Below are 55,789 nucleotides of genomic sequence, written 5' to 3'. Positions count from 1 at the left end.
CCTGGCGGGCCACCTCGGACTCCACGGCGGGCGAGAAGAGGGCGGCGGCGAAGCCGACGAGCAGCACGGCGCCGATGACGGACCAGGACCGCTCGGCGAAACCCAGCCAGGCGAACCCGGCGATGCGCAGCACGCACCCCGCCAGCACCACGGGCCGTACGCCGTACCGGTCGGCCAGGGCGCCGCCGACGACGAACAGGCCCTGCTGGCTGAAGGTGCGCAGCCCGAGCACCAGGCCGACCAGCCAGCCCGCCATGCCGACGGCCCCGCCGAGGTGGTCGGCGAGGAACGGGAGGACGGCGAAGAAGCCGACGTTGAAGGCGAGCTGCGTCAGGATCAGCAGACGGAGCAGCGGGGTGAGCCCGCGCCACACACCGAACCGGAACCGGAACCGGCCCCGGAGGCCGGAGCCGGGGCGGGCTGCCCCCGGCGGCTCGGCGCTGGGGGCGTGGGCGTGAGCGGGAGCGGATTGCGTGGCCTCGGACGTCCGCGGGCCGGCCTGGGGCGCGGGTGGGTCGGCCTGGGTCATCGGGTTTCCTCCGGGGCGGCCATCACGAATACGGAGGGCGACGACGTTCCGGGCCCGGTCGCCGGGGGCGCGGCGTCGGTCATCGGGCTTCCCTCGACGCGGCGATCACGAGTACGGACCCGGATGCCGCCCGCCGCCGACACGGCGAGGGCTCCGAGCAGGGCCAGCACGGCGGTCGGCGCGAAGACCGCCCACGGGGCGCGCTCCGCGTACGGCAGGTTCTCGGCGAGCAGCAGGCCCCACTCGGGGGACGGCGGCTGCGCGCCGAGCCCGAGGAAGCCCAGGGACGCCAGGGCGAGCGCGACGGCGGGCAGCCGGAGCAGCGCGTGCCGCGCCACCGGCGGTACGACCGCGGGCAGCAGCTCGCGGCGGAGCAGATGGAGCGGGCCCGCGCCGAGCGCGCGGGTGGCGGCCAGGTGGGTCGTGGCGCGTTCCTGGAGCAGCAGCGCGGAGGCGTGCGCGGCGAGCGGCGCCCAGGCGACGGCGGCCACCGCGAGCGCCGGGGTGGCCGGGCCGCTGCCCGCGGCCCCGGCGACGAGGAGCCCGGCGAGGACGGGCGGCACCGCGTTGACGGTGTCGACGGCGGCGCCGGACACCTTCGGTACGAGGCCGAGCAGGACGCCGAGGAGCAGCGCGGCGGCGCTGACCGCCAGCGCCAGGGCGAGGGTGGTCAGCGCGCCGTGCCCGATCCGGGCCAGGATGTCGCGGCCGAGGGCGTCCGTGCCGAACGGATGTGCCCAGGACGGCGCCCCGAGCCGCGCCGCGGGGTCCAGCGTCAGCGGGTCGCGGGTGAGCCCGGCCCCGATGACGCCGAGCAGGAGCGTCCCGTACACCAGCGGCAGGGCGCGGCCCGCGGGCGGCGCGGGCCGGTGGAGGGACTGGAGCGCGCCGTCCCGCAGCACGGGGCCGATCAGGAGGCGCGCCGTACCGCGCGCGAGGCCGCCCGCGGCGGCGGCGAGCAGGAGCAGGGCGAGGGTGCCCGCCTGGAGTACGGGCAGGTCCTGGGCGATCGCGGCGTCGAGGGTGAGCCGGCCGAGGCCGGGGATGTCGAAGATCTGCTCCACGGCGACCGAGCCGCCGGTGAGGCCGACGACGAACAGGCCGAGGTTGGGCAGGAGTCCGGGGAGGCAGCGGCGCACCGCCTGCCGGGCGATCCGGTGGCCGGGGAGGCCGCGCGCGGCCGCCGCCGTCGCCCAGGGTTCGGCGAAGGCGCCGGGCAGCGCGTCGTCCAGCATCCGGCCGAGCAGCGCGCCGGCGGGCAGGCCGAGGGCGAGCGCGGGGAGCACCAGCCACCGCGGTCCGTACCAGCCGAGCGCGGGCAGCCAGCCGAGCTGTACGCCGACCACGGTGGCCAGGACGGAGGCCGTCAGGAACTCGGGCAGCGCGGCGAGCATCGCCGCCGCTCCCCCGGCCCGTGGCGCGCCGGGCGTGCGCCGCGCGCCGCGCCGGAGCGTACGGGCGCACACGGCCGCGGCGGTGACCCCGGCGACCGCCATCGCGACGGCCATCAGCAGCAGCGAGACGCCCATCGCCTGGACCACGCCGGGCAGTACGGCGGAGCCGGAGATCCAGGAGTCGCCCGCGTCGCCGCGCAGGAGACCGCCGAGCCACCGCCCGAGGAGGTGGAGGGGGCCCGCGCCGAGGCCGAGTTGGTCCCGTACGGCGTCGAGCACCTCGGGGGTGGGGTCGCGCTCCGCCGAGCGCGCCTTGAGCACGGTCAGCGCGGGATCGGTGCGCGAGAGCCAGGGCAGCAGGCCGATGGCGCAGAGCAGGCCGGCCGCGAGGGCGGCCCGCCACAGGAGGGTGAGGCCGGGGAGCGGCCGGTCGGGTGCGCGGCCGGTCAGGGAGCGGTGCATGCGGTCCGTCCCGGTCAGCGTCGGGTGCCGGGGGCGACGACGGCGCGCTCGTACGGGTCGAGCACCACGCCCCGTACGGAGGTGGCGACGCCGAGGACATTGCGCTGGTGGATGAGCGGAACGACCGCGTCCGTACCGAGGATCCGGGCCTCCGCGGCGAGCACGGCGTCCTGCCGCCGCGCCGGGTCCGCGACCGCGTCGGCGGCGGCGATCGCCCGGTCCACTTCCTTGTCGCAGAGCAGCGCCAGGTTGTACGTGCCGTCACAGGTGTAGTCACTGGCGAGGACGGAGACCGGGTCGCCCGTGTCGAGCATGGTGTTGCGCGCGCCGACGAACGCGTCGAACTTGCCGGCCAGCGCGTCGCTCTCGATCCGTGAGGACTCCCGCACGGTCAGCTCGACGGTGAAGCCGGCCTTCTCCAGCTGTTGCTGGAGGACCTGGGCGACCTCGGGCAGCTCGGGCCGGTTGTCGTAGGTGGCGAGGCGGACGGTGGTGCCCTCGACCTCGGCGGCGGTGGCGGCCTTCGCGCGTCCGGCGGGCTGTTCGCGCTTGCCGGCCGCCCAGTTGAGGGCGGGGCCGAAGATGCCCTGGCCGCGGTCGGCGTACCCCTCGTAGACGTTCTTGGCGAGTACGGAGGTGTCGACGGCCCGGCGGGCGGCGGCCCGTACCGCCGGATCGGTGAAGGCGCCGGAACGGGTGTTGAGGAAGAGGCTGGTGGTGCGGGCGGTGGGAACCTCGCGCGCGACGCCCTTCGGGAGGGACGCGGCCTGCGAGACCGGTACCGCCTCGGCGATGTCCTCCTCGCCGGTGCGCAGCGCGTTGGCGCGGGCGGTGCCGTCGGCGATGAACTTGGCGTCGATGCCGGACGCCTGGGACCGGCCGCCCCAGTAGTCGTCGAAGCGGTCGAGGGTGGCGGAGGCGGAGCCGTTGACCTTGGTGATCGTGAACGGTCCCGTGGCATGGCCGACCGGGTCAGGGGCGCGCCCCTTCCCGTACGCCTTCGGGGAGAGCACGGCGAGGCTCGGCCCGGCCAGCCGCAGCGGCAGTACGGGGTCGGCGGTCGCGGTGGTGACGCGGACGGTACGGTCGCCGGTCGCCCGCGCGGTGAGCCGGACGCCCGAGAGGGCGGTGGGTATCGGGGTGGCGGCCGCGGCGCGGGTGAGGGCGTCGGCGACCGCGGCGGCCGTGACGGGCGCCCCGTCCTGGAAGCGGGCGTCGCGCAGGGTGAAGAGCCAACTGCGGCCGTTCTCCCGGCTCCAGGACTCGGCGAGGGCGGGCGAGGCCGCGCCGTTGCCGTCGAGTCTCGTCAGCCCCTCGGTGACGCCGAGCCGGCTGAGGAGGGTGGCGTCGGCGCCGTACGGGGAGAGGTTCTCGGACGGCGGGAAGGCCAGCGCGACCCGCAGCCGCGCCCCGTCGGCCGGGCCCGAGCCGGAGCCCGGCGCGCCCGAGGAGCCGCCGTCGGCGAAGCAGCCGGTGAGCAGCGGGGCGAGCAGGGGAGCGAGCAGCAGACCGGCGACCGGACGGCGGCGGTGGGCAGGGCGCATGGTCCTCGTTCTCTACGCGATGGACAGCCTGGTGCGTGTCCTCGGGCACTGGCGGGCACGGGCGGGCACGGGCGAACGAAAGATTACATGACAATCGTTTTCATCGGGGCCCCGGGATCCCGAGGGGGACGGGGAGCTCGAAATGAACCGTGCCCGCCGGATCACCCGCCGCAACCTCCGCGGCGTCGCGCTCGTCGCACACCACCTTCCCGAGCGACCGCCAGAACGGCTCGGCGCCGGTGACCGAGGGGTCGGTGTGCAGATAGACGGAGCGGTAACCGCCGTCCGCGGCGGCGAAGTCCAGCAGCTCACGCACGAGCGCGCGAGCGAGCCCCCGGCGCCGGTGGCCGGGGTGCACGTACACCCGGCGCAGCTGCGCGGTCTCCCCGGAGGGGTAACGCTCCGCGAGCCAGCGGGGGTTGGGGGGATACGCGGGCCCCCGGGAGTCGAGGGCGGCGGTGGCGACGACGGTTCCGCCGCTCCCCGCCTCCCCCGCCGCCCCTCCAACTCCCCCTTCCTCCACGGCGACCAGCAGGGTGTGGCGCGGGGGGACGAGATAGGCGGCCTCGATGTCGATGATGTCGCCGTGCCAGCGCGGCACGTACCCCGAGCGGAAGTCGTGGTACACGGTGTCGAGCATCACCACGCGGGCGGCGTCGGCGTCCTCGGGGGTGGCTGTTCGAATGCGATAGCTGGGCACTTGCGAATGATATGCAGTAAGCCTCGGCGGACCGTCACCGGGATCTCCATGTCATGCGTCACCGGCCCGTGGCACGGTGCCGAGGAACCGCACATGAGGGCGGCCCGTCCCGCCGTCGTCCCGGGTGACCGACGCCCGTACCCCGTAGACGTCCGCGATCAGCTCCTCGGTGATCACGTCGCCCGGAGGCCCGGCGGCCACCACCCGGCCCGCGCGCAGGACCACGACCTCGTCGCAGTACATCGCGGCGAGGTTCAGGTCGTGCAGGGCGATGACGGTGGTGACCGGGAGCGTGACGACCAGGTGCAGCAGATCGAGCTGGTGCTGGATGTCGAGGTGGTTGGTCGGCTCGTCCAGCAGGAGTTCCCGGGGGTCCTGGGCGAGGGCGCGGGCGATCTGGACGCGCTGGCGCTCGCCGCCGGAGAGGGTGTGCCAGGACTGGCCGGCGCGGTCCGTCAGACCGGTGCGCTCCAGGGCCGTCCGTACGGCGTCCTCGTCCCCGGCGGACGGCGGCGACCAGGCGCGGCGGTGCGGGACGCGGCCGAGGCGTACGACCTCGCGGACGCTCAGCTCGACCTGGGTGTCGGTCTGCTGCTCGACCACCGCGACCCGGCGCGCGACCGCCCTGCGGCCCGTCTCGACGAGGGTCCTGCCGTCCAGGGTGACGACGCCCGAGGTGGGGGCGAGGACGCCGGAGACCAGCCGCAGCAGGGTGGACTTCCCCGAACCGTTGGGGCCGAGCAGCCCCACGGTGGATCCCGGCGCGGGCGCGAGGGAGACCCCGTCGAGGATGAGGCGGCCCCCGGCGGCGCGGGAGACCCGGTCGGCGCTCAGCCCCGTGGGGACCGATGCCGGGGTCGGGTGCGTCATCGGATCCTCCGGCCCCGGTACAGGACCAGGACGAACGCCGGCACCCCGATGAGCGAGGTCACCACACCCACCGGTACCTCCTGCGGGTCGAGCACCGTACGGGCCAGGGTGTCGACCCACACCAGGAAGACCGCCCCGGTCAGCGCGGTGACCGGGAGCAGCCGGCCGTGCCCCGGGCCGACCAGCGCGCGGGCGGCGTGCGGCAGGACGAGTCCGACGAAGCCGATCGCGCCCGCCGAGGCGACCAGCGCGGCCGTCAGCAGCGCGGTGACGGTGAGCAGGACGAGGCGCGTACGGGCCACGGAGACGCCGAGGTGCCCCGCCGCGTCCTGCCCGAAGGCGAACGCGTCGAGCGTGCGCGCGTACCCGCCGCACACCGCCAGCGCCACCAGCAGGACGGCGCCGCAGACCTGGACATCGGTCCAGCCCGCGCCGCCGAGCGAGCCGAGCAGCCAGAACAGCACCCCGCGGGTGGTCTCCGCGTCGGCGGCGGTCAGGACGACGAAGGAGGTGAGGGCGGAGAAGAGCTGCATCGCGGCCACGCCGGAGAGCACCACCCGGTCGGTCGTCCCGCCGAGCGTGTGGCTGAGCAGCAGCACCATCCCGAACGAGCAGAGCGCGCCGAGGAACGCCCCGCCCGAGACCGACAGCGCCCCTCCCCCGACCCCGAGCACGACCACCAGGACCGCGCCGGTGGAGGCTCCCGAGGAGACGCCGAGGACGAAGGGGTCGGCGAGCGGATTGCGGAGCAGGGACTGCATGATCGCGCCGCACACCGCGAGCCCGGCGCCGCAGACGGCCGCCAGCAGGGTGCGCGGCAGCCGCAGGTTCCAGACGATGCCGTCGCGGATCGGGGTGAGCTGCGACTCGCCCCGGCCCAGGTGCGCGCCGACGACCGACCAGACGTCTCCGACACGGATGTCCGCGGGCCCGATGGTGATCGCCACGGCGACGGAGAAGGCGAGCGCGGCGAGGCCGCAGGCCCACCCCACCGGGCGGATCCAGGCCGCGGCCCGCCGGCCCCCGCGGGAGCCGCCGGGGTCCGGCGGCGTCGGGCTCCCTTCGGCGGGCGTCCGCGACGCCCGTTCCGCGGTGGTCACTTGGCGGGTGCGTACGCGCGCAGCGCCGCCGCCACCTGCTCGACGCCCTCCACGGTGCGGATGCTCGGGTTCATCGCCTGGCCGCTGAGGCGTACGTACCGCTGGTGCTTCACCGCGTCCATGACCCTGGTGACCGGGTTGGTCTCCAGGAACTCGATCTTCTTCGCCGCCGACTCGGCCGTCTGCGACTTACGGGTGAGGTCGCCGATCACGAGGAAGGCGGGGTCGCGGTCGGCGACCGTCTCCCAGTTGATCTGCGGCCATTCGTCGTGGGTGTCGTCGAAGACGTTCTCGGCGCCGACGGCGTCGGTGATGATGCCGGGCGCGCCGCAGCAGCCGCCCATGAAGGGGGCCTCGGAGTTGGCGAACCAGTACAGGACGGTGGTGTCCTTCGCCTTCTTCGCGTCGATCCCGGCGACCGCCTTCGCCATCCGGTCCTTCAGCCCCGCGACGAGCCGGGCACCGCGCTCCTCGACGCCGAACACCGTGGCCAGATCGCGGATCTCGCCGTAGACGTCCTCCATCGTCAGCGGCGTCGCGCGGGATCCGTCGGTGTCGCCGGTGTTGTCCTTGGCGCAGTCGGACGGCGAGACGTACGCCGGTACGCCCACCTCCTCGAACTGTGCGCGCGTGGCCACGCCGCCCTTGCCCAGGGTGGACTCGAAGGAGGCGGCGACGAAGTCGGGCTCGGCGTCCAGGACCTTCTCGAAGGAGGGGCTGTTGTCCGCCAGCCGCTCGACCCCTGCGTTCTCCTTCTCCAGGCTCTTCGGCAGCGGGTCGGTCCAGGTGGCGGTCCCGGCCATGCGGTCGCCGAGGCCGAGGGAGAGCATGATCTCCGTGGTGCCCTGGTTGAGCGAGACGGCCCGCTCAGGCGGCGCCTCGATCCGTACCTCCCGACCGCAGTTGGTGACGGTACGGGGATAGCCGGCGGCCCGGGCGGAACCGGAACCGGAACCTGAATTGGATGCGGAACCGGAAGCGGAATCAGCTCCGGAGTCCGGGCCGGTACCGCAGCCGGTGAGCAGCAGGGCGCCGGCGGCGAGGAAAGGGGTGGCACGGCGGGCGAGGCGTGCGATCGGCACGGAGTCGTTCCTCTGCGTCGAGGGCTCATGCGCGGAGCCCGGTCGTACGGTGCTCCCCCGCCACAGGACGCGGACGGAGGCCGCCAGCAGGTCTTCGGACTCGGGGTCACCCGGACGGAGGCGCCTTCCCGGACTGCCGTCCAGTGGCCGATGCCCCGCCCGTCGCCCTCACCGCTGCGCGTCAGCTCCGGATTCCCACCGGATTCCCTGACCCACGTACATGGGTTCGACTGGCCTCGGCAAGCTATCACAGGCGGTTTTCCGCCCCACACCAGCACTTTCCGGCGCTTTCCACCCGGCGGCGATCGGCGGGAACGGGGGCGGCGGACAATGAGGCATGCCGGAAACCTCGCCCGTGAGTGTCGCTCTGATCGACGACCATCCCGTGGTCCTCGCGGGCATCGAGTCCTGGTACGCGGCGTCGGAGCGGCCCATCGCGGTGACCGCCAAGGGGCCGGACCTGTCGGTGGCGACGACGGGGCCGGGACGGGACGCGGATGTGGTGGTGCTCGACCTCCAGCTCGCTCACGGGGTGCCCGCCTACCCCGAACTGCGCCAACTCGTCGCGGGCGAACGGCAGGTCATCGTCTACACGATGCAGGACAGCCAGGAGACCGCGCTGACCTGCCTGGACCTGGGGGCGTTCACGTACCTCACCAAGGCCGAGGGCGAACGGCACCTCATGGCGGCGACGCTGGCGGCGGCCGACTGCCGCCCGTACACACCGCCCGCGCTGGCCGGGGCGTTCGGCAGCGACGCCCGGAAGGGGCGGCCCGCGCTGACGCCGCGCGAGGTGGAGGTGCTGCTGGAGTGGTTCCAGTCGGAGTCCAAGGCGATGGTCGGGGCGAGCCTGGGGCTCTCGGTCCGTACGGTGAACACGTATCTGGAGCGGGTGCGCATCAAGTACGCCAACGCGGGGCGGCCCGCGACGACCAAGGCGAACCTGGTCGCGCGGGCCATTCAGGACGGGCTGACGTCACTGGACGAGCTGTGACGCGGTGAGCGCGTCCTCGGGGGTGTCGTCCGGGCCGTCGAGGGTGCACGACGCCTCCACCAGCAGCCGCCCCTCGCTGCGCACCGTGCGCACCCGTACCCCCGGCTCGGTCGGTTCGGGGATCTCCGTCGGCCCCGTCGCCGGGCAGTCGGTCACCACACTCACCCGCACCAGGCCGCCGCCACGCACGACCGTGGCGCGGGCGTCGCGCTCGGCGGTCGCGAGCGCGGCCAGCACGGGCTCGGTGAGCGCGCGGCGCAGCCGCCGGTCGACCGGGGCGCAGGCCCCGCGTACGGCGAGCTGTACGTCGACGCCGTGGCGTTCGGCGACGTCGATACCGGCGCGCAGTTCGTGGAGCAGCGGATCGTGCGCGTGGTCGCGTTCCGCGAAGAGCCGTCTGAGCCGGGCGGCCTCGACGGCGGAGCGGCGCCGGGCGGCCTCGTCCCCCGGGTCGAGCGAGCCGTCGGCGAGCCCGGTCAGCAACGGCATGACGGAACGGTCCAGTTCGGCGTAGCGGGCCCGCTGGTCGGCGTGGACCTGCGCGGCGACGGCGGCCTCCGTACGGACGCGCTCCTGCTCGCGCGCGGTGGCGCTCGCGGCGGCGGCGCAGTCACCGAGCGAGCGGGCGAGCATCGCGGCGGCGACCTGGAAGGTGCAGATGGCCAGGGCGCTGACGGCCATGCCGGAGGCGGCCTGCCGGGTCGGCACCCCCGCGAGCAGCAACTGCGTCAAGGTGAGGACGAGATGGCCGCCGATGAAGACGAGTGTCGGCCGCAGCCCGGCGTCGAAGAGCAGCAGCACCCCGAACCAGCCGATCTCCAGGAATGTCCAGTGCGGGGTCCCGATGAAGTCCGCCACGGGCAGCCGGCCGGTGGAGACGGCCGACGCCACGAGGGCGCAGGTCAGACCGAGCACGACCCATGGGCGTGGTCGGCCGCGCCCGTCGGCGCCGAGCAGCGCGTCCACCATGATGAGGAGGGTGAGCAGGGTGAACGCGAAGAGCTGGACCCAGGGCCGGTCGTAACCGCGCAGACTGGCGAGGAGGGCGGGCAGCGCCAGCCCGAGGTGCACGGCGGTGAGGATGAACAGCCCGGCCACGCGCAGCCCGGCGCGCATGTCACGGGCGATCCGGTCGGTCAGCGGGTCGGCGGCCGGGATGTCCGCAGGGACATCGGCCGCGACGTCCGCCGGGATGTCCGCCGGGATGTCCGCCGGGATGTCCGCCGGGACGCCAGCCGCGTCAACAGCGCCCGGAGTGCCCGGCGTACCCGGAGTACCCGCCTTCGGCTGGTCAGGCACGGGGCCACTCCAGCCGTACGGTCGTGCCCTCGCCGGGACGCGAGACGATCACGGCCCGGCCGCCCGCCGACTCCATCCGCTCGACGATCGAGCGGGCCAGCCCCCGCCGGTGGGCGGGCACGCGCGCCGGGTCGAACCCACCGCCCTCGTCGCGGACCACGAGCGCGACGGCTCCGGTGACGGTGTCGGTGGCCCGGGTCGCCGTCACCGTCGCGGCGCGGACGCCCGCGTGCCGCTCCACATTGCGCAGGGCCTCCCCCAGCGCGCCGCGCAGCGCGACGGCGACGGGCGGCGGAACGGCGCCCAGGGAGCCGGGCGTACGGTCGAACGCGGCGTCGACGGAGAGGAGACGGCCGTCGAGCTCCGCGACCAGTTCCCGCGTCAGGTCGACCGGACCCACCTCGCACGCCTCGGACGTGGCCCCGGACGACGCGGACGCGCCGGGCACCCCGGCCGCCACAGGTGCCCGCGCGGCCGCGAGCCTGCGCAGGTCCTTGCCCGCCTGGGTGCGGACCACCTCCGGGCTGAGCGACCGGCCGTGCGCCGAGACCATCAGCAGGGTGGCGCACGCCGTGTCGTGCAGCGTGGCGAGGTGCTCCCGCTCGGCCGACCGCTGCGCCTGGGCGACATCGTGCCGCCGCCGCGCCTCGGCGGCCCGCGCGCCCGCCGCGTCGGCCGCCCGGCTGCCGCGCAGGACCAGCCGGAACATCCCCTGGCAGAGCAGAGCCTGGACGAAGAGCCAGGCCACGTTGGGCAGCGCGTACGTCCAGCCGTCGGGGCGGTCGATCACCGCGCCGGCCAGATCGACGGCGGCGAGCAGGGTGGCCGCCGCCAGCGCGAGCCGCGCCGGGTGGGTGAGCTGGTAGCCGACGGCGACGATGCTGACGACGACCAGCACCCACGTACTGCCGTACCGGGTCTGGGAGTCCGGGATGGTCAGCGCCTGCGTGAGACAGACCGCGCCGAGCGCCCCGAGGTCGGCGACGAGGATCCGGCGCGGATGGCGGCCCGCCAGCGCCAGCCGGTAGTGGAGCACGCTCCAGACGATGACACCGGCGGAGATGACCGCGGCGGCGGGCATGCCGTCGACGGGCATGGCCGGTACGGCGAGCAGGGCACCGGAGCAGACCACGACGACGCGGATCCGGTGGGCGTACCGGAACGCGAAGGCGACGAACTCCCGCTCGGCCGGCCCGGGCACGCGCTCGGCCGCCCCAGGGGCGCGCGCGTCCGGTGGGCGCTTCCGGTTCCGGTGTGGCACCGGAAGTCCCCCTAAGGGAACGGGGTTTGCCTCATTCGCCTCATGCACCACTCGGCGTCTCACCTGTCACATTGTCCGTGCCGTTTGTCGGTCGATTGACCGTCACACGTCGAGTGTGTCCGGCGATAGCGTTTCTCCGGTCAGGGTTCTGACGTTTCGACCGTTCTCAGGGGGGAGCGGTCTCTGTGGCCGTACGTACCCCTGCCTCATGGGGGTGGGCAGGGGTACGTACGGATTCATTCGAACGGCAGCCCGGAGTAGTTCTCCGCCAGTTCCGCCGCGGCGTGCGGCGAGGACGCGATGCGGTCGAGCTGCGCCAACTGCAGACGGGTCTCGAAGGCGGACTGCGCCGGGTCGGTGTGCAGGGTGGTCGTCATGAAGTACGAGAAGTGCTCGGCCCGCCACACCCGCCGCAGACAGGTGTCGGAGTACGCGTCGAGCGCCCCGGCTGAGCCGTTCCCGTACAGCTCGGCCAGGGCGCGCGCGAGGATGATGACATCGGCCGCCGCCAGGTTGAGCCCTTTGGCCCCGGTCGGCGGGACGATGTGCGCGGCGTCCCCGGCCAGCAGCACCCGGCCGTACCGCATGGGCTCCGTAACGGAACTACGCATCGGCAGTACGGACTTGGCGGTGACGGGGCCGCGCGCCAGCCGTCGGCCCGGCTCCGGGGCGAGGGCGAGGCGGGCGTCCAGCTCGTCCCATATCCGCGCGTCGGGCCAGTCGGCGGGGTCGGTGCCGTTCGCCACCTGGAGGTAGAGACGGCTGACGGCCGGGGAGCGCATGCTGGCGAGGGCGAACCCGCGCGCCGAGTGCGCGTAGACCAACTCGTCGTGGACGGGCGGCGCGTCGGCCAGTATGCCGAGCCAGGAGTACGGGTACGTCCGCTCGTACGTCGTCCGCACCCCCTCCGGTACGGCCTCGCGCGTGACCCCGTGGAAGCCGTCGCAGCCGACCACGTAGTCGCAGGTCAGGGTCTGTTCGCGGCCCTCGTGCCGATAGCGGACGGCCGGCGCGCCGGTGTCGGCGCCGGTCACCGCGAGGGCCTCGGCGCCGAACAGCAGCGGCCCGCCCTCGGCGAGCTGGAGGGCGATCAGGTCCTTGACCACCTCGGTCTGCGCGTACACCGTCACCGTGCGCCCGCCGGTGAGGGACGGGAAGTCGATACGGTGCGCCCGCCCGCCGAAGCGCAGCTCCACGCCGTCGTGGACCAGCCCCTCGCGGTCCAGCCGGGCCCCGGCCCCGGCGGCGCGCAGCGCGTCGACGGTGGGCTGCTCCAGGATGCCGGCGCGCTGGCGCTGCTCGACATAGGCGCGGTCGTGGCTCTCCAGGACCACACTGCCGATGCCCGCGTTGTGCAGCAGCCGCGCCAGCAGGAGACCGGCGGGGCCGCCTCCGACGATGCCGACCGAGGTGTGCATCAGCTTCTCCCCTGCTGGATGGAGTTCGCCTGGTGAAATATCGTTCACGTACACCCGGGCCATGAGTCTGCGTTCACCGGGGACACATGTCAACGCCCCGTTCCACCGAAGTCCGGGCGACCGGAAGACCGGAGAGCCGATGCCGTCCACGCCCGTCCCCGCGCCTCCCGCCGAGGCGCCCGCCGAGGCCGTGAAGCCGCTGATGCGCGGTATCTCCGTGCTGCGCGCGCTCAGCGACGCCGACGGCCGGGCGGCCATCGGCACCCTGGCCCGCACCACGGGTCTCGCCCGCGCCACGCTCGACCGGATCCTCGCCACGCTGGCCCGTATGGGGTACGTACGGCTGACCGGTCACGAGGCCGTGCTCGCCCCGCGCCTCATGGAGCTGGGCAACGCCTATCTGTCCGCCACCCGGTTGCCGGAGCGGCTCGGCCCGCTCGCGGAACGGCTCGCGGACGAGCTGGACGAGTCGGTGTCGCTGGCCGTGCCCGACGGCGACGGCATCCGCTTCGTCCACCAGAGCACCCGGCGGCGTGCCATGTCGCTGACCTTCCGCATCGGCGATCTGCTGCCGGCCGAACGCACCGCGCCGGGGCCGCTGTTCGCGGCGGGCTGGTCGGAGGAGGAGTGGGCACGGTGGCGGGCGCGCCGGGCCGGCGACCCCGAGGACCGGGGCTTCCCGGCCGTACCGCCGCTGCCCCCGGAACCGGGGTCGAGGTCCGGGTCCGGGCGCCGGACGGGCCACGCCCGGCGCTTCGAGGAACTGGCGGCGCGGGCCGGGCAGGACGGCTGGGCGCTGGACAACCAGCTCATCGAACCGGGGCTGATCGCCCTCGCCGTACCGGTACGCGCGCTCCACGCCCCGGCGGACGCGCGGCCGGTCTGTGTCGCGAGCGTGGTCAGCCACACCAGCCGGCACAGCGCGGCGTCGCTCCGGGAGGCGCTGCTGCCCCGGCTGCGCGCGGCGGTGGCGGAGATGGCCCAAGAGCTGGCCCGCCCGCCTCACCTGCCGGAAGTGCCCCTCCCCGGTCGCGCCGACGCCCGCCCGGAAGGCCCCGGCCTGGCGAGCTGGACCGGCGCGTCCAAGCAGCAGCTGGGCCGGGAGTTCATCGAGTCACTGGCCCGCGGGCTGACCGTACCGACGGCGTTCGGCGAGGGCCGGGACGCGCTGACCCTCAGCGCCGTCGCCGAGGCCACCGGCCTGGCCAGGGCCACCGCCCGGCGCGCCCTGATCACCCTGGAGCACCTGGGTCATGTCACCGCCGCCCCCGACCGGACCTTCCGGCTCACCTCGCGGGTGCTGTCGCTCGGCTTCCCCGCCCTGTCCCGTACGACGCTCCCCCAGATCGCCGCGCCGCATCTCGCCGAACTCGCGGGGCGCGTGGACGACTCGGCGTCCCTGGCGGTGCTGGTGGGCGACGACGTCCAGTACACGGCGCGGGTGGCGACGCGGCGCATCATGAACGTCAACATCACCACGGGCACCCGCTTTCCGGCGTACGCGACCTCCATGGGCCGGGTCCTGCTGGCCGGGCTGCCGGCGGATCTCCCGTACGACGAGCTGACGGCCCGCCTCGCCCGCGCCGAGCCGCGCCCGCTGACCCGGCACACGGTCACCAGCCCCGCCGAACTGGCCACCCTCGTGGAGGGGGTACGCCGCGCGGGGTACGCCCTGGTGGACGAGGAGCTGGAGGAGGGGCTGCGCTCGATCGCGGTGCCGGTCGTGGACCGTACGGGCGTGGTCGTGGCGGCGCTGAACGTGGCCATGCACACGAGCCGGCGCGATGTCGGGGCATGCCTCACGGAGGTGCTCCCCGAACTGCGCGCGACGGCGGCACGGGTGGAGGCGGACCTGGACGTCGTGGGCCGCTTCACCCGGGTGCCCACGGTGTGAGACGGAGCGGAACGGCGGAAGGACCCGCCGGTCGGCGAGGTGCCTGACCGGAGGGTCCTTCCGAGAGAGCGCGCCGGGTCAGTGCCCGTTGCGGTTGTTGCCGTTGTTACCGTTTCCGTTGTCCTGGTTACCGTCGTCCTGGTTGCCGTTGCCGACATCACCAGCGCCGTCACCGATGTCACCGGCGCCCGCGTTGGCAGCGCCCTCGTCACCCGCGCCGGCGTTCGCCGCGTCACCGGCGCCCGCCACGGCACCCTCGTCACCGGCGCCGGCGTTGGCCGCGCCCTGGTCACCCGCGCCCGCGTTGGCGGCACCCGCGTCGGCACCGTCACCCGCGCCGCCGTCGACACCCTCGTCGCCCGCGCCCGCGTTGGCGGCCCCGGCGTCCGCACCGTCACCCGCGCCACCGTCGGCCGCACCGGCGTCGTCACCGGCACCCGCGTCGGCCGCGCCGTCGCCGCCGCCCGCGTCACCGGCGCCGATCTGGGCACCGACCGCGGCCAGCGCGGTGGTCACCGGCTGGAAGAAGGTCTCGCCGCCGACGGTGCAGTCACCGCTGCCGCCGGAGGTCAGGCCGATGGCGCCGCCGTCCGCGGTGAACAGCGGCCCGCCGCTGTCGCCCGGCTCGGCGCACACATCGGTCTGGATGAGGCCGTTGACGATGTCACCGTTGCCGTAGTTGACGGTGGCGTCGAGACCGGTGACCGAACCGTCGGCCAGCCCGGTGGTGCTGCCCATCCGGATGACTTCCTGGCCCACGGCCGCCTCCGCGGCGGCCGCGATGTCCACGATCTGGCCGTCGCCCGTGTCGACCGTGCTGGCGACCTCGGTCGCCGGGTCGTCGTACGCGGCGAGGGCGAAGTCGCCGCCGCCCGCGAAGGTCGCGTCCGCGATGGTGGCGATCGGCTGGCCGTCCTGGGCGTCCGCCCACTCCGCCGCGGCGACGCCGCAGTGCCCGGCCGTGAGGAAGCCGGGGGCACCGTCCGCCGTGACCACGTTGAAACCGAGGGAGCAGCGCGCGCCGCCACCGAAGATGGCGTCACCGCCCGCGGCCAGCGGCTTGAACTCCCCGGCGGTCCGCTTGATCCGGGCCACGTCCGAGCCGAGCGACTTGACCGTCGACTCGATCTGGTTCCAGCCCGCGTCGGTCACGGTGCGGTCGGCGAGGACCTGGATCTGGTTCGTCCTGGGGTCGACGGACCAGGACGTACCCGGGATGGTCGCCTCCGCCTTCAGCGTCTGCGAGGCGGCCTTGAGCTGGGCCGTGCTGTTCTTGACGTTTCTGACGACGGCACCGGCCTGCTTGACCTGGAGCTCGACCTTGTTGTTGTCACCGACGACGTTGATGACGATCTGCTGCTTCTCGGAGTCGTAGTACGACCCGCCGAACGCCTCGCCCAACTGGGAGGCGATCTGCGAGGCGAGATCCCCGGCGGCTGCCGCGTTCACCTTCTTCGGCGTCGGTTCCGGCTCGCCGCCCTGTGAGGCATTGGCGTTCGGCAGCAGAATCGCGGCCGCCGCAACGGCTACAGCGCCACCCCCGGCGAACACGATCTTCCGCTTGGGTATGCGTTTGTGGCTCAACTCAAGACCTCCTGTGGGGGACGGAGTCCGCTCGCCGGCAGCAGACGAAGAACGCTATGGCCCTGAATACGGAGAGGACCCGAGGGGCGTTCAACACAACTTCCCCGCAACCGAGTTCACCCCCTCCGTTCTCACCTCGCGGCCCTCCCTTCCCACTCGGGCACACGCCCCCAAAGGCCACAAATACCAGCCCCGCCATCAGCCGACCCGTCCGCCGAAATACGGCTATACCCAGCCCCCCGCCGATGCCGGAGCCGCCGCCGAAAAAAATCCGCGGAGCCGCCCGCGGCGCACAGCCCGCCCGTACGGATCCGGCGGACCGCTCGCCCGGGGAAGGGGGTGCGATGATCGCCGCGTGACCGTCATACGTATCGGACATGTCCTGGCCCTCGCCGCGGCTGCCGTGCTGGCCACCGGCTGCAGCAGCTTGAGGGAGGAACTGGACCGCGAGCGCAACCCCGCGAGAACGGCGACGCCGGAGCCGGCACCACCCGAGGACCGCCCCCTGCCGACCCTCACCCCCGCCACGCCTCCCACCACCCCCTCCACCCCCGCCGCAAACTGCCCGGAGTCGGGCGTACGGATCACGCCCGGCCTGGTCCAGGGCGCGATGGGGCTGCGCGCCATGACCGTCACCTTGACCAACTGCGGCACGCGCCCGTACGAGGTGAACGGCTACCCCGGCGTCCGCGTCCTGGACGAGGACCGCGCCCCGTACGACATCGAGGTCCTCAAGGGAACGGACGGCATCCACATGGCGGGCCCCGCCCCCGACCCCGCCCCCGTGACCCTGAAACCCGGCGAGTCGGCGAGGTCGGGCCTGACCTGGCGCATGATGTCGCCCGACACGTCGACGACCTACCTGGAGATCACCGCGGCCCCCGGGGAACGCCCCCAGACCATGGAGACCCTCGACGGCCCCCTCGACCTCACGGACACCGGCCGACTCGGCACGACCCCCTGGCAGAAGTCCGACTGACGGCCTCCCCGCGCGGCGACCAGCCGAGATCGGTCAACGATGACGTGCGCCGAGAGGTCTGCGGTGGTTCGCCCGCAGACGCAGGGCCATCAACGTCAGTGCGGCTGCTCGGGACTGTGATGTAGACGCATCGTCAAGGAGCGTGGACCCTCTGCCAACGACGTTCCGCCCGACGCCACGGCTATATCGGTTCCGTCAACACATCGAATCCGGAACCTGACGAAGGATCACCTCACGTGAAACTGGCCAGAATCCTCACTGCCCTTGCTCTCGGCGCGGCTCTCGGTCTTGGTGCCACCGCAACGGCCACCGCTGACACCGGCAGCTCTCCGGCTCCCCGCGCCACCGAAAACACAGGGTCTGAAGACGCGGCCGACCGCGCTCGCACCGCCAAGGCGCGCAAGGGCCCCATCATGGCGACGTACAAAGGCAAGAAGTTCGACATGGCTGACGGGTGGGGCGACGCAAAGGTCTGTTCCGAATATCCCGATCTCACCGTGAAGTGCTTCGCTACCGACGCGGAGGCCCAGGCCGACATCGCTGCCTACGCCAAGAAGGATCCCCGAGCCCTGCCGAAGGCCCCCAAGGGGCGCTCCGCCACGATTCAGCCGGCGGCACCGGCATCTATGGCTTCAACGGCCAGTGGTGACGGAGCAGTCCCCCTCGCCGCCTCCTGCTCCTTCGGCTGGACGTGCCTCGGCGAGCACCAGAACCTGGGGGGCCGCAAGCTCCAGTGGTCCGCCAACGGCACCAAGACTCTCGCGACATGGGGCTTCCGCGATGAGGCCACCTCGACCTGCAACAACGACGAGTCCGGTGGTATGGGCATAGTCGACTACCGCACCAACTGGCCCGACCCCGAGCTCATCACAATCCTCGGCACTTGCGTCACGAGCCTCCACGAATTCAGCTACCCCCCGGAGTTGGGTGCCGGCACGTGGAACGACCGCGCTGACGAAGTATGGATGTGATCTGACTACCCAAGAGCGCTGCCCCCGCACTGAGCATTATGGCGCGGGGGCAGAAGAGGACGGCGACACGGCCTGACGTGATGGTGTCGCGCGTATCGCAGATAGTGCGTGAACACTGAGGGACAACGAGAGAGAGCGGGAGTCAGTGAAACTGACTCCCCCTCTCTCTCGTTTAGGCATCTGCCCTGGTCACCTACCAACATTAGTAGGTGGTCCCGGGAGGTGCCCCCGGCAGGATTCGAACCTGCGCACACGGCTCCGGAGGCCGTTGCTCTATCCCCTGAGCTACGGGGGCGTGTTGCCTGTGTTGCTCGGCGACGAAGGAAACCCTACCAGCTTCCGAGGGGTGGCCGTGAACAGGTATTTCAGGGCCCCGGCCTGCGGGGTCAAGCCGAGGCGCGCTTGGTCGATGCCGTGGTGCGCTTGGCCGCGGGCTTCTTCTGTGCGGCCTTCTTCGCCGCCGTCTTCTTCGTGGCCGTCTTCGCGGGCGTCTTCTTGGCCGCGGCCTTGGACGTCGTCTTCTTCGGTGCCGGTTCCGCCGGTTCCGCCGGCTCCTTCGCCGGGGCGCTCTTGGCCGCCGCCGTCGCCTTGCGGCGCCTCGTCGGGAGGTCCGTCACCTCCGCCACCTGCTTCTCGTCGCCCTTCTCCTCGCCCCGGGCCTCCTTCGCCGCGCGCACGCTGTTCTCCAGCGCCGCCATCAGGTCGAGGACGCGCCCGCCGCCGGCCTCCGCCGGCTCGTGCTCGGGGGGCGGGCCGCCCTCCGCCTTCGCCGCGATCATCTCCTCGACCGCCTCGCGGTAGTCGTCGTGCAGCGAGTCGAGGTCCACGGAGCCCAGGGTGTCCATCAGGGCGTCGGCCAGGTCGAGTTCCGCGTCGCGTACGGTGACCTCGGTCTCCGGGGCCACCCCCTCGGGCGCCCGGATCTCGTCCGGCCAGAGCAGGCCGTGCATGGCGATCACGTCGCCCACCACCCGGAGCATGCCCAGCCGCTCCCGGCCGCGCAGCGCGAATTTGGCGACCGCGACCTTCTGGCTGCGCTTGAGCGCCTCGCGCAGCAGCGTGTACGGCTTGGCCGCCGGGACGCCGCTCGCGGAGAGGTAGTACGCCGTGTCCATCTGGAGCGGGTCGATCGAGGACGCCGGGACGAACGCGACGATCTCGATCGTCTTCGCCGTCGGCAGCGGCAGCCCGGCCAGATCGGCGTCGGTGATCGGGATCATGGTGCCGGTCGCGTCCTCGTACGCCTTGCCGATGTCGGGAGTCGCCACCTCCTCCTGGTCCAGCTCGCAGACCTTCCGGTAGCGGATCCGGCCGCCGTCGGCCTTGTGGATCTGGCGGAAGGAGATCGAGTGGTTCTCGGTGGCGTTCACCAGCTTGATCGGGATGCTGACCAGCCCGAAGGAGATCGCGCCGTTCCAGATGGATCGCAAGGTTCCGCACCTTTCACCCGGCAAACGGAAGTAAGGGATGAATCCAGATGAAATTATGGGATTCTCATCTTATGACGCCTGTCACCGAGGTGGAGGGCCGGCGCCTGGCCCTGAGCAATCTGGACAAGGTCCTGTACACCGCCACCGGCACCACCAAGGGCGAGGTCCTGCACTATTACGCCCGTACGGCGGCCCCTCTGCTGGCCCATCTCGCCGACCGGCCCGTCTCCTTCCTCCGCTATCCGGACGGCCCCGACGGGCAGCTCTTCTTCACCAAGAACCCGCCGCCCGGCACCCCGCCCTGGGTGCGGGTCGCCGACGTACCCCGGAGGACCGCCGACACCGGGAGACAGGTGGTGGTGGAGGGTCTGGCGGCGCTGATGTGGGCGGCGAACCTGGTCGTGGAGTTCCATACGCACCAGTGGCGGGCCGAGGCCCCCGAGCAGGCCGACCGCCTGGTGTTCGACCTCGACCCGGGAGCGCCCGCCACCGCCCTGGAGTGCTGCGCGGTGGCGCTCTGGCTGCGCGAGCGGCTGCGCGCGGACGGGCTCGACGCCTACGTGAAGACCTCCGGGTCCAAGGGGCTCCATGTGCTCGTACCGCTGGTACGGACGCCTTCGGCGGAGGTCTCGGCGTACGCGAAGGCGCTCGCCGTCGAGGCGGAGGCGGCGCTGCCGGACCGGGTGGTGCACCGGATGAGCCGTTCGCTGCGGCCGGGGCGGGTCTTCGTCGACCACAGCCAGAACGCCGCCGCGAAGACGACCGCGGCGCCCTACACCCTCCGGGCGCGCCGGGAGCCGACCGTCTCCGCCCCGCTGGCCTGGGAGGAGGTCGAGGAATGCACGGCCGCCTCGCAGCTCGTCCTCCGGCTGGACGACATCCCGGCGCGGCTGGAGCGGTACGGGGACCTGCTCGGGCCGCTCGCCGCGGGTGACGGCGCGGCCCCGCTGCCCTGACCCCGCCGCCAGGACGGGAGCGGGGTTTCCTAGACGCGCTGCCAGGTGTGGCGGTTCCTGGCCGTGGCGTACAGGGTCTCGATGTCCGCCGGTTTCAGTACGCCGCCGAGCGACGCCAGCGCCGGGACGTCCGTCTCGCGCAGGACCCGTACGCCCGGCGGGGCAGGCAGCGCCTGCGGGGTGCGCGCCTCGACCACGGCCAGTACGGGGCGTACGGCCGTCGCCAGCGCGAGCGAGGCGCGCTCCGCGTCGCGGCGGGCCCAGCGCAGCTGCGGCAGCGCCTGGCCGCGGCCCGTGGTGACCAGGGGGTCGTCGATCCGGACGCGGTGGCCGCCGGCCGCAAGGGTCCGTACGGTCAGGACTCCGCCCGGGCCGATCGCCAGGTGGTCGACGCGGGCGGCGCCCGGGAGCGGGATCGAGTGCAGGACCCGCCACCCCGCGCCCTCCAGCGCGTCGAGCGCCGCGCCGAGGACCTCCTGGGCCGCCAGTTGCGCGCGGCGCGGGTCCTGGCGGCGCCACGCGGCCGGGAGGAACGGCAGGGCCGAGGTCCGCGCGCCGGGCACGGAGGCGGTGTCCTCGGCGTCGAGTACGGCGTGCAGCGCCTCGCCGGGGCGGTTGGGCGCCAGGTCGTCGTCGGGGTGGAGGGAGAGCCGGTCGAGTTCGGCGGGGGTCGGCACGGGGGCCGGTCCCACGGTCACCTCGCCCGCGAGATACGGCGCCAGCGCGGCCAGTACGTCGTCGCGGCCCGCGCCGGTGAGCAGATTGACCCGGCCGGTGCTCTTGTCGTACCAGGCGACGGTCCTGCCGTCGCGTCTGCTGACGTACAGCCGGTCCCGGCCCCGGCCGTACCCCGGTGTGACGCGTAATCGAGTCATGCCACCTCACCCCCCGCGTCCATGGGAACAGCCGCCGAACCACCCGGGCAAGAGCACCGGACGGGCACCGTCCGCCCGGCCTGCCCGTTGTCGGTGGTGTACGGCACACTCTCCTCGAACGCTCTCGGCCAATCCCAGGCAAGGAATCGACTCATGATCATCTTTGGCACCAAGGGGTACCTCTACCAACTGGCGATTTTGACACTGGTCTGCGGCCACTGCGGGAACCCCTCGGCACACACGCTCAGGAAGCGCGTCACCAAGTTCACGCTCTTCTTCATCCCACTGTTCCCGTTCTCCACCAAGTTCGCGACACAGTGCACGTTCTGCGGCGTGGAGCAGCAGATCTCGAAGGAGCAGGCCGACCAGCTGCTCGCCCAGAGCACGGGACAGGGACAGGGGCAGGGATACGGACAGGGACAGGGCCAGGGACCGGGGTACGGGCAGCCGCAGCAGCCAGGGCAGCCGGGACAGCCAGGTCAGCCGGGGCAGTACGGGCAGGGCAATCCGTACCAGCGGTGAGGCGGCCCGAGGCATCGGACCTCACCGCGCCGCATAAGCGGACATAAGGCGCACCGCCTTGCTACGTTGCGAGGCATGACCGCAACGCGGGCGGACGCTCCCCCACCCGAACGGCAGGCCCCGCGTCTCCCCCAGCGACGCGGCGTCGAACTCTCGCTGCTCCTCTGCGCCGTCCTCATCTCCGTCTTCGGTTACGTCACCGTCGGCCTCGGCAAGGACCACGCCGTACCGCCGGACGCGCTCGGCTACGGCGCCGGGCTCGGCGTGCTCGCGCTCCTCGCGCACCTCGCGGTCCGGCTGCGCGCCCCGTACGCCGATCCGCTGCTGCTCCCCATCGCGGTGCTGCTCAACGGGCTCGGCCTCGTCCTGATCTACCGGCTCGATCTGGAGACCCCGGGCGACCGGGCCGCCCCCACCCAACTCGTCTGGTCCACGCTGGGCGTGGCGCTGTTCATCGCCGCCGTCGTCTTCCTGCGCGACCACCGGGTGCTCGCCCGGTACGCGTACATCTGCGTCGCCACGGCGCTGCTCCTGCTGGTCGTGCCGATCGCGTTCCCCGCCGTGAACGGGGCCAAGATCTGGATCAGGTTCGGCGGATTCTCCTTCCAGCCCGGCGAGTTCGCGAAGGTGCTGCTCGCCGTCTTCTTCGCCGCGTATCTCGCCGCCAACCGCAACGCCCTGACGTACACCGGCCGGAGGTTCCAGCTGCCCAGGGGGCGGGTCCTCGGTCCGCTGGTGGCGATCTGGCTGCTGAGTGTCATGGTCCTCGTCGTCGAACGGGACCTGGGCACCTCGCTGCTCTTCTTCGGGCTGTTCGTGGTCATGCTGTACGTGGCGACCGGGCGCACCGGCTGGATCGCGGCCGGGCTGCTGCTCGCCGCGGTCGGCGCCTTCGCGGTCGGCTCGCTCGAACCGCATGTCCACAGCCGCGTCCAGGACTGGCTCGACCCGTTCGCCTCCATCGCCGCGGGCCGGGGCCCGGGGCAGCTCGCCCAGTCCCTCTTCGCCTTCGCCGCGGGCGGGCTGCTCGGTACGGGGCTGGGGCTGGGCCGGTCCATCCTGATCGGCTTCGCCGCCAAGTCGGACTTCATCCTGGCGACGGCGGGCGAGGAGCTGGGGCTGGTCGGGCTGACGGCCCTCTTCCTGCTGTACGCGCTGCTCGTGGCCCGCGGCTTCCGCGCCGGGCTCGCGCTGCGCGACCCGTTCGGGCGCCTGCTCGCCATCGGCCTCTCCTCGATCCTGGGCCTCCAGGTCTTCGTCATCGCGGGCGGGGTGATGGGGCTGATCCCGCTCACGGGGATGGCGATGCCGTTCCTGGCGCAGGGCGGTTCGTCCGTCGTCACCAACTGGATCATCATCGCGCTGCTGATGCGGCTCAGCGATTCGGCCCGGGGCCCGGACGGCGGCCCCGGGCCCGTCCCCGGGGCCACGGCCGCAGCCACGGCCTTCGCGGGACCCCCGATGACCCGCTGCATCCGCCGGACCGCCGTCCTCTTCCTGGTCCTCCTCGCCGCCCTGCTCGTGAACGCCGCCCGGATCCAGGTCCTCGACGCGGACTCCCTCGACCACAACCCCGCCAACCGCCGCGACACCGTGGCCCGCTACTCCCAGCAGCGCGGCGACATCCTCGTCGACGGCCGGGCCGTCACCGGCTCCAGGGACTCCGGGCAGCACCTGCGCTACGAGCGCACGTACCGGCACGGCCCGCTGTACGCGTCCGTCACCGGCTACGACTCCCAGACGTACGGCACGACGCTCCTGGAGGACGCCGAGGATCCGATCCTCTCCGGTACGAGTCCGATGCTCGCCCCGTTCCCCTTCTGGAACGATCTCACCCGGGGCCGGCGCCCGGGCGGCTCCGTCGCCACCACGGTGAAGGCGTCGGTGCAGCGCGCGGCGTACGAGGGGCTGGCGGGGCGGCGCGGCGCGGTCGCGGCGGTCGAGCCGTTCAGCGGCCGGATCCTGGCGCTGGTCAGCAGCCCGTCGTACGATCCGGGGCTGCTCTCGGGCACGGGTCCGGGCGTGACGGACGCGTGGGCCCGGCTGACCGGCGGGAGCGCGCAGCCGATGCTCGACCGGGCCATCCGGGGGACGTATCCGCCGGGCTCCGCCTTCAAGATCGTGACGGCCGCGGCGGCGCTCGACTCCGGGACGGTCGAGGACCCCGACGCCCCGACGGAGATCGCGGAGCCGTACGTCCTGCCGGGCACCGGCACCACGCTCCCCAACGAGGCCGAGGGGTGCGACCGCGCGTCACTGGCGTATGCGGTCCGGTGGTCCTGCAACACGGTCATGGCCGGGCTGGGGGTGGCCACGGGGCTCGACGGAATGCTGGACACGGTACGGAAGTTCGGCTTCAACGACGCCGGGATCAGGATCCCGTCCCGGGTCGCCGCCTCGAACTTCGACACCCGGATGAGCGACGACGAGCTCGCGCTCTCGTCGATCGGGCAGTTCGACACCCGGGCCACGCCGCTCCAGATGGCGATGGTCGCCTCGGCGGTCGCGAACGGCGGGGACCTCAAGTACCCGTACCTGGTGGACCGGACACTGGCCTCGGACGGCTCCGTCGTCTCCCGTACGGGTCAGCGTTCCTACGCCCGCGCGATGAAACCGCTCACGGCGCAGCGGCTGCGGACGATGATGATCGACGCGGTGGAGGACGGCACGGGCGGGAACGCGGCGATCGACGGAGCGACGGTCGGCGGGAAGACGGGCACGGCACAGCACGGGGTGGACAACACCGGTACGCCGTACGCCTGGTTCATCGCCTGGGCGCAGTCGGGCACGTCGGGGCGCCCGGCGGTCGCGGTGGCGGTGGTCGTCGAGGACGCGGAGGCGGACCGGGCGGACATCAGCGGCGGGGGCGACGCGGCGCCGATCGCGCGGGCGGTGATGGAGGCGGCGCTGCGGGACTAGGCCCCGTCGTTTGGATCACGCTGGGCTCGCGTGCCCTGGCACCGCGCTCGTACGGGGCCGCGTCGCGTATCCGGCCGGACGACAGAGCACGCACAGCCCCGCTCAGCCGAGGACGACCGGCAGATCGGCGACGCCGTTCATCAACAGGCTGGGCAGCCGCTGCGGCTCGGTGTCCGGGTCGGCCAGCCGTAGGCCGGGGAACCGCCGCAGCAGGCTGCCCACGGCTATGGCGCCCTCCAGCCGGGCCAGCGGTGCGCCCAGGCAGTGGTGCAGGCCGTGTCCGAACGCCAGGTGCGGCGCGGCGGGCCGGGTGATGTCGAACCGGTCCGGCTCGGCGAACCGCTCCGGGTCCCGGTTGGCGGCCAGCAGCGACACCACCACGACATCCCCGCGGGGAATGGTCACGCCGCCGATGGTGATCGGCGCGGTGGTGACCGAGGGAACCGGCGTCTGCTTCGGACCGTCCTGCCGCAGCTGCTCCTCGACGACCGCGGGCAGACGGCCGGGCTCGGCCCGCACCAGCCGCAGCTGCTCCGGGTGGCACAGCAGGGAGTACACGGCGCCGCTGATGAGGTTGACCGTCGTCTCGTGCCCCGCGAGGAGCAGCAGGAAGACCATCGAGCTGAGTTCGTCCTCCGACAGCCGGTCCTGCCCGTCGCGCACCGCGATGAGAGCCGACAGCAGGTCGTCGGCGGGAGACCTGCGCTTCTCGGAGATCATGTCGCGCAGGTAGGCCACCATGTCCGCGGCCGCGGACAGGTAGGTGTCGGTGGGGTGGACCGAGCCGTTGATGACGATCGACGACCAGCCGCGGAACGCCTCGCGGTCGGCCACGGGGACGCCCAGCAGTTCGGCGATCACCGTAATGGGCAAGGGGTAGGCCAGGCCCGCGACGAGGTCGACCGGCGCACCGTCCGCACCGGCCTCGTCCAGCGCGTCGAGCAGGCCGTCGGTGATCTCCTGCACCCGGGGCCGGAGCATCTCGACGCGGCGGACCGTGAACGCCGCCGTCACCAGCTTCCGCAGCCGGGTGTGATGGGGCGGGTTGGCGGTCAGCACGCTGGTGTACATGGCGGCGTGCAGGTCGGCCGGTGTGGCCTTCGCGTGCGGTACCACCTCGGGGTCCTTGGCCATCGCGGGGTGCGCCAGCAGCGCCCTGGCCTCCGGGTAACCGGTGACCAGCCACACCGGGACGCCGTTGAACAACGTGAAACGCTGCACCGGACCGGACGTGGTGAGCGCGTCGAGGGCGGCGCTCCGGGCCGTCCCGGTGGTCTCGGTGAAGGGCGAGGGAACTGGACTGCCGACGGCCATGGGGCCTCCAAGTGAGATGTTCCTATGTTTTCTGTCTTCAACTGGTTTTACATGACTGCTCGTTGATTCCTCGTGCGGCACGACGCACCCCAGGAGGTTGGCCGTTGGCGTCGGTGGCATGGAACTTGAGGGGCACGGAGGTCGAAGGGGGACTCATGAGCGCATCACCGGAGAGTGTGGAGCCGGCGGCGTCGGTGCGGGAATCCCTGGCGCGGATCGGGCGGCACGATCCGGCGCTGGGCGCCTTCCTCGACGTGTGGGACGAGGAGGCCAGGGCGCGGGCCGCGGCGCTGGACCGGACGGTCCGGGCCGACCTGTCGGTTCGGGCGGGCCGGGAACTGCCGCTCGCGGGCCTGCCGTTCGCCGTGAAGGGGCCGTCCGGGATCCGGTCCTACGCGGCGGGGCGGCTGATCGCGGCGGGCGCCGTGCCGGTCGGCTCGACGGCGGTGCCGGGGCCCGGTACGTACTGGCAGACCTGGGGGCTGGGGCGGCACGGCCGTACGGTCAACCCGTACCGCGCGGACCGTACCCCCGGCGGTTCCTCGGCCGGGTCCGCGGTGGCGGTCGCCGCGGGGATGGTCCCCCTCGCCACCGGGAGCGACGGCGCCGGTTCCGTCCGGATCCCGGCGGCGTGGTGCGGGGTCTTCGGGCTGAAGACGACGAACGGCCTGCTGCCCTCCCCGGACCGCACGGGGCTGGCCTCGGCGGGGGTGCTGGCCGGGTCGGCGGCGCAGGCGCGGGGGTTTCTGCGGTGGGTGCTGGGCAGCCACGAGGAGCCGGCCGTCCCCGTGCCCGTACCGGCCGTGTACGCCCCGGATCTCGGCTTCGCCGAGGTGGACCCGCAGGTCGCGGCGGTCGTACGGGCGGCCGTGGACCCGCTGGCGGCGGCTGGCGTCATACGACTCGACGCGCGCCGGCCCCCGTTCACGCTGCTGGACCCGTGCGAGACGTGGAAGGCGATACGGGGCGGGGCGCGGGACGCGGCGGCGGCGCGGGCGGCGGAGGTACGGGCCGAGAACAACCGCAGGCTCGACGCCCTGTTCGCCCGTACGCCCCTGCTCCTCACCCCGGCCACCCCGAACCGCCCGCATGGCCACGAGGGCCCGGGCGAGCTGTACTCGACGGCGCTGACCTGGGCGTTCAACGTGAGCGGCCATCCGGCGGCAAGCATTCCCGCAGGGTTCACGGCGGACGGCTGCCCCGTGGGGCTGCAACTGGTGACGGAACGAAGGACGGAAGCGGCGCTGCTCACCGTCGCGGAGGCGGCCGAGGCGGCACTCGCGCGGTGACCGGGGTTCCCTGCGGCCCCGCAGCCCCTGCCCACGCCAACTTCCCCTGGTTACGCCAGCGGTTCGCGCCGCTCCCGCCACTGCGCCGGCACCGAACCCGTCCCCGTACGGGCGGCGACGATGCCCGCCGTGATGGCGCAGGTCGTGTCGGAGTCGCCGAAGCCCTCCGCCGTGGCCCAGAGCGCGGCTGCCAGGTCGTCGCGGTGCCGGGCCGCCGTCCAGACCGCGAAGGGGACCGTGTCGTCGGCGCGGATGCGCAGTCCGCTGCCGAGGAGGTCCGCCGCCTTGCGGGGCTCGGTGGTGAAGGGCAGCTCCGCCGCGCGGGCCAGGCCGTCGCGTACCGCGCCCTCCGGGGTGGCGCGGGCGACGGCCGCCACGGTGAGTTCGCACCGTACCGACAGCGCCGCCGCCACGGCGACGGCCACCGCCCCCGCCACACCCTGCGGGTGGGCGTGCGTGACCTCGGCGGACAGCACGGCCTGACGCGCGACCTGTCCGAGGTCTCCGGCGAACCGGGCGCCGAGCGGCGCCACCCGCATCGCCGCGCCGTTGCTGAGGCTGCCGCCCTCGAAGAGGCCGGGCGCGAGCGTGCGCCAGTCCTGCGGGCGGTCGAGCAGGGCGGGGAGGAGTACGTGCATGCCGGAGCCGTAGTTGCGGCCGGAGTCCGCCGCGTACGTGCGGGCGAACGCCAGGGCCAGCCGGTCCTGTTCGACGGCGCCGTGCTCTTCGAGGACCCGGTGGAGCGCGAGGGCCATGGCGGTGTCGTCCGTCCAGGGCCACTCCAGCTCCTGGGGCGTGACCCGGGCCGCGATCTCCTCGGACGCGCGGTCACGGTCACGGAAGAGAGGGAACCAGCGTTCGCCGAAAGCATCGCCCAAAGCGAGCCCTTCCAGGCTCCGGCGGGCGGCTGCGCGGTCAGTACCTAATCGTTGGGCGGTCATGTCCACCATGGTGCCGCGCGGCGGCGTTTCTTCGCCCGCATATTCACCCTATGGGCGTGGAGGCCCCGATGGCGTCGTTCCGACGGGCGATCTTCCGGCCTCCGGGGCCTACTACCGTAAGCCCGCGCTCCGAACGTCCGCCGCGCTCTCCGGCCGCGTACGGGGGATTGACGCCCTTACTGACAAGTAGTCTCATAAGAGGTGACCGCCGGTAACACCAGTGGCCGGCGCGCCCGGCCGCCCGTCAGCAGTGACCGTGAGGTGCGCCCCGCCATGACCCCCGCGACCGAACGCGACGTCCAAGCCCTCCGCGACGCACTGGGCCCGCTCCGCGACCGGGAGCTGGTGGCGGAGCGGCTCCTCGAATCCTCCGCGCGGCACTCCTTCGACCCCGACAGGGAACTCGACTGGGAGGCGCCGCTGGAGGAGGGCAAGTGGCACTGGCCACCGGAGCTGGTCTCGCTCTACGACACGCCCCTGTGGCACACGATGTCCGAGGAGCGGCGGCTGGAGCTGGCCCGGCACGAGGCCGCGTCACTCGCCTCGCTCGGCATCTGGTTCGAGATCATCCTGATGCAGCTCCTGGTCCGGCACATCTACGACAAGCCCGTGACCAGCAGTCATGTCCGGTACGCGCTCACCGAGATCGCGGACGAGTGCCGGCACTCGATGATGTTCGCGAAGCTCATCCGGAAGGGCGGCACCCCGGCCTACCCGGTGCCGGGCCGGTACCACAACATGGCGCGGGTCCTGAAGACGATCTCCACCACACCGGGCTCCTTCGCGGCCACCCTCCTCGGCGAGGAGATCCTCGACTGGATGCAGCGGCTGGCCTTCCCCGACGAGCGGGTCCAGCCCCTGGTGCGCGGGGTGACCCGGATCCACGTCATCGAGGAGGCGCGCCATGTCCGGTACGCGCGCGAGGAGTTGCGGCGCCAGATGGTCACCGCCCCGCGCTGGGAGCAGGAGTTCACCCGGCTCAACTGCGGCCAGGCGGCCCGGGTCTTCTCCGTCTGCTTCATCAACCCGCAGGTGTACGAGAACGTCGGGCTCGACCGCCGCACGGCCGTCGCCCAGGTCCGGGCGAGCGGACACCGCCGCGAGGTCATGCAGACCGGCGCGAAACGCCTGACCGACTTCCTCGACGACATCGGCGTACTGCGCGGCGCGGGCCGCAGGCTCTGGCAGTCCTCGGGCCTGCTGGCCTGAGCCGGGAGGCGAGCGGCGCGGGTCCGCCCAGGCGACTGGTGGTAGCATTTCAGGACTACTTCTGATGTTATACCACTGGGCCACCGAAGAGGAGAAGCCGTGTCCGACCGGACGGACCACGTCACCTTCCAGCACGGGCAGGAATTCTTGAGCGCCATCTCGGAGCGCTGGAACTACCAGATCCTGCGGGAGGTGTTCTTCGGGGTGAGCCGATTCGGAGAACTCAAACGAGCACTGGGCATCTCGGCCAACATCCTCACCGCGCGACTGACCAGCCTGACGGAACTGGGCCTGCTCTCCAGGCACCCCTACCGAACAGACAAACCGTGGTACGAGTACCAGCTCACCGACAGCGCCCGCGAACTCGTCGTCCCCGCCATCGTGTCGATCACGCGCTGGGCCGAGACCCGCGCGACCGACGGAGACTCCACGCGCCACCCGCTGATGCACACGACGTGCGGCAACCTGACCCACCCCTACCTCGCGTGCAGCAGCTGCCACGAGCCGGTGGAGGCCCCGACCCTGCGCCCCCTGCCCACCCAGGAGGCCCAGGAGGGCGGCGCCGGCCAGAGCCTCCCCGAGCACTCCGCCGAGCCGGACCAGCGAGCCCGCCACCGGTAGCAATGTAAAACTAGTAGCGTTACGCTACTAGCTTCGCCTTGCCGCCCTGCACACCGCAGGCCGATCCGGAGAGGATGACGATGACAAACACGGCAGAAGCGACGACCGCGCCCGAGTGGGCCCTGAAGTTCATGAACGCCATCGACACGTTGGAGTTCGACGAAGGCTTCGCGCCGCTGACCGAGGACACCGACATGTTCTTCGGCACCGCTCACATCCACGGCGTCGAGGCCATCAAGGCGTTCTTCGTCAAGATCGACGAACCGCTGATCATCACCCACGAGATCATGGAATTCTGGGCTGCGGGCGACGGCGTCCGTCTGCTGCGCGGAGAGGCCACCATGGCCAAGAAGACCGAGCCCGACCGCGTGGTCCGCGCCCCGTTCATGCACATCTTCTACCTCGCCGACGAGGAGACGATCCGCATCCGCGAACTGCGCATCACCGCAGGCCCGCTACAGACCGACGCGGTGATGTGACCTCCGCACGTGGAGGCGTGCGCACCCGGAGGCGCACCTCGGTAGGCCAGCAGTACGAGCGGTCCAGGCCCGTCCCGGTCGGGGGCCGGACGACTTCCGGCCCCCTCCTCACTCAGGCCGCCGGAGCACCCGCCTCGGGCACCTCCGGCGCGAGCCACACCACCCGGGACGCGCACCCGTCCCCCCGCCCGAAGTAGCGGGCCACATTCTCCGGCGCCGCGAGCCGCAGCCCACCACCGCCGCCCACCCGCGCCACCTCGACCAGACCGTCCTCGTGCGCCAGCCCCCAGGCCACGACTGCGGCGTCCCGGCCCAACTCGCCCTCGCCGTCGCGGTACTCCACGACAACGGCGAAGAGGCGGGGCGCGGTGTCGTGCACGAGTTCGTACAACTCCCGCTCGAAATCGAACGAGTCCAGGGCGGAGTCCTGCGGCGATACGGTCATCACGATCCCCTTCGGTAGACACGCCCGTCCACCCGACCGGGACGCGGCGGGGCACGGCGGAGCGAAGACGCCTTGCGGCGTGGCCACTTACCGTGGCGTGCTTCACACCGTAACGACGTCACTATGATTCATCTACCTGCCTCAGTAGAGAGCATCCAAATGAGTGAGGGAGAAAAATGCGCCCCAAGCACCTACCTGCCACCGTGCGACAGCGGCGCCTCGGCGCCGAACTGCGCAGGCTCCGCCAGCAGGCCGAGCTGACCACAGCCCAGGCGGGCGTGCTCGACGGCTCCTCACAACCCCGGATCAGCAGCATCGAATCGGGCCGTTACGCGGTGGGCGCGGACCGGGTACGCGCGCTGGCCCGGAGTTACAGCTGCACGGATGAGGCGTACATCGAGGCGCTCACGGAGATGACCGGGGGACGCACTCGCGGCTGGTGGGACGAGTACCGCACCCTCATGCCGCCCGGCGCCCTCGATCTGGCCGAACTCGAACACCACACCACATCGATGCGGACCTCAGCGATGGGCCATCTGCCGGGGCTGCTTCAGACCAGGGCGTACGCCCACGCCGTCATCAGCGATGTAGTGCCGTCGTTCGCACCGCACGAGGTGGAACACCGGGTCTCGTTCCGCATCAAGAGGCAGGTGGCGGTGTACGGAGAAAATCCGAAGCCACTGACGACCGTCCTCCACGAAGTCGCCCTGCACATGGGGTTCGGCGGTCCTGAGGTAACCCGGGCACAGCTCATGCATCTGCTCGAAGTCAGCGAGTTGGAGCACATCACGCTCCTGGTCGTCCCCTTCGGCGCGGGCACCTTCCCCAGCGCCGGAACCGGCATCTACTACATGGCCGGAGCGGTTCCTGCCCTGGACACCGTTCAGCTCGACACCGACCACGGGCTCACGTTCCTCGACGCCCCGCCTCAGTTGGCGAGGTACCGAATCATCCTGGACCACATTGAGCGTTGTAGCCTCAAACCATCGGAGTCCCGAGATCTGATCCGCCGCGTCGCAGCATCTTTGTAAGAAAGGACAGGCGCATGTCCACCCTCCACTGGCAGAAGTCCTCATTCAGCGGCGATGGGAACGGCTGTGTCCACCTCGCCGCCGACGACGGCAGTATCAAGCTCGTCGAGAGCGACGACCCCGACGTCATCCTCACCACCACCCCAGAAAAACTCCACGCCTTCATCCTCGGCGTCAAAGCAGGCGAGTTCGACCACTTCACCGTGTGAGGAAACTGGGCGCGTGAGAAGCGAAGACACCCCCTTCACCGGTGGGCCGCTCGACGGGCGGGTTCTGCCCGTGCTGACCGGGCCTACCGGGAATCCGCCGAAGTGGTACGAGGTGCCCGTGCCCGATGCCGCCGGTGGGCCGCCCACCGTGTACGCGTACCGGCGCGAGCCCGCCGGGTACACCAAGCGGCTCGGGATCCAGCGCGGCTGGAAGTACGTGTACGTACCCGAGGGGCGCGGGGACAGGGGGCCGAGGTGGCCGTGGTCGAAGCCCCGGGGCGCCGGGGGCGGTGCGGCGTAACGCGGGCGGTTCTCAGGCCGTGTCGTAGGTGTGGCGCGCGGCTTCGATTTCGTTGTTGTGGTCGGTGACCCACTGGGCGAGGGCGCGGACCGTGGCGCGCAGGCTCTCCCCGAGGGGGGTGAGTTCGTACTCGACGCGCGGTGGCACCTCGGCGTAGACGGTGCGGGAGACCAGGCCGTCGCGTTCCAGGTGGCGCAGGGTGAGCGTGAGCATGCGCTGCGAGATGCCCGGGACCCGCTGGTGCAGGACGCCGAAGCGCAGGGGGCCTCCGCTGAGGATGCCGATGACGAGGACCGACCACTTGTCGCCGATCCGGTCGAGGGTGTTCCGGAAGCCACGGCCGTTGTCGGGCCACGTTTCGCACGGGTGCGGGGCGGCGTGGGTGTCGGTGCCGTCAGGATCAGCGGTGTGCTCTGCGAACATGAATGTGCCTTTTGTGAGGTCCCCTGTACGTCATTACCGTGGGGCTACGTACTGATCGTAACCAATCGAGGTAGCCGCATGTCTTCTGCGTTTTCTGCGTCCTCCACCCCCGCGACGATCGCCGTCGTCGGCGCCGGGCGCAGCATGGGCCGCTCCATCGCTCTCCGGTTCGGCACCGCCGGGCACCCCGTCGCGCTGATCTCCCGTAGCGGCGAGAAGCTGCGGGGCCTGACCGAGTCCCTGGCGGCGGAGGGCGTCGCCGCACGGGCCTACCCGGCGGATGTCACCGACGGGAAGGGGCTGACCGCCGCTCTGAACACGGCCGCCGAGGAACTGGGGCGGATCGGCGTGCTCTCCTACAGCCCGGCCCCCGTCTTCCCGAACGTGGCCGGTGAGGTGCCCGACCTCAAGGCCCTGGGGTTCACCGCCGCGGCCGAGACCACCGCGGAATCCGTGCGCCCGATGTTCGACATGCTCGTCGGCGGCGCCCTCACCGCGGCCGCCACGGTCCTGCCGGCCATGCGCGAGGCCCGCGACGGCGCCCTGCTGTTCACCACCGGCACCACCGCGATCGCCCCCATCCCGGGGATGAGCAACTCCGGCATCGCCCTGGCCGGGCTGCGTTCCTGGGCCCGCGGGCTGCACGACGACCTGGCCGGTGAGGGCGTGTACGTCGGCCATCTCTCCATCGGCCTGCCGATCCTGCCCGGGTCGGGCGACGGCGACCCGGACACTCTCGCGGACCGCTGGTACCGGCTCACCCAGGCGCGTGACACCTTCGAGACCACGGTCGGCTTCTGAACCGCCCCGTAAGGGTGATGGTGTTGCGCCAGATCGCCCATTAAGAAGCTCTTCGAATCATCTGACGCCTTGTCATCTTCTACTACTGGACGCCTTGTCCAGCAACCGGAGGTGATGACGTGCCAGGGAGAGTACGGCGATCCGTCTGTACGGCGGCGCTGGCCACCGCGACCGTCCTGGCAGCGGTGGCCCCCGCGCACGCCGCCCCGGAACCCCCGCCCCTTCCGGTGCCCGCGCCCGCTCCCGTACCGTCGGCGTCGGCGGCCGTCGGCGGCCTCGGCGCCGTTCCCACCACCGTCTCCGGGCTCCTCGGCCGGCTCCAGCTCCTCTACCGGCAGACCGAGCAGGCGAGCGAGGCGTACAACGCCACCGAGGTCGAGCTGATCCGGCAGCGCGTCGAGGCCAGGAAGCTGACCGAGGACCTGAACCGGGCGCGGGCCGCACTGGAGCGGAGCCGGGAGGACGCGGGGCTGCTGGCGCGCCGCCAGTACCAAGGGCAGTCCGACCTCTCCGACTACCTGCAACTGCTCCTCACCCCCGACCCCGGGCACATCCTCGACGACGGCTATCTGCTGGAGCGCGCGGCACGTTTCCGGGCGGGCACCATGCAGGGGCTGTCCCGCGGTGAGCACCAGGCCGCCGCGCTCGCGAGCGCGTCCCGTACGGCTCTCGACCGCCAGCGGGAGCTGGTGGAGCGGCAGAAGAAGCAGCGCGACACCGTCGGCTCCCGGCTCCGGCAGGTCGAGAAGCTGCTCGCCTCGCTCAGCGGTACGCAGCTCGCCTCGATCGCCGCGCTGGAGAAGTCCGGCACGGAGCGGGCCCAGCGGGAGCTGATCGACTCCGGCGTCCTCGGGGACACCGTCGGCGCGGCCGGCGCCCCGGGCGCCCCCGCCGCCTCGTCCGCGACGCCTTCCGTCGCGGGCAGCCTGGCGCTGGAGTTCGCCGCCGCACAGATCGGCAAGCCGTACGAGTGGGGCGCCGAGGGGCCGGGATCGTACGACTGCTCGGGGCTCACCTCGCAGGCGTGGGCGCAGGCCGGGCACCCCATCCCCCGGACCAGCCAGGAGCAGTGGCGCGACCTCCCCCGGATCCCGCTGGACCAGCTGCGCCCCGGCGATCTGGTGATCTACTTCCCGGAGGCCACGCATGTCGCGATCTACCTCGGCGACGGGATGGTGATCCAGGCGCCGCGCCCCGGCACCCACGTCAAGGTCTCCCCCATCGCGGCCAACCCGCTGCTGGGCGCCGTACGCCCGGACCCCGCCGCCGCCCCGCTGGCCCCGGGCGTGTACGTCCCGCCGCCGTTGCCCGAGGGCGCGACGGACGGGTCCGACACCGGCTACGGGGGGAGTTGAGGGGCAGGGGTGGGAAGCGGAAGGGTCAGGGCGTGCTCGACGCCGCTTCCGCCAGGTACGCGTCCGTCTTCGCCGGGTCGTAGAAGAAGTGCTCGAAGTCCGACGGGTCGTCGAAGCCGTTCGCGAAGCGGTCGGCGACCGGCGGGAGCCGCTCCCCCGCGCCGATCAGCCCGAGGACATGCTCCGGCGCGGGGCCCAGCATCGCGTTGGTCCACTTGGTGGCGTGCCGCGCCACGTCCCAGAAGCGGTCGAACGCCGCGCGCATCCACGCCTCGTCGAACGGCCGGTCGCCGTGTCCGACGATCGAGTCCAGGTACGAGGCGGCGCACTTCGCGGCCGTGTTGGAGCCCTGGCCGGTGATCGGGTCGTTGGCGACGACGACGTCCGCGACGCCGAGGACGAGCCCGCCGCCCGGCAGCCGGCCGACCGGGTCGCGTACGGTCGGCGCGTACCGCCCCGTAAGGGTGCCCCCGGAGTCCGTCAGCTCGGCCTTCGCGGCGCGCGCGTGCTCCCAGGGGGTGAAGCGCTCCATCAGCTCCAGCGTGAGGGCGAGGTGCTGGGCGGGGCGCCGGACCCCCCGGAAGACGTCGAGCGGCCCTCCCGGGATTCCCTCCCAGAAGAGGATGTCCGCGCGGCCCGAGGTGGTGAGGGCCGGCATGACGAAGAATTCGCCGACGCCCGGCACCAGGTTGCAGCGCACCGCCTCGACCCCGGGGTGCTCGGGGCGCGGCGCGACCCCGTGGACGTAACTGACCGCCAGCGCGCGCTGCGGGGCGTCGTACGGGGAGCGGGCGCGGTCGCGGGCGAACATCGAGACCAGTTCGCCCTTGCCCGCCGAGACCAGGGACAGGTCGTACATCCGGGAGAAGTAGTCCAGGTCGGAGACGGCCGCGCCATGGATGACCAGCTGGCCGCCGCGGTGCGCGAAGGTCTCCAGCCAGCCGGCCATCTTGACGCGCTGGTCGACGGACTGGGCGTACCCGTTCAGCCGGCCGAGCCAGTCGATGGCGCGTGCGGAGTCGGGGGCGGCGACGGAGACGCCGAGGCCCTCGATCCTCGGCGCCTGCGCCTCCCAGAAGTTGAGCTGGAGATCCCGTTCGTGCTGGAGCGCCGTGCCGAACATGCACTGTGTGGACATGACCCGGCCGGCCCGGATCTCGTCCGGCGTGCGGTTGGACATCAGCGTGACCTCGTACCCCCGCGACTGGAGTCCGAGGGCGAGCTGGAGCCCGGACTGACCGGCTCCGACGATGAGGATCTTCCGCATGGGCGGCGCTGTCTCCGTTTGCGTGCGTGGTGCGGCGCCTCCGCTACTCGGGAGAGAACTCCAGTGCGTGACGTACCAGCGCGAGCAGCGAATCGACCGCCGTGTTCCGGTCCCGCGCGTCCATGATCAGTACAGGGATGGACCGCGGAATCGTCAAGGCGTCGCGCACGTCGTCCGGATCGAAAGGGGCGGCCCCGTCGAACCGGTTGACGGCCACGACGTACGGCAGCCCGGAGCTCTCGAAGTAGTCGAGCGCCGGGAAGCAGTCGTCGAGCCGGCGGGTGTCCGCCAGGATGATCGCGCCGATCGCGCCGCGCACCAGGTCGTCCCACATGAACCAGAAGCGCTGCTGGCCGGGCGTACCGAAGAGGTACAGGACGAGGTCGTCGTCGAGGGTGATGCGCCCGTAGTCCATCGCCACGGTGGTGGTGGCCTTGTCGGGCGTCGCGCTGAGGTCGTCGATGTCGGCGCTGGCCTCCGTCATCAGCGCCTCGGTCTGGAGCGGGACGATCTCGGAGACCGAGCTGACGAAGGTCGTCTTGCCGACGCCGAAGCCGCCCGCGATCACGATCTTGGTGGAGACCGGCGCGCGGGTACGGTCCAGCTGCCACGCCTGAAGCTCCTCCTCCGGCTCGGGCTCGGGCGCGGACGCCGGCCCGGGCTCGGATTCCCGTGCCGGGTCGGGTCCGGGCTCCCGTACGGGATCGGGCCCGGATTCCCGTACGGGTGCCGCTACGGCCTCCCGTACGGAGGCACGCCCGGAGGCGGCGGTGACGTCGTCCGAAACCTCGGAGACGTCAGAGACGGCGGAGTCCACTCAGCACCCTTTCCAGCAACGCGTGGTCCGGATGACCGGTGTCATCGTGACCGGTTCCGTACACACGGATCTTTCCCTGATCGGCCAGGTCGCCGATGAGCACCCGGACCACGCCCAGCGGCATTTTGAGCAGCGCCGAGATCTCGGCGACGGTCCGCATCCGCCGGCACAGCTCGATGATGGCGAGCATCTCCGGCATGACACGGGTCGGGGCGTCGCCGTCCGTCAGTTCCTTGTGGACCTCGCCCGGTTCGAGGGCGGCGACGAAGGTCTCCACCAGCAGGACGTGCCCGGAGCGGGTCCGTCCGCCGGTCAGCGAGTACGGGCGCACCCGGAGCGCCTTGCGGTCCGCCCCGCGCACCGGGAGGCGGTGCGCGGGGTCGGCGGCCCGGGTCATCCGGCGTTCTCGCTCTCCACGGAGGCTCGTAGTTCGTTGCGCAGCTCCGGGGTCAGCTTGTGGCCGACCCGGCCGACGAAGAGCGCCATGTGGTAGGCGACGACGCTCATGTCGCAGTCCGCGGTGGCGTGCACACCGAGCAGCGAGCCGTCGCTGATCGCCATGACGAAGAGGCTGCCCTCCTCCATCGCGATCATCGTCTGCTTGACCCCGCCGCCGTCCATCAGCTTCGCGGCGCCGATGGTGAGGCTGCCGACGCCCGAGACGATGGTGGCGAGGTCGGCGCTGGAGCCGCGCGGGCCGGCCTGGGCGGCGGCGGTGGCGGCCGCCTCGGCGGTTCTGCCGGGGTCGGAGGAGAGCAGCAGCAGTCCGTCGGAGGAGACGACGGCGACCGCGTGGACGCCGGGCACCTCCTCGACGAGGTTGCTCAGGAGCCAGTGCAGGTTACGCGCTTCGTTGCTCAGCCCGAAGGTGCCGGAGCCGGTGCCGGCTCCTCTTCCGGTACTGGCTCCTCTTCCGGTGCCGGCACCGCTGCCGGTGCTGAAGCCCATGCCTGTACCTGTGCCTGTGCCGGTCGCAGTCAACTGCTTGCCTCCTTGACTGTGTCCCCCGTCGTCTCTCCGGTGTCCACCTCGGGGCTTCGCTCCGAGGGTGGGGTCTGCTCCATCAGTTCCGCCTCGGCATCGCGGCGGCCCTCGATGGTCCCCTGGTGAAAACCGCCGAGCCGGCGCCGCAGGGCTTCCGCGTCGACGCTGCCGGAGCGTCGGGTGGGTGCGGCGGCGTGCTTGACGACACGGGGGGTGCGCTTGGGCAGCCCCTTGTCGGTGAGCGGTCCCGCGCCGGCCGCGGGGGCGGACTCGGGCGCGGCCTCAGGGGTGGCCTCGGGGGTGGTGTCCGGGTTGGCGGGCGGGGTGCCGGCTGGGTCGCCGGCCTGGTGCGCGGGGTGCTGGGGCTGCTGGGGCTGCCTGGGCTGCCTGGGCAGCCGCATCTGGAAGGTGTCCTGGTCGGTGCCCTTGGTCCGCGGCTCGGCGTCGGGGACGCGCTCGTGGCGGTCGGGCCCGATGTCGTACGGAGCGGCGGGGGCGGGAGCGGTGTGCTCAGGGGTAGTGGCGGGCCCGGATCCGGACCGACGGGCCTCCTCCGCGCGGCGGATCGCCGCCTCGGCCGCGACCACCAGCGGATCGCGCTCGCCGTTGCCGTCCCGGACCCGGCTCGTACGGATCGGCAGCGCGGGCGGGGCCGCCTCGGCCGTCCCGGCCACCTCCGTCGGCCCGGTGGCCGGCGCGGCCGCGGGGGCCGGGGCGCCGACCGGCGGTACGGGGGCCGGCGGCAGGGCCGGGAGCAGCGACTCCGGCAGGACGACGATCGCCGCGACCCCGCCCTCCTGGTGCTCGCGCAGCTCGACCTGGACGCCGTGGCGCGCCGCGAGCAGCGCGGCGACGCGCAGCCCGAGGCCCTCGCTCCCGGTGGTGTCCGCGCCGCCGCTCCCGCCGCCCCGGGGCGCGCGCGGCGGCGCGCCGGGGTTCTCCGGGGCGGCGAGCCGCTCGTTCAGCTCGGCGAGCCGGTCCACGGACAGCCCGATGCCCTGGTCCTGTACCGAGAGCATCACCTCGCCGCTCTCCAGCATCCAGCCGGAGAGCCGCACCTCGGTCTCGGGCGGCGAGAACGACGCGGCGTTCTCCAGCAGTTCCGCGACGAGATGGCTCAGGTCGTCCGCGGCGAAGCCGGCCACCTGGGTGTCGGCGGGCACTTCCTGGATGGTGACGCGCTCGTACCGCTCGATCTCGCTGACGGCCGCGCGCAGCACGTCCACGAGCGGAACGGGCCCGGTGGGGCCGTGGCCGTGTTCGTGGCCGGCGAGGACGAGCAGGTTCTCGCTGTGGCGGCGCATGACCGTCGCCATGTGGTCGAGCTTGAAGAGGGTGGCGAGCCGCTCGGGGTCCTGCTCGCGGTCCTCCAGGCCCTCGATGACGCCGAGCTGACGCTCGACCAGGCCGAGGGTGCGCAGCGAGAGGTTGACGAAGGTGTGGTGGACGGTGTGGCGCAGCCGCTGGAGCTGGACGGTCAGTTCGGCCGTACGGTCCTGGAGTTCGGCGCGCTGCTCGGCGACCTTCTCGCGGGCGCCGAGCAGATCGCTGCGGTCGCTGTCGAGCCGGTCGGCACGGCCCGCGAGGTCGAGGAGCTTGCCGTGCAGGGCGTTGACGGACCGTACGACCTGCGCGAACTCGTCGTTGCGGCCGGTGAAGCGGATCGCTTCCTCGGTGGCGGGCGCGGCGGAGAGCCGGGCGGCGCCGATCCGTACGACGGCGAGCGGCCGGGTGAGCGTACGGGCGACGGCGGTCGAGACGCCGACCGCGACGAGCAGGCAGCCGCCGAGGAGGGCGAGCTGAAGTTCGAGGCCGGTGACATCGTCGTCACGGAGCTGCGCGAGGCGTTCGACCTGGCCGGCGCCGAGGCCCGACTCGACGCCCCGCATCTGGTCGATCCGGGCGGAGAGCGAGGAGCCGACCTTGTCCTGGTCGGCCTTGCGGTCGGCCTCGGAGAGCTCGGGCCGGTCGGTGAGGCGGGTCAGATAGCTCTCGGCCGTCTTGACGTCGGGGCCCGTGACGGTGGAGGTGAGGGATTCGCGGGCGCCGGTGTCGGCGCTCTGGTCGAAGTCGGCCAGCGCGGCGAGTTCGCGGACGCGTGACTTCTGGGCGTCGGCGCTCAGTTCGTCGCGCAGTTGGGCGTTCTTCTTGTCGGTCGCGTCGCTCGTGGACTCGACGGGGAGCCCGGTGATCGGGTCGTACTGGGGGGTGGTGGCCGTGTCGGCGGGCACGGCGAGCGCGGCCAGCAGCAGCCCGCGGGTGGCGGAGGCCTGCTCGACGGCGCGGCCGAGCGCGGCGGGGGCGCGGGTGCCGTCGGCGGCCTCCGGCGGGGTGTTCTCGGCCAGCTCGTCGGCGAGGGCCTGGAGCTTGTCGATGACCTCGGAGTACGCGCGGTACGCCTCCATCGCCGAGCCCTTGCCGGTGAGGGCGGCGCGGCGGATGGAGGGGACGGTGGAGAGGTCGCGCAGCAGTCCGGAAGAGGCCGAGCCGGCGGCGCGGATCTCGTCGATCTGGCGGTCGACCCGGGCGCTGCGCGTCTCGGAGATCGTGTACTTGGCCTTCTCCTCGTCCGTGCCGCCCGGCTGCTCGTCGCGGCCCGCGGCGATATAGACGATGACCTCGTCGCGTTCGTCGGCGAGGGAGTGGCCGAGGGTGACGGCCTGCTGGTTCAGCTCGGCGAGGGTGACCAGGTTCTGGGCGTCGTTGAGCTCGGCGGAGGCGGCCAGTACGGCGGGGGTGCCGGCCGCGATGACCGTGACGCCCACGAAGGCGACCCCGGCGACCAGCCGGTTACGTACCCTCACACGGCGTCCTTCCGGAGGCTTCACGGCCTCTGCTGGGGTGGCCGCCGGGGGCGTGGCGGCCGGGGTGGCCGCACCGGTCGTCCCGGTCGTACTGGTACCCGTAGGGGTCGCGGCACTGGTGGCCGTGCCGGTGGCCGTGACACTCTTGCCCCGAGGCCGCTTCTTCTGCACCGGTGCTCGCATTCTTGACTCGTCCGCCCATGAAGCAGAGGTGACGGCCGGTCCGGTCAGAAACGCGGTAACCCCACCCCCACCACTGGTTTGGCTTTCGGCTGTCGACCATTCCAGCGCTTCGGGGAAGGAGGCGCGCATCGGCCGCTCCGCCACCTGGACGAGTGAACATCACGACGAGTTGGCGAACAACTCTTCCCCGTCGGGGAGCTGCTGGAACATGGCGTGCCGGGTGGACCTTCCGGGCGGGCTTTGGCAAGATGCCCGCCCGCAGCTCAGCGGAGCCGCCCCGGCCGTCGGCCCGCTCGGCGCGATCCGCTCCTCGGCGGCTCCCGCACACGCTCATTCTGACCGAATCACAGCGGTTGACCTGGCGTGACAGGAAGATCGACATGACATGTAGGCCCTGTGAAGGAATCATGCGGGTGGTGCGACGGGTCAGGCAGACTGGAGGGCATGCGCGTCGAACAGGCCACCTCGCCCGGCAACACCGCCCGCCCCAACGAGGACTGGGCAGGCGTGGCACTGCCCGCGGGGGGCCAGGGCGGGGTCCTGGTGGTGCTGGACGGGGTGACGCCACCCGCAGGTGACGATGGTTGTGTGCATGGGGTGCCGTGGTTCACGGCCAGGCTGGGCGGGGCCCTTCTGGAACTGTCCGGTTCACGACGGGATATGACGCTGGCACAGGTTCTCGCCGCGTCGATCGGCCGCACGGCGGACGCCCACCGGGACACCTGTGACCTTTCTCTCACGCGCACTCCGCAGGCCACGGTCGTCCTCGCGCGCTGGGGCCGGGACACGGTCGAGCACCTTGTCCTCTCGGACTCGACGCTGCTGCTGGAGTCCCCGGACGGGGCGGTACGGGCGGTGCTGGACGACCGTCTCGACCGGCTCCCGCGCGAGGTGCTGCGCTCGGTCGCGGCGACGGACGCGCTGCGCAACGCGGAGGGCGGCTTCTTCACGGCGGCGGCGGACCCGTCGGTCGCGGAACGGGCGGTGACGGGCCGTACGGCGGCGGCGGAGGTACGGTCCCTGCTCGCGCTGACGGACGGCGCGACCCGGTGGGTGGAGGTGTTCCGGGAGGGCGGCTGGGCGGACTGTCTGGCACTGGTCCGCAAGAGCGGCCCGCAGGAGCTGATCGACCGGGTGCGGGCGGCGGAGTCGGCGGATCCGGACGGCACGGCGTTCCGCAGGGGGAAGACGAGCGACGACGCGACGGTGACGTACGTGGAGCTGTGAGGCGACCGGCTTCCCGGGGTTCCGCATTCCGGGTCCCGCATTCCGGGTTTTCGCCCTCCGGGTTTTCGCCTTCCGGGTTTTCGCTTCCGGGTTTTCGCCTTCCGTGAGCCGAGCGGGACCCGGGACCCGCTTCCCGCTTCCCGGGTCCCGCTCGGCTCACGGAGTCCTCAGCTCTCGGCGGTGGCGTTGAGCTGGTGCAGCAGCCGGGCCAGTTCGGCGATCTCCGCGCGGTCCCAGCCGGCCAGCTTCCGTACGTACCGCTCCCGGCGCGCGCCCCGGACCCGCAGGAAGCGTGACCTGCCCTCGTCGGTGATCCGGATGAGCCAGGCGCGCCCGTCGGCCGGGTCGGGCTCCCGGCTCACCAGGCCGAGTTCCTCCAGGGCGCGCAACTGACGGCTCATCGTGGCCTTGCCGACGCCGAAGTATCCGGCGAGATCGGTGGCCCGCTGGGCGCCGCCGTCCTCCAGCCGTACGAGAAGTCCGTAAGCGGCCGGTTCCAGTTCCGGATGGACTTCTCGCGCCATTTCCCCGGAGTTGGCACGGGCCCGGCGGAGAAAGACCGCCAGTTCCCTTTCCAGGGCGAGGAATTCCTGGTCCACACCACTCCTTGTCGCGGGGTCCGGTTCGGGTTCCGTTCCGCTCCCGTGCACGTCAACAGCCATCGCGCGCTTTCCACCCCCGAAAGTTTCTGCCACCGGCGGCCATTGCCGCAGCATGTTCAGTATTTCAGGGGTTTATACCAACGGCACTGGCGTGGCACTCTTCCGCCGTCCGGGTCTACGTGCGTAGCTTCAATACTGGCATGTTCACTCCACTGACATGCCGACAGGTCATGATCTCCCCCCACCGAGGTCTTCGGAGGCACATCCATGCCCGTCCCCAGATCCCGCATCTCCGGCCGCGCCAGAATCACCGCGGCCGCCGCCCTCACCGCCACTCTCGCGCTCGTCCTCACTCTCCCCGGTGCGGCGAGCGCGGCCCCCGTCCCCACGGACCCGCCGGGGCCCATCCCCCCGCGCGGCTCGGCCCACATGGGTATGGGCGTCATCGCGCACGACGGCCAGGGACCCCTGCCCCACGGCAACCGGGCCGCCCAGACGGAAGGCGTCGACGTCTCCAGCCACCAGGGGAACGTCGACTGGCCGGCCCTGTGGAACAGCGGGGTGAAGTGGGCCTATGTGAAGGCCACCGAGGGGAACTACTACAAGAACCCCTACTTCACCCAGCAGTACAACGGCTCGTACAACGTCGGCATGATCCGCGGCGCGTACCACTTCGGCACCCCCAACGACTCCAGTGGCGCCAACCAGGCGAACTACTTCGTCGACGGCGGTGGCGGCTGGTCACGCGACGGCAAGACCCTGCCGGGCGTGCTGGACATCGAGTGGAACCCGTACGGCGCGTCCTGCTACGGCAAGACGCCGGCGCAGATGGTCGACTGGATCCGCGACTTCGTGACCACGTACAAGGCGCGCACCGGCCGGGACGCCGTGATCTACACGGCGACGAGCTGGTGGAAGACGTGCACGGGCAACTACGCGGGCTTCGGCTCCACCAACCCGCTGTGGCTCGCCCGCTACGACACGACCATCGGCGAGCTGCCCGCGGGCTGGGGGTTCCAGACGATCTGGCAGTACACGTCGACGGGGCCGATCGTGGGTGACCACAACCGGTTCAACGGCGCCCTGGACCGCGTACAGGCGCTGGCCAACGGCTGACCGCGCCCCACACCTCGCACCCCGCGGCGCGGGGCATCGCGGGCGAGTGACGGTGCGGGACCCGGTCGGAGCGGAGGGCCTGCCGGGACCGTACGGTCGCACCGCCGCCCGGTGACACGACGAGGCCGCCCGGCCCCCTCATGGTCGAGGGGGCCGGGCGGCCTCCGTGCGTCGGCGTACCGCGCGGCCCGGCTCAGGCGGCGGCGGGGACCCGTACCTCCGCCGGGGCGAGCGCGAGCTCCAGGACCTGGCGGACGTCCGTCACCGGGTGGACCTCCAGCTTGTCGAGGATCTCGGCGGGTACGTCGTCCAGGTCGGCCTCGTTGCGCTTGGGGATCACGACGGTCGTGATGCCCGCGCGGTGCGCGGCCAGCAGCTTCTGCTTGAGGCCGCCGATGGGCAGCACGCGGCCGGTCAGCGAGACCTCGCCGGTCATGGCGACATCCGTACGGACCTGCCGGCCGCTCAGCAGCGAGGCCAGCGCGGTCGTCATCGTGATGCCCGCGCTCGGGCCGTCCTTCGGCACCGCGCCCGCCGGGAAGTGGATGTGCACGCCCCGGTCCTTCAGATCGGCCACCGGCAGCTCCAGTTCGGCGCCGCGCGAGCGCAGGAAGGAGAGCGCGATCCGGGCCGACTCCTTCATCACGTCACCGAGCTGTCCGGTCAGGGTCAGCCCGGCGCCGCCCGTCTCGGCGTCGGCGAGCGACGCCTCCACGAAGAGGACGTCACCGCCCGCGCCGGTGACCGCGAGACCGGTCGCCACGCCCGGGACCGCCGTGCGGCGCTCCGCCGGGTCCTGCGCGGACTCCGGTACGTGGTGCGGCCGTCCGATCAGGCCGCGCAGGTCGTCGGCGCCGAGGGTGAACGGCAGCTCCCGGTCGCCCAGCTCGTGCTCGGCCGCGACCTTGCGGAGCAGCCGGGCGATCGAGCGCTCCAGGTTCCGCACGCCCGCCTCGCGGGTGTACTCGCCCGCCAGCTTGCGCAGCGCGCCGTCCTCCAGGGTGACCTCGCCGGGCTCCAGGCCCGCGCGCTCCAGCTGCCGGGGCAGCAGGTGGTCCCGGGCGATGACGATCTTCTCGTCCTCCGTGTAGCCGTCGAGGCGTACGAGTTCCATACGGTCGAGCAGCGCCTCGGGGATGGCCTCCAGGACGTTGGCCGTGGCGAGGAAGACCACGTCGGAGAGGTCCAGCTCGACCTCCAGGTAGTGGTCGCGGAAGGTGTGGTTCTGCGCCGGGTCGAGGACTTCGAGCAGCGCCGCCGCGGGGTCGCCGCGGAAGTCGGAGCCGACCTTGTCGATCTCGTCGAGCAGGACGACCGGGTTCATCGAACCGGCCTCCTTGATCGCCCGGACGAGGCGCCCCGGCAGGGCGCCGACGTACGTACGCCGGTGGCCGCGGATCTCCGCCTCGTCGCGTACGCCGCCGAGCGCGACCCGGACGAACTTGCGCCCCATGGCGTGCGCGACGCTCTCGCCCAGCGAGGTCTTGCCGACACCGGGCGGCCCGACGAGGGCGAGGACGGCGCCGCCGCGCCTGCCGCCGACGACCCCGAGACCGCGGTCCGCGCGGCGCTTGCGCACGGCCAGGTACTCGGTGATGCGTTCCTTCACGTCCTCCAGGCCGGCGTGTTCGGCGTCCAGGACGGACCGGGCGCCCCTGATGTCGTACCGGTCCTCGGTCCGTTCGTTCCACGGCAGTTCCAGCACGGTGTCGAGCCAGGTGCGGATCCAGGAGCCCTCGGGGCTCTGGTCGGAGGAGCGCTCCAGCTTGTCGACCTCCTTGAGCGCGGCCTCCCGGACCTTCTCGGGGAGGTCGGCGGCCTCGACGCGCGTGCGGTAGTCGTCGGACTCGTCCGCCCCGTCCGCGGCCCCTCCGTTGAGTTCGCGCAGCTCCTTGCGTACGGCGTCGAGCTGGCGGCGCAGCAGGAACTCGCGCTGCTGCTTGTCGACGCCTTCCTGGACGTCCTTGGCGATCGACTCGGCGACGTCCTGCTCGGCGAGGTGTTCCCGGAGCTGGTCGGTGGCGAGCCGCAGCCGGGCGACCGGGTCGGTGGTCTCCAGCAGGGCGACCTTCTGCGCGGTGGAGAGGAAGGGCGAGTAGCCGGAGTTGTCGGCGAGCGCCGAGACGTCGTCTATCTGCTGGACGCGGTCGACGACCTGCCAGGCGCCCCGCTTCTTGAGCCAGTCTGTGGCCAGCGCCTTGTACTCGGTGACCAGCTCGGCCACGGCGCCGGGCAGCGGTTCGGGCGCGCTCTCGTCCACGCCGAGCCCCTCGACCCAGAGGGCGGCGCCGGGCCCGCTCGTACCGGCCCCGATCCGTACGCGGCCCCGGCCGCGGATGAGCGCGCCGGGATCCCCGTCGGAGAGCCGGCCGACCTGCTCGACGGTCCCGAGCACACCGGTCCCGGCGTAGCTCCCGTCGATCCGCGGCACGAGCAGGACGCGGGGCTTTCCGGCGCCCTTGCCCCCGCCGCCGTCCCCGCCGCCGTCCCGGACGGCCGCTTGCGCGGCCTCCACGGCGGCACGGACCTCGGCGTCGGACAGATCGAGCGGCACGACCATGCCGGGCAGCACGACCTCGTCGTCGAGCGGCAGTACGGGAAGCGTGAGCGGTGTGGAGGTGGAAGCCATGGTCTCCCCTTCGGCGTGAAACACGGCGGTACGGCGATACGGCAGTAGCAGTCGGATACCGTCAAGCAAGTTGAGCTATACGGGCTCAATGCTTATGAGCCGGAGATTGTTCCCCCGCCCCCGCTCCCCCGCGTTCGCTCTGAGCGATCGTGTTCACGCACCCCGTCCGGGTGCGTGAACCGGTCCGGGCGGATCGGGCGATAGAGAGGGCGTGAGACTGTTCCGCCCCATGGGGGGAGACCACGACGACGCCGCGCTGCTGCGCGCGGTCGCGCGCGGCGACGCCGCGGGGGCCGAGGCGCTGGCCGAGCTGTACGACCGGCACTCCGGGTGGCTGCTCGCCCGGCTGTCGCGGCGGTGCGCCGATCCCGAGACCGTACGGGAGGTCCTTCAGGACACGTTCCTGACCGTATGGCGCTCGGCCGGGACGCACCGCGGCGGCGAGGCGGGCGGCTGGCTGTGGGTGATCGCCGCGCGGCGGCTGGTCGACGCGGTGCGGGCGCGGTCCAGGGCGGAGCGCGGTACGTCCTGGCGGCCGGGGTACGAGCCACCGGCCCACGCGCCGTCCGCCGAGGAACGCGTCCTGGCCGGGCTGGAGTACGGCGACGTCGGCGCCGCCCTCGACCGGATCTCCCCCGAGCTGCGCGACGTACTGCGCGCGACGGTCGTCGACGGGCTCACCACCCGCGAGACCGCGCGGCTGCTCGGCATCCCGGAGGGCACGGTCAAGACCCGCGCGATGCGGGCACGCAGGGAGCTGCGCGCCGCGCTGGAACGCATCGCTCCGCTGGGAGGCACCGCATGAGGGACAGGGCGGCCCGGACGGCCCGGGCATGGCATGTGGACGAGGCGCTGGCCGCGCGGTACGCGGCGGGCACGGCCCCGGAGCCGGACGCCTGGTCGCTGGAGAAGCACATCGAAGCGTGCGGCGCGTGCGCCGTCCGGGTGTCCGCGGCGGTACGGGGGACCGCCGCGGGCACCGTACTCGCCGATGTACGGGGAGCGGTGCTGGGCGCGGTGGCGCCCCCCTCGCCGAGGGCCGGCCGGGTCCCGGCGATCGGGGGCGCCGCGCGGGTGCTGTGGGCGGCGGGTCCCGCGCTGCGCGGATCCTGGCTGGTCGCGCTGGTGCTGGTCGCGGCGGGGGCGGTCGGGCTGGCGTACGCCACCGGCTTCGCGGGCGCGCGCCCGCTGCTGCTGGCGCTGGCCCCCGTGCTGCCGCCCGCCGGGGTGGCCGTGTCGTACGGGCGGTACGCGGACCCGATGCACGAGATCGGCGCGACCACCCCGGGCGGCGGACTGCGGCTGCTGCTGACCAGGACCGCCGCGGTCCTCGCGGTGAGCCTGCCGCTGCTCACCCTGGCGGGGGCGCTGCTCCCGGACGGCGTGCCGGGCACACCCGCCGCGGCGGCCTGGCTGCTGCCGGGGCTGGCGCTGACGCTGGCCGCGCTGACGCTCGGCTCGTACATCGGGCACCGACCGGCGGCCTGTGCGGTCGGCGCGGGGTGGGCGCTGGCCCTCGCCGTACCGCTGCTGAGGGCGGCGCGTGCGGGGGTGCCGCTGCCGTTGCCGACCGAACCGGCGGCGATGGCCGAGCTCTCAGCCCAGTTGGCCCGGTTCCTGTCCGGGGCGGCGGCGCAGGGCCTCTGGGGCACGGGGGCGGCGGTGTGCGCGGCCGTGCTGGTGGCGCGGCGGCACTCCTTCGACCGGCCGGCCCCGGGCGGCTGGTGAATCGTCCGGTGGACTCGCACAACGCTTGCACGTCGAAAGAAAGCCGCAAGAAAGCCGCAAGAAAGTCAAAAGAAAAGGGGGCAGCATGACCGCATCGGTAGCAGTACACGGGTTGACGGTCAGGCACCGCAAGAAGGTCGCGCTGGACGCCGTGGATCTGGGCTTCGGCAAGGGTGTGCACGGGCTGCTCGGCCCGAACGGCGCGGGCAAGACCTCCCTGATCCGGGTGCTGGCGACGGTCGCCGCGCCGGCCGGCGGGCGGGTGGAGCTGCTGGGCCGCGATGTCTCGGAGCACCGGGGCCGCGCGGAGGTGCGGCGGCGGCTCGGCTATCTGCCGCAGCAGTTCGGCTATTACCCGGGTTTCACGGTGCGCGAGTTCGTCGCGTACGTGGCGTGGCTCAAGGAGATGGACGAGGCCGGCGTACCGGCGGCGGTGGAGCGCGCGGTGGAGCGGGTGGGGCTCGCGGACCGGATCGACGCGAAGGTGAAGACGCTGTCGGGGGGCATGGTGCGGCGGGTCGGCATCGCGCAGGCGATCGTCAACGAGCCGGAACTGCTGCTGCTCGACGAGCCGACGGCCGGTCTCGACCCGGAGCAGCGGGTCGAATTCCGCGCGCTGCTCCGGGAGGTCGGCACCACGGCCGCGGTGATCGTCTCGACGCATCTCGTGGAGGACGTCGCGGCGGCCTGCTCGGAGGTGACGCTGCTGGAGGCGGGCCGGGTGGCGTTCCGCGGCACGACGGCGGATCTGACGGCGCTGGGCGAGAACAGCGGGGAGGAGCGGGGAGGGGCTTCCGGGGTTGGGGCCAGTGGCAGGGCCGGGGGCCGGGCCCCGGCCCTGCCACTGGCGGGGCCGGGGCCGGCGACCATCCGATCGAACGCGGCTACACGGCGGCGCTGCGGTCCCACCGCACCGGCACCGCGCGGGGCGGAGCGGGGACCACGGCGGGCACCGCGGCCACGGGGGCCACCGCTGCCACCGCCGGATCCGAGGGCGCCGAGTGAGCGCCTCCGATGTCCCTGACATCCGCGACATCCCCGGCTCCCACGACGTCCCCGGCGTCCCGGGTTCCCCCGACGTCCCGGGTTCCCCCGACGTCCCGGGTTCCCCCGGCGTCCCGGGTTCCCGTGGCTCCGGGGCGGCGCCCGGAACGCTGGGCAGCATGACGCCCGACATCGGAAGGCCGGGTAGCGAGGCACCGAGGACCGGGGCGTCGAGGATCCCGGCACCCGGCACCGGAACGCCGGAGATCCGGACGCCCGACATCAGAACGCCGGAGATCCGGACGCCCGACATCAGAACGCCGGAGATCCGGACGCTCGACATTAGAACGCCGGAGATCGAGGCACCGGAGATCGGAACACCGGGTATGCGGGCACCCGGCAGCGGAACGCCGGAGATCCGTATACCTGAGATCGGAACGCCGGAGATCGAGGCGCCGGAGATCCGGACGGCGGAGATCCGGACGGCGGGGATCCGGGCGCCCGGCAGCGGAACGCCGCGCACCCGCCCCGCCCGTCCCCTGACCGCCTCCACCGCCACGGCCGCCGCCGGTTCCGCCAGGCCCGGCGATCCCGGCGCCCTTGTACCGCCCACCGTCCCGCCCTCGCGCCGCCGGACCCGTGGCGTCCTGGGGACCGAGTTGCGGCGCGGCGTCGGGCCCTGGGCCGCGGGCGCCGCGGTGGTCGTCTGCTGGGTGACGATGTACGGCAAGTCTCCCCAGTGGATGGGCCGCTGGGCGGAGACCACCGATCTGCTGCGCGTCGCGGCGCTGCTGCTCTGCGGGCCGCTCGCCGTCGCCGTCGGCTGCTGGCAGGGCGGGCGGGAGCGGCGGCGGGCCACCGGGGACCTGCTCGCCTCGCTCCCCCGCGCCCCGCTGCGCCGGACGCTGCTCGCCGTGGCGCCCGCCGCACTGTGGCCGCCCGCCGGGTATCTCCTCGCCGCGGCGGGGTGTGCCCTGGCGACCTGGCCGTACGCCGCCGGGGGGCCGTTCCTGTCGCTGGTCGCGGCGGACGCGGTGGCCCTGGCGGCGCTGGGGGTGCTCGGTTTCGTGGCCGGGCGGCTGATCCCCTGGCGGCCGGCGGCACCGCTGCTCGCCGCCGTCACCTATGTCGGGCTCGGCGTGCCCACGTACGCGGACTCCCCGGCCCGCTGGCTCGACCCCGCCCTCGACCACCTGTACGTCTGGGACCGGCCGGTGTGGTGGTTCGGCCCCGCCTCGATGGTGTGGACCGCCGGACTCGCCGGGGCCGCGCTGCTCGCGTACGCCGCCCGGCGCCGGATCTCCGCGCTGCCGCCGCTCGCGGCCGCCTGCGCCGCCGCCGTCCTGCTGACGGGGGCCGGGAACGGGCTGTGGCGCCCCGATCCGGCGGCGGCCCGGCTCGTCTGCGACGACGGCGCGCCCCGGGTGTGCGTCACCGCCGTCGACCGGAAGCTGCTCCCGTCGGTGTCGGCCGCGCTCGCCGGCCTCAACGCCCAACTGCGCGGCGTCCCGGGCGCCCCGGTCCGCTGGGTCGACGGACCCCGCGCGCCCGGCCCCGGCCGGGAGCAGCTCGCCGTCGCGCCCGGTGTGGTCGTACGCGAGGTGGGCAAGCCCGTTCTGCTCGGGCCCCGGGAGGCGCAACTCCCGGATCCGTTCGGGCTCTCCGAGCACGGCGAGATCTCCGATCCGGCGCTCTACGCCAACTGGGCCGTCGGGTATCTCTTCTCCCAGGACTGCTCGGGCACCGACTTCGACACTCCGGCCGCCCGGCGGGCCACCGCCGTCAACGACGCCGTCAACCAGTGGCTGGCGCCGCGCCCGGACTCCGCCGGCGTTCCGTTGTACGAGGGCGAGGTCCATCTGCGGCGGCTGCGCGCCATGGACCGGGAGGAGAGCCGGGCCTATCTCGCGCGGTATCTGGCCGCCGATCTCTGCCGGGCCGAAGAAGTGCCGGTGCCATGAGCCGACCTGCCCGTCCCGTCTCGTTCCTCGCACACTGCTTTCACCGCTCCCCCGTCCGGGGCCGGCCGGGCCGGGCCCTCGCGCTGTACGCGCGGTCGCGCGCTCTGCCGGCCACCCTCGGCACCCTCGTCTGCGTGGCGCTCGCCGCCGCGTGGGCCGCGCGGTGGCTCCAGGCGCAGCCGGGATTCGACCATACCGCCCGGGTCCCGGTGGTGGTGCTGGCCCCTGTGCTTGCCGCCGCGGCCCTCGGGGTGGGCATGTACACGCACAGCGACGAGCTGGACCGTACGGCCGTACGCCCCTGGTGGCCCCGGCGGCTGGGCGGGCTCCTCGGCCTCACGGCGCTCGCCGCGGCGCTGCTCGCCCTCGGTGTCCCCGGCCACCCGGAGGCGTTCGGGGGCCCTGCGGCCGTACGGAACCTGCTCGGGGCCACCGGGGTCACGGCAGGCGCCGCCGCACTGCTGGGGGCGCGGCTGAGCTGGCTGCCGATGACGGCGTACACGAGCGCGGTCTACCTCACCGCGCCGCGCGCGCCGGGCGGCGCCGCCGCGCTGTGGGCCTGGCAGCTCCAGCCGGGTCCGCAGGCCGGGGCATGGGCGGCGGCGGTCGTGGCGTACGGCTGCGGCGCCGGGGCGTACGCCTGGCGCGGCGCCCGTCGGGAGGACGGCTGACGCCACGTGCGCCGTTCCCGCCGCGGTAAACCGGATTGTCTCGGTCCGGCCCGTGCGGCCAGGATGTCGGTACCGTCCGCCGGCAGAGGGAGAGCCCCACCATGTCCGTACCCGACCCGGGTTCCGGTCCCGTCACGCTCGACCGGCGCGAGGGCCCCTACGGCGAGGTCGTTCTGCGGCGACGGGGCGAGGAGCTGGAGATCATCGCCAACGGGTGTTTCCTGATGGACACGTCGGACGGCCGTTCGGAGCGGCTGCTCGTCGATGCCGCATACAGCGCTTTTGCCGCTCACGCCGCCCATGCCCCGCTCGCGGCGCTCGCCCCGGAAGGCTCCGGAAGCGGAAACGAGCAGCGGCCCTCCGTGCTCATCGGCGGTCTCGGCGTCGGGTTCTCCCTCGCGCACGCCGCCGCCGATCCGCGCTGGGGAGCCATCGCCGTCGTCGAGCGCGAGCAGGCCGTCATCGACTGGCACCGGGACGGCCCCCTTACGCGCATTTCGGGCGGAGCGCTCGCCGATCCGCGCGTTGTGATCCATCACACCGATCTTGTGAAGTACGTACAAGTGACCACGGAGCGTTACGACGCGCTTTGCCTGGACATCGACAACGGACCCGAGTGGACCGTCACGGAGGACAACGAGAACCTCTATTCGCCGGCCGGACTCGCCGCGTGCCACAGGAGGTTGAAGCCGGGGGGCGTCCTCGCCGTATGGTCGGCGAACCCCTCTCCGAGATTCGGTGAAGCGTTGCGGAATGCCGGATTCACCGGGGTAAGGGAGGAAGAGATCCAAGTTGCCCGAGGCGTACCCGACGTGGTCCATCTCGCTGTTCGCACTGCGTAGCCGGAACCCTCCCGCTGCCTCTACGCTGCTCCCCACACACGGATGTGCATACTTCATGCACAGATCGCGGATCAAGGATCGCGGAACGCGTACCAGGGGCGGGGCGATGGAGCAGACACACACCAGCCACAACGGAGTCGCGGCGACGCCCGGCGCCCAGCGGCGGGTCCTCGTCGTCGAGGACGACGCGACGATCGTCGACGCCATCGCCGCCCGGCTGCGGGCCGAGGGCTTCCTCGTGCAGACGGCGGTGGACGGGCCCGCGGCGGTGGACGCGGCCGAGGCGTGGCAGCCGGACCTGATGGTCCTCGACATCATGCTGCCCGGCTTCGACGGCCTGGAGGTCTGCCGCCGCGTACAGGCGCAGCGCCCGGTGCCGGTACTGATGCTGACGGCGCGGGACGACGAGACCGACATGCTCGTCGGGCTCGGCGTCGGCGCGGACGACTACATGACCAAGCCGTTCTCCATGCGGGAACTGGCGGCGCGGGTGCATGTGCTGCTGCGCCGGGTGGAGCGGGCGGCGCTCGCCGCGGTGACGCCGCGCAGCGGCATACTGCGCCTGGGCGAGCTGGAGATCGACCACGCGCAGCGCCGGGTACGGGTGCGTGGTGATGACGTGCACCTGACGCCCACCGAGTTCGACCTGCTGGTCTGCCTGGCGAACACCCCGCGCGCGGTGCTCTCCCGGGAGCAGTTGCTCGCCGAGGTGTGGGACTGGGCGGACGCCTCGGGCACCCGTACGGTCGACAGCCACATCAAGGCGCTGCGCCGGAAGATCGGCGCCGAGCGGATCCGAACCGTCCACGGCGTCGGCTACGCCCTGGAGACCCCGGCGCCATGACCCTGCCGGGGGACGCGGTGGACCGGACCGGCGACAGTGGGAGTGACGGCGGCGACGGCCAAGGTGATGCCGGACGCGACGTCCGTCGTGGTGCCGGGCGCGGCGGCCGTCGTCATGGCGGGCGCGACGGCCTCCGGCGCTCTCCGGCCGGCGCGCGCCCGGGTCCGCGCCCGCGCTCCGGTCCGCGCCCGGGTCCGAGCCGGCCGCGGCTGACGGCGCTGCGGAGGTTCGGGGCGACCGACGGGTCCTGGCCGCTGTTCTCGATCAAGTCCAAGCTGGTCACCCTGGTCGTCGTCTCCGTCCTGATCACCACCGGTCTGCTGATCGTGGCCTCGCGCACGGAGACCGAGCTGCGCTTCATCACCGTCTTCTCGATGATCGCGACGCTGCTGATCACCCAGTTCGTGGCGCACGGGCTGACCGCGCCGCTGGACGAGATGAACACCGTCGCCAAGGGCATCTCGCACGGCGACTACACGCGCCGGGTCCGGGCCGACCGCCGGGACGAGCTGGGCGATCTCGCCTCCACGATCAACCGGATGGCCGATGACCTGGAGGCCGAGGACCGGCACCGCAAGGAGCTGATCGCCAACGTCTCGCACGAGTTGCGCACGCCCATCGCGGCCCTGCGCGCCGTACTGGAGAACGTGGTGGACGGGGTGTCCGCCGCCGATCCGGAGACGATGCTGACGGCGCTGCGGCAGACCGAGCGGCTGGGGCGGCTGACGGAGACGCTGCTCGACCTCTCCCGGCTCGACAACGGGGTCGTACCGCTGCGCGCGCGGCGCTTCGAGGTGTGGCCGTACCTCTCGGGCGTGCTCAAGGAGTCCAATCTGGCGTCCTCGCAGCGCGGCTCCGTCGCCGGGTCCGCCTCCGGGAACCACACCCGCAGCGATGTCCATCTGCATCTCGACGTCTCGCCGCCGGAGCTGACCGCGCACGCGGACGCGGAACGGCTGCACCAGGTCGTGGCCAACCTCATCGACAACGCGGTCAAGCACAGCCCGCCGCACGGCCGGGTCACGGTGCGCGCGCGGCGTGGCGAGACGCCCGAGTCGCTGGACCTGGAGGTCCAGGACGAGGGGCCCGGCATCCCCGAGCCGGAGCGCCACAAGGTCTTCGAACGCTTCAACCGGGGCACGGTCCCCTCCCCGCACGGCCCCGGCAGCGACGGCGGCACGGGGCTCGGCCTGGCGATCGCCCGCTGGGCGGTCGATCTGCACGGCGGGCGGATAGGAGTGGCCGAATCAGCACGTGGCTGCCTGATCCGAGTCACTCTCCCGGGCGTACCCCGGGCGCACGTTTGACGTAGAGTTCGAAGAGAAAGCGCATGATCTCCGGGTACGGAGTCGGGGACGCGCGGGCTTCAGGGCCGTGGACCGGCGGTGGCTGGGGTGTGGCCGATAAGTGATGTGTTCGGTCACATGCCCCTGGCATTGCGGAACCTGGCTAGTTTCCCGCCATTTCATACGCCGAAACCCGTCGTCGGATGTGACGTGCACGACGATGGCACGCCTGGCCTGCACGTTACGGCCAGGTAGGCGTAGCCTTGATTCCCGCTGTCCATCACCTTGTGAAGCGGAAGAGGGCGGTTCACGCCGTGTCGTCTCAGTCCCCCAGTAACGCGAGCATCTCGACCGACGAAGCGGGCCAGGGCACCAACCCTGCCGCCGCCTTCGGAGCCAATGAGTGGCTTGTCGACGAGATCTACCAGCAGTACCTCCAGGATCCGAATTCGGTCGACCGTGCCTGGTGGGACTTCTTCGCCGACTACAAGCCGGGCACGCCCGGCACGGCGGGCAGGTCCGAGGAGGCCGCGGGGACCGCGGCCCCGGGCTCCGCGGCCACCGCGCCGGCGCCCGCGCAGGCCGCACCGGCCGCGAAGGCAGCGCCCGCCGCCCCGGTCGCGCCCGCCGCCCCGGCGAAGCC

Annotated in this window: 50 protein-coding genes, 1 tRNA gene, 2 pseudogenes and 1 riboswitch (1 of these 54 cut by a window edge); of the genes and pseudogenes, 28 read left to right on the top strand and 25 right to left on the bottom strand. The window is 72.8% G+C overall.

Annotated features, from left to right (window positions below):
- From ACFTZC_RS23615 to ACFTZC_RS23585, 7 genes are all read right to left on the bottom strand, one after another.
- Positions 1–529 carry the 5' end (the start) of an MDR family MFS transporter gene (locus tag ACFTZC_RS23615; protein ID WP_382892768.1) on the bottom strand. 827 nt of this gene lie to the left of the window's left edge, so only the first 529 of its 1,356 coding nucleotides appear in the window; the start codon lies at positions 527–529; its stop codon lies beyond the left edge, outside the window.
- Positions 526–2,385, bottom strand: a complete 1,860-nt coding sequence (locus ACFTZC_RS23610) for an ABC transporter permease subunit (protein WP_382892766.1) — start codon at positions 2,383–2,385, stop codon at positions 526–528. The genes ACFTZC_RS23615 and ACFTZC_RS23610 overlap by 4 nt, the downstream gene beginning before the upstream one ends.
- Positions 2,386–2,399: 14 nt before the next feature.
- Complete coding sequence (locus tag ACFTZC_RS23605) at positions 2,400–3,929, bottom strand: ABC transporter substrate-binding protein (RefSeq protein WP_382892765.1); 1,530 nt, start codon at positions 3,927–3,929, stop codon at positions 2,400–2,402.
- Positions 3,930–4,029: 100 nt separating this feature from the next.
- Entirely contained in the window at positions 4,030–4,629 is a 600-nt protein-coding gene (locus tag ACFTZC_RS23600; RefSeq protein ID WP_382892763.1) for a GNAT family N-acetyltransferase, read from the bottom strand.
- A 51-nt stretch (positions 4,630–4,680) separates the two neighbouring features.
- Complete coding sequence (locus ACFTZC_RS23595) at positions 4,681–5,499, bottom strand: ABC transporter ATP-binding protein (protein WP_382892761.1); 819 nt, start codon at positions 5,497–5,499, stop codon at positions 4,681–4,683.
- Complete coding sequence (locus ACFTZC_RS23590; RefSeq protein ID WP_382892760.1) at positions 5,496–6,599, bottom strand: FecCD family ABC transporter permease; 1,104 nt, start codon at positions 6,597–6,599, stop codon at positions 5,496–5,498. Before ACFTZC_RS23590 ends, ACFTZC_RS23595 begins: the two co-directional genes overlap by 4 nt.
- Positions 6,596–7,681: an ABC transporter substrate-binding protein gene (locus ACFTZC_RS23585; RefSeq protein WP_382892759.1), complete on the bottom strand. Its 1,086-nt coding sequence runs from the start codon at positions 7,679–7,681 to the stop codon at positions 6,596–6,598. The genes ACFTZC_RS23590 and ACFTZC_RS23585 overlap by 4 nt, the downstream gene beginning before the upstream one ends.
- 67 nt (positions 7,682–7,748) lie before the next feature.
- Positions 7,749–7,931, bottom strand: a riboswitch (cobalamin riboswitch).
- A gap of 105 nt (positions 7,932–8,036) precedes the next feature.
- Between ACFTZC_RS23585 and ACFTZC_RS23580 the strand changes: the two genes are divergently transcribed.
- On the top strand, positions 8,037–8,675 hold the full coding sequence (locus ACFTZC_RS23580) for a DNA-binding response regulator (protein WP_382892758.1): 639 nt from the start codon (positions 8,037–8,039) through the stop codon (positions 8,673–8,675).
- On the opposite strand, the gene ACFTZC_RS23575 is transcribed toward ACFTZC_RS23580, so the two are convergent.
- From ACFTZC_RS23575 to ACFTZC_RS23565, 3 genes are all read right to left on the bottom strand, one after another.
- Positions 8,658–9,974, bottom strand: a complete 1,317-nt coding sequence (locus ACFTZC_RS23575; protein ID WP_382892757.1) for a hypothetical protein — start codon at positions 9,972–9,974, stop codon at positions 8,658–8,660. The genes ACFTZC_RS23580 and ACFTZC_RS23575 overlap by 18 nt on opposite strands.
- A complete protein-coding gene (locus ACFTZC_RS23570) occupies positions 9,967–11,235 on the bottom strand; it encodes a sensor histidine kinase (protein ID WP_382892755.1) in 1,269 nt (422 codons plus the stop codon). Before ACFTZC_RS23570 ends, ACFTZC_RS23575 begins: the two co-directional genes overlap by 8 nt.
- Before the next feature lie 236 nt (positions 11,236–11,471).
- On the bottom strand, positions 11,472–12,653 hold the full coding sequence (locus tag ACFTZC_RS23565; protein WP_382892753.1) for a 4-hydroxybenzoate 3-monooxygenase: 1,182 nt from the start codon (positions 12,651–12,653) through the stop codon (positions 11,472–11,474).
- 139 nt (positions 12,654–12,792) lie between these two features.
- Here ACFTZC_RS23565 and ACFTZC_RS23560 point away from each other — a divergent pair, with 139 nt between their 5' ends.
- Positions 12,793–14,547: an IclR family transcriptional regulator C-terminal domain-containing protein gene (locus tag ACFTZC_RS23560; RefSeq protein ID WP_382892751.1), complete on the top strand. Its 1,755-nt coding sequence runs from the start codon at positions 12,793–12,795 to the stop codon at positions 14,545–14,547.
- Positions 14,548–14,625: 78 nt separating this feature from the next.
- Here the strand turns inward: ACFTZC_RS23560 and ACFTZC_RS23555 are convergent, their stop codons facing one another.
- On the bottom strand, positions 14,626–16,131 hold the full coding sequence (locus ACFTZC_RS23555; protein WP_382892749.1) for a S1 family peptidase: 1,506 nt from the start codon (positions 16,129–16,131) through the stop codon (positions 14,626–14,628).
- Between the two features lie 355 nt (positions 16,132–16,486).
- On the opposite strand from ACFTZC_RS23555, the gene ACFTZC_RS23550 reads away from it, so the two are divergent.
- Both ACFTZC_RS23550 and ACFTZC_RS23545 read left to right on the top strand, forming a co-directional pair.
- Positions 16,487–17,110 (top strand): DUF4232 domain-containing protein, encoded by a 624-nt coding sequence (locus tag ACFTZC_RS23550; RefSeq protein WP_382892747.1) that lies wholly within the window; start codon positions 16,487–16,489, stop codon positions 17,108–17,110.
- Positions 17,111–17,346: 236 nt separating this feature from the next.
- A complete protein-coding gene (locus ACFTZC_RS23545) occupies positions 17,347–18,081 on the top strand; it encodes a hypothetical protein (RefSeq protein WP_382892745.1) in 735 nt (244 codons plus the stop codon).
- A gap of 223 nt (positions 18,082–18,304) precedes the next feature.
- On the opposite strand, the gene ACFTZC_RS23540 is transcribed toward ACFTZC_RS23545, so the two are convergent.
- A tRNA-Arg gene (locus ACFTZC_RS23540) sits at positions 18,305–18,376 on the bottom strand.
- A gap of 91 nt (positions 18,377–18,467) precedes the next feature.
- Complete coding sequence (locus ACFTZC_RS23535) at positions 18,468–19,511, bottom strand: Ku protein (RefSeq protein WP_382892743.1); 1,044 nt, start codon at positions 19,509–19,511, stop codon at positions 18,468–18,470.
- Positions 19,512–19,582: 71 nt separating this feature from the next.
- Here ACFTZC_RS23535 and ligD point away from each other — a divergent pair, with 71 nt between their 5' ends.
- A complete protein-coding gene (gene ligD / locus ACFTZC_RS23530; RefSeq protein WP_382892741.1) occupies positions 19,583–20,467 on the top strand; it encodes a non-homologous end-joining DNA ligase in 885 nt (294 codons plus the stop codon).
- A 29-nt stretch (positions 20,468–20,496) separates the two neighbouring features.
- Here ligD and ACFTZC_RS23525 read toward each other — a convergent pair whose 3' ends face one another.
- Positions 20,497–21,342 carry a nuclease-related domain-containing protein gene (locus ACFTZC_RS23525; RefSeq protein ID WP_382892740.1) on the bottom strand — a complete coding sequence of 282 codons (846 nt, stop codon included), beginning with the start codon at positions 21,340–21,342 and terminating at the stop codon, positions 20,497–20,499.
- 153 nt (positions 21,343–21,495) lie between these two features.
- Between ACFTZC_RS23525 and ACFTZC_RS23520 the strand changes: the two genes are divergently transcribed.
- From ACFTZC_RS23520 to ACFTZC_RS23510, 3 genes and pseudogenes are all read left to right on the top strand, one after another.
- Positions 21,496–21,864, top strand: a complete 369-nt coding sequence (locus tag ACFTZC_RS23520; RefSeq protein ID WP_382892738.1) for a zinc-ribbon domain-containing protein — start codon at positions 21,496–21,498, stop codon at positions 21,862–21,864.
- 75 nt (positions 21,865–21,939) lie between these two features.
- Positions 21,940–23,262, top strand: a pseudogene (locus ACFTZC_RS23515) (FtsW/RodA/SpoVE family cell cycle protein); the annotation flags it as partial.
- 63 nt (positions 23,263–23,325) lie between these two features.
- Entirely contained in the window at positions 23,326–24,783 is a 1,458-nt protein-coding gene (locus ACFTZC_RS23510) for a penicillin-binding transpeptidase domain-containing protein (protein ID WP_382892932.1), read from the top strand.
- A 102-nt stretch (positions 24,784–24,885) separates the two neighbouring features.
- Here the strand turns inward: ACFTZC_RS23510 and ACFTZC_RS23505 are convergent, their stop codons facing one another.
- A complete protein-coding gene (locus tag ACFTZC_RS23505; RefSeq protein WP_382892736.1) occupies positions 24,886–26,097 on the bottom strand; it encodes a cytochrome P450 in 1,212 nt (403 codons plus the stop codon).
- A 155-nt stretch (positions 26,098–26,252) separates the two neighbouring features.
- On the opposite strand from ACFTZC_RS23505, the gene ACFTZC_RS23500 reads away from it, so the two are divergent.
- Positions 26,253–27,386: an amidase family protein gene (locus tag ACFTZC_RS23500; RefSeq protein WP_382892734.1), complete on the top strand. Its 1,134-nt coding sequence runs from the start codon at positions 26,253–26,255 to the stop codon at positions 27,384–27,386.
- A gap of 50 nt (positions 27,387–27,436) precedes the next feature.
- On the opposite strand, the gene ACFTZC_RS23495 is transcribed toward ACFTZC_RS23500, so the two are convergent.
- Entirely contained in the window at positions 27,437–28,327 is an 891-nt protein-coding gene (locus tag ACFTZC_RS23495) for an ADP-ribosylglycohydrolase family protein (RefSeq protein ID WP_382892732.1), read from the bottom strand.
- A 273-nt stretch (positions 28,328–28,600) separates the two neighbouring features.
- On the opposite strand from ACFTZC_RS23495, the gene ACFTZC_RS23490 reads away from it, so the two are divergent.
- The 3 genes from ACFTZC_RS23490 to ACFTZC_RS23480 all read left to right on the top strand — a co-directional run bounded on the left by ACFTZC_RS23490 (position 28,601) and on the right by ACFTZC_RS23480 (position 30,636).
- Positions 28,601–29,536, top strand: coding sequence for a diiron oxygenase (locus tag ACFTZC_RS23490; RefSeq protein WP_382892731.1), 936 nt, complete (start codon positions 28,601–28,603; stop codon positions 29,534–29,536).
- 99 nt (positions 29,537–29,635) lie between these two features.
- Positions 29,636–30,157 (top strand): winged helix-turn-helix transcriptional regulator, encoded by a 522-nt coding sequence (locus ACFTZC_RS23485; protein WP_382892729.1) that lies wholly within the window; start codon positions 29,636–29,638, stop codon positions 30,155–30,157.
- Between the two features lie 80 nt (positions 30,158–30,237).
- Positions 30,238–30,636 (top strand): nuclear transport factor 2 family protein, encoded by a 399-nt coding sequence (locus ACFTZC_RS23480; RefSeq protein ID WP_382892727.1) that lies wholly within the window; start codon positions 30,238–30,240, stop codon positions 30,634–30,636.
- Between the two features lie 112 nt (positions 30,637–30,748).
- Here ACFTZC_RS23480 and ACFTZC_RS23475 read toward each other — a convergent pair whose 3' ends face one another.
- The gene (locus ACFTZC_RS23475; protein ID WP_382892724.1) at positions 30,749–31,081 is read right to left on the bottom strand and encodes a hypothetical protein; all 333 of its coding nucleotides are present in this window, start codon (positions 31,079–31,081) and stop codon (positions 30,749–30,751) included.
- A gap of 176 nt (positions 31,082–31,257) precedes the next feature.
- On the opposite strand from ACFTZC_RS23475, the gene ACFTZC_RS23470 reads away from it, so the two are divergent.
- Genes ACFTZC_RS23470 through ACFTZC_RS23460 form a run of 3 tightly spaced genes read left to right on the top strand, consistent with a single transcriptional unit; the run spans position 31,258 to position 32,622 of the window.
- Positions 31,258–32,112 carry a helix-turn-helix domain-containing protein gene (locus ACFTZC_RS23470; RefSeq protein ID WP_382892722.1) on the top strand — a complete coding sequence of 285 codons (855 nt, stop codon included), beginning with the start codon at positions 31,258–31,260 and terminating at the stop codon, positions 32,110–32,112.
- Positions 32,113–32,126: 14 nt separating this feature from the next.
- Positions 32,127–32,321 (top strand): DUF397 domain-containing protein, encoded by a 195-nt coding sequence (locus ACFTZC_RS23465; protein ID WP_382892720.1) that lies wholly within the window; start codon positions 32,127–32,129, stop codon positions 32,319–32,321.
- 13 nt (positions 32,322–32,334) lie between these two features.
- Entirely contained in the window at positions 32,335–32,622 is a 288-nt protein-coding gene (locus ACFTZC_RS23460) for a hypothetical protein (protein WP_382892718.1), read from the top strand.
- Positions 32,623–32,634: 12 nt separating this feature from the next.
- Here ACFTZC_RS23460 and ACFTZC_RS23455 read toward each other — a convergent pair whose 3' ends face one another.
- Entirely contained in the window at positions 32,635–33,045 is a 411-nt protein-coding gene (locus tag ACFTZC_RS23455) for a winged helix-turn-helix transcriptional regulator (RefSeq protein WP_382892716.1), read from the bottom strand.
- 78 nt (positions 33,046–33,123) lie between these two features.
- On the opposite strand from ACFTZC_RS23455, the gene ACFTZC_RS23450 reads away from it, so the two are divergent.
- Both ACFTZC_RS23450 and ACFTZC_RS23445 read left to right on the top strand, forming a co-directional pair.
- Positions 33,124–33,846: an SDR family NAD(P)-dependent oxidoreductase gene (locus ACFTZC_RS23450; protein ID WP_382892714.1), complete on the top strand. Its 723-nt coding sequence runs from the start codon at positions 33,124–33,126 to the stop codon at positions 33,844–33,846.
- Between the two features lie 119 nt (positions 33,847–33,965).
- Positions 33,966–35,201 carry an NlpC/P60 family protein gene (locus tag ACFTZC_RS23445; RefSeq protein WP_382892711.1) on the top strand — a complete coding sequence of 412 codons (1,236 nt, stop codon included), beginning with the start codon at positions 33,966–33,968 and terminating at the stop codon, positions 35,199–35,201.
- A gap of 25 nt (positions 35,202–35,226) precedes the next feature.
- On the opposite strand, the gene ACFTZC_RS23440 is transcribed toward ACFTZC_RS23445, so the two are convergent.
- From ACFTZC_RS23440 to ACFTZC_RS23420, 5 genes are read right to left on the bottom strand one after another with little or no spacing between them, the layout of a single operon-like run.
- Positions 35,227–36,468, bottom strand: coding sequence for a styrene monooxygenase/indole monooxygenase family protein (locus ACFTZC_RS23440; RefSeq protein ID WP_382892709.1), 1,242 nt, complete (start codon positions 36,466–36,468; stop codon positions 35,227–35,229).
- A 43-nt stretch (positions 36,469–36,511) separates the two neighbouring features.
- A complete protein-coding gene (locus ACFTZC_RS23435) occupies positions 36,512–37,285 on the bottom strand; it encodes an ATP/GTP-binding protein (RefSeq protein WP_382892707.1) in 774 nt (257 codons plus the stop codon).
- On the bottom strand, positions 37,266–37,682 hold the full coding sequence (locus tag ACFTZC_RS23430; protein WP_382892705.1) for a DUF742 domain-containing protein: 417 nt from the start codon (positions 37,680–37,682) through the stop codon (positions 37,266–37,268). Before ACFTZC_RS23430 ends, ACFTZC_RS23435 begins: the two co-directional genes overlap by 20 nt.
- Positions 37,679–38,233 (bottom strand): roadblock/LC7 domain-containing protein, encoded by a 555-nt coding sequence (locus ACFTZC_RS23425; protein ID WP_382892703.1) that lies wholly within the window; start codon positions 38,231–38,233, stop codon positions 37,679–37,681. Before ACFTZC_RS23425 ends, ACFTZC_RS23430 begins: the two co-directional genes overlap by 4 nt.
- Before the next feature lie 29 nt (positions 38,234–38,262).
- On the bottom strand, positions 38,263–41,244 hold the full coding sequence (locus tag ACFTZC_RS23420; RefSeq protein ID WP_382892930.1) for a nitrate- and nitrite sensing domain-containing protein: 2,982 nt from the start codon (positions 41,242–41,244) through the stop codon (positions 38,263–38,265).
- A 456-nt stretch (positions 41,245–41,700) separates the two neighbouring features.
- Here ACFTZC_RS23420 and ACFTZC_RS23415 point away from each other — a divergent pair, with 456 nt between their 5' ends.
- The gene (locus ACFTZC_RS23415; protein ID WP_382892702.1) at positions 41,701–42,483 is read left to right on the top strand and encodes a hypothetical protein; all 783 of its coding nucleotides are present in this window, start codon (positions 41,701–41,703) and stop codon (positions 42,481–42,483) included.
- A 167-nt stretch (positions 42,484–42,650) separates the two neighbouring features.
- On the opposite strand, the gene ACFTZC_RS23410 is transcribed toward ACFTZC_RS23415, so the two are convergent.
- On the bottom strand, positions 42,651–43,145 hold the full coding sequence (locus tag ACFTZC_RS23410; protein WP_382892700.1) for a MarR family winged helix-turn-helix transcriptional regulator: 495 nt from the start codon (positions 43,143–43,145) through the stop codon (positions 42,651–42,653).
- Positions 43,146–43,352: 207 nt separating this feature from the next.
- Here ACFTZC_RS23410 and ACFTZC_RS23405 point away from each other — a divergent pair, with 207 nt between their 5' ends.
- Positions 43,353–44,201: a lysozyme gene (locus ACFTZC_RS23405; RefSeq protein WP_382892698.1), complete on the top strand. Its 849-nt coding sequence runs from the start codon at positions 43,353–43,355 to the stop codon at positions 44,199–44,201.
- Between the two features lie 193 nt (positions 44,202–44,394).
- On the opposite strand, the gene lon is transcribed toward ACFTZC_RS23405, so the two are convergent.
- Positions 44,395–46,830 carry an endopeptidase La gene (lon, locus tag ACFTZC_RS23400; protein WP_382892696.1) on the bottom strand — a complete coding sequence of 812 codons (2,436 nt, stop codon included), beginning with the start codon at positions 46,828–46,830 and terminating at the stop codon, positions 44,395–44,397.
- A gap of 229 nt (positions 46,831–47,059) precedes the next feature.
- Between lon and ACFTZC_RS23395 the strand changes: the two genes are divergently transcribed.
- The 9 genes and pseudogenes from ACFTZC_RS23395 to ACFTZC_RS23355 all read left to right on the top strand — a co-directional run.
- On the top strand, positions 47,060–47,635 hold the full coding sequence (locus ACFTZC_RS23395; RefSeq protein ID WP_382892694.1) for an RNA polymerase sigma factor: 576 nt from the start codon (positions 47,060–47,062) through the stop codon (positions 47,633–47,635).
- The gene (locus ACFTZC_RS23390; protein ID WP_382892692.1) at positions 47,632–48,558 is read left to right on the top strand and encodes a zf-HC2 domain-containing protein; all 927 of its coding nucleotides are present in this window, start codon (positions 47,632–47,634) and stop codon (positions 48,556–48,558) included. Before ACFTZC_RS23395 ends, ACFTZC_RS23390 begins: the two co-directional genes overlap by 4 nt.
- A gap of 85 nt (positions 48,559–48,643) precedes the next feature.
- Positions 48,644–49,563 (top strand): annotated as a pseudogene (locus tag ACFTZC_RS23385) (ABC transporter ATP-binding protein).
- A 158-nt stretch (positions 49,564–49,721) separates the two neighbouring features.
- Positions 49,722–51,503, top strand: a complete 1,782-nt coding sequence (locus ACFTZC_RS23380; protein WP_382892690.1) for a hypothetical protein — start codon at positions 49,722–49,724, stop codon at positions 51,501–51,503.
- Positions 51,500–52,174, top strand: a complete 675-nt coding sequence (locus ACFTZC_RS23375; RefSeq protein WP_382892688.1) for a hypothetical protein — start codon at positions 51,500–51,502, stop codon at positions 52,172–52,174. Before ACFTZC_RS23380 ends, ACFTZC_RS23375 begins: the two co-directional genes overlap by 4 nt.
- Positions 52,175–52,275: 101 nt before the next feature.
- Positions 52,276–53,016, top strand: a complete 741-nt coding sequence (locus ACFTZC_RS23370; protein WP_382892686.1) for a spermidine synthase — start codon at positions 52,276–52,278, stop codon at positions 53,014–53,016.
- 106 nt (positions 53,017–53,122) lie between these two features.
- The gene (locus ACFTZC_RS23365; protein WP_329829404.1) at positions 53,123–53,860 is read left to right on the top strand and encodes a response regulator transcription factor; all 738 of its coding nucleotides are present in this window, start codon (positions 53,123–53,125) and stop codon (positions 53,858–53,860) included.
- Entirely contained in the window at positions 53,857–55,167 is a 1,311-nt protein-coding gene (locus tag ACFTZC_RS23360) for an ATP-binding protein (protein WP_382892684.1), read from the top strand. The genes ACFTZC_RS23365 and ACFTZC_RS23360 overlap by 4 nt, the downstream gene beginning before the upstream one ends.
- Before the next feature lie 293 nt (positions 55,168–55,460).
- Positions 55,461–55,789, top strand: a 329-nt coding sequence (locus ACFTZC_RS23355; protein ID WP_382892682.1) for a hypothetical protein, incomplete at its 3' end; no start/stop codon positions are given.

This window comes from Streptomyces sp. NPDC056987 (genome assembly GCF_042673865.1).
Taxonomy (GTDB): domain Bacteria; phylum Actinomycetota; class Actinomycetes; order Streptomycetales; family Streptomycetaceae; genus Streptomyces.
The sequence above is the reverse complement of the archived record's forward strand: the minus strand, read 5'-3'. Positions and strand labels throughout refer to the sequence as shown.

Bases quoted from the DNA above. Each gene is read 5' to 3' on its own strand.
- ACFTZC_RS23610 (WP_382892766.1), bottom strand. From the start codon at position 2,385: ATGCACCGCTCCCTGACCGGCCGCGCACCCGACCGGCCGCTCCCCGGC.
- ACFTZC_RS23605 (WP_382892765.1), bottom strand. From the start codon at position 3,929: ATGCGCCCTGCCCACCGCCGCCGTCCGGTCGCCGGTCTGCTGCTCGCT.
- ACFTZC_RS23595 (WP_382892761.1), bottom strand. From the start codon at position 5,499: ATGACGCACCCGACCCCGGCATCGGTCCCCACGGGGCTGAGCGCCGAC.
- ACFTZC_RS23565 (WP_382892753.1), bottom strand. From the start codon at position 12,653: ATGCACACCTCGGTCGGCATCGTCGGAGGCGGCCCCGCCGGTCTCCTG.
- ACFTZC_RS23560 (WP_382892751.1), top strand. From the start codon at position 12,793: ATGCCGTCCACGCCCGTCCCCGCGCCTCCCGCCGAGGCGCCCGCCGAG.
- ligD (WP_382892741.1), top strand. From the start codon at position 19,583: ATGACGCCTGTCACCGAGGTGGAGGGCCGGCGCCTGGCCCTGAGCAAT.
- ACFTZC_RS23525 (WP_382892740.1), bottom strand. From the start codon at position 21,342: ATGACTCGATTACGCGTCACACCGGGGTACGGCCGGGGCCGGGACCGG.
- ACFTZC_RS23520 (WP_382892738.1), top strand. From the start codon at position 21,496: ATGATCATCTTTGGCACCAAGGGGTACCTCTACCAACTGGCGATTTTG.
- ACFTZC_RS23510 (WP_382892932.1), top strand. From the start codon at position 23,326: ATGACCCGCTGCATCCGCCGGACCGCCGTCCTCTTCCTGGTCCTCCTC.
- ACFTZC_RS23505 (WP_382892736.1), bottom strand. From the start codon at position 26,097: ATGGCCGTCGGCAGTCCAGTTCCCTCGCCCTTCACCGAGACCACCGGG.
- ACFTZC_RS23500 (WP_382892734.1), top strand. From the start codon at position 26,253: ATGAGCGCATCACCGGAGAGTGTGGAGCCGGCGGCGTCGGTGCGGGAA.
- ACFTZC_RS23495 (WP_382892732.1), bottom strand. From the start codon at position 28,327: ATGACCGCCCAACGATTAGGTACTGACCGCGCAGCCGCCCGCCGGAGC.
- ACFTZC_RS23490 (WP_382892731.1), top strand. From the start codon at position 28,601: ATGACCCCCGCGACCGAACGCGACGTCCAAGCCCTCCGCGACGCACTG.
- ACFTZC_RS23480 (WP_382892727.1), top strand. From the start codon at position 30,238: ATGACAAACACGGCAGAAGCGACGACCGCGCCCGAGTGGGCCCTGAAG.
- ACFTZC_RS23475 (WP_382892724.1), bottom strand. From the start codon at position 31,081: ATGACCGTATCGCCGCAGGACTCCGCCCTGGACTCGTTCGATTTCGAG.
- ACFTZC_RS23470 (WP_382892722.1), top strand. From the start codon at position 31,258: ATGCGCCCCAAGCACCTACCTGCCACCGTGCGACAGCGGCGCCTCGGC.
- ACFTZC_RS23465 (WP_382892720.1), top strand. From the start codon at position 32,127: ATGTCCACCCTCCACTGGCAGAAGTCCTCATTCAGCGGCGATGGGAAC.
- ACFTZC_RS23455 (WP_382892716.1), bottom strand. From the start codon at position 33,045: ATGTTCGCAGAGCACACCGCTGATCCTGACGGCACCGACACCCACGCC.
- ACFTZC_RS23450 (WP_382892714.1), top strand. From the start codon at position 33,124: ATGTCTTCTGCGTTTTCTGCGTCCTCCACCCCCGCGACGATCGCCGTC.
- ACFTZC_RS23440 (WP_382892709.1), bottom strand. From the start codon at position 36,468: ATGCGGAAGATCCTCATCGTCGGAGCCGGTCAGTCCGGGCTCCAGCTC.
- ACFTZC_RS23430 (WP_382892705.1), bottom strand. From the start codon at position 37,682: ATGACCCGGGCCGCCGACCCCGCGCACCGCCTCCCGGTGCGCGGGGCG.
- ACFTZC_RS23425 (WP_382892703.1), bottom strand. From the start codon at position 38,233: ATGGGCTTCAGCACCGGCAGCGGTGCCGGCACCGGAAGAGGAGCCAGT.
- ACFTZC_RS23415 (WP_382892702.1), top strand. From the start codon at position 41,701: ATGCGCGTCGAACAGGCCACCTCGCCCGGCAACACCGCCCGCCCCAAC.
- ACFTZC_RS23410 (WP_382892700.1), bottom strand. From the start codon at position 43,145: ATGGCTGTTGACGTGCACGGGAGCGGAACGGAACCCGAACCGGACCCC.
- ACFTZC_RS23405 (WP_382892698.1), top strand. From the start codon at position 43,353: ATGCCCGTCCCCAGATCCCGCATCTCCGGCCGCGCCAGAATCACCGCG.
- lon (WP_382892696.1), bottom strand. From the start codon at position 46,830: ATGGCTTCCACCTCCACACCGCTCACGCTTCCCGTACTGCCGCTCGAC.
- ACFTZC_RS23395 (WP_382892694.1), top strand. From the start codon at position 47,060: ATGGGGGGAGACCACGACGACGCCGCGCTGCTGCGCGCGGTCGCGCGC.
- ACFTZC_RS23390 (WP_382892692.1), top strand. From the start codon at position 47,632: ATGAGGGACAGGGCGGCCCGGACGGCCCGGGCATGGCATGTGGACGAG.
- ACFTZC_RS23380 (WP_382892690.1), top strand. From the start codon at position 49,722: ATGACGCCCGACATCGGAAGGCCGGGTAGCGAGGCACCGAGGACCGGG.
- ACFTZC_RS23375 (WP_382892688.1), top strand. From the start codon at position 51,500: ATGAGCCGACCTGCCCGTCCCGTCTCGTTCCTCGCACACTGCTTTCAC.
- ACFTZC_RS23370 (WP_382892686.1), top strand. From the start codon at position 52,276: ATGTCCGTACCCGACCCGGGTTCCGGTCCCGTCACGCTCGACCGGCGC.
- ACFTZC_RS23365 (WP_329829404.1), top strand. From the start codon at position 53,123: ATGGAGCAGACACACACCAGCCACAACGGAGTCGCGGCGACGCCCGGC.
- ACFTZC_RS23360 (WP_382892684.1), top strand. From the start codon at position 53,857: ATGACCCTGCCGGGGGACGCGGTGGACCGGACCGGCGACAGTGGGAGT.